Below are 57,671 nucleotides of genomic sequence, written 5' to 3'. Positions count from 1 at the left end.
GGTCTCGGCGCGCTGCGTGACCACCGGACAGCAAGGTGAAGCCAGTAAACCATGATGTCAGTGTGACATCAATGCATTTGCGTGGCATTTTAGCTGGGGTCAAGGTCTGGCATTGGCTGCCGATAACCTTTTCCAGTAAGCAGCGAATCTTTTCAGCACACCCAGGAGTCTTCAATGGCTGGCATTCTCGACACGGTAGATCAACGCACGCAATTGGTGGGTGAGAATCGCCTGGAGATCCTTATGTTTCGCCTGGCCGGGCGCCAGTTGTTCGCGATCAACGTGTTCAAGGTGCAGGAAGTCCTGCAGTTGCCCAAGCTGACTCTGATGCCCCAGCGCCACCCGTTTGTCTGTGGCGTGGTCAACCTGCGCGGTCAGACCTTGCCGGTGATCGACCTGTCCCAGGCCATCGGCATGCGTCCGCTGGTTCCGGGGCCCAACAGCACCATTATCGTTACCGAGTACAACCGTTCGGTACAGGCCTTCCTGGTGGGCGGCGTCGACCGCATCGTCAACATGACCTGGGAGTCGATCCTGCCGCCGCCGGCCAGCGCCGGCCGCCAGCATTACCTCACGGCCATCAGCAAGGTGGATGAGCAGTTGGTAGAGATCATCGACGTGGAAAAAGTCCTCGCCGAGATCGTGCCCTACAACGCCAAAGTCTCCCGGGAAAAACTCGAGGACCCGGTACTCGAGCGTGCCCGTGGCCGCGAAGTGCTGCTGGTGGATGACTCCAACGTAGCCTTGTCGCAATTGCGCGACACCTTGGGGCAACTGGGGGTGAAGATGCATATCGCCAGTGACGGGCTCAAGGCCCTGAACATGCTCAAGGCCTGGGCGGACAGTGGCGTGGTGATGACCGACAAACTGTTGATGATCTTCACCGACGCCGAAATGCCCGAAATGGACGGCTACCGCCTGACCACCGAGATCCGCAATGACCCGCGCCTGCGTGGCCTCTACGTGGTGCTGCACACCTCGTTGTCCGGCAGCTTCAACGACTCGATGGTGAAAAAGGTCGGTTGCGACAACTTCCTCTCCAAATTCCAGCCCGATAAATTGGTGGACGTGGTGCGCCAGCGCCTGATGCTGGATGAAGTCCCGGCCTGATCCTCGCCACGATAGCCTCTACTTGCCGGCCGGGGATATTTTGATTCTGGCCGCTTGCTCGTATAGGGTGACGTTTTTGCTCACAGGAACCCAGGCTCATGCTTCGTCTCAGCGCGTTGTATCGGTACCCCTTGAAGTCGGGCAAGGCAGAGACCTTGGCGCATATCGGCTTGGACAAACTTGGGCTGGACGGGGACCGACGCTGGATGTTGGTGGACGAGGCCAGCGGCCGCTTCCTGACCCAGCGGGCGGTGGCGCAGATGAGTCAGCTGTCGGCACTCTGGAATGCCACCGGTGGCCTGACCTTGAGCGGTGCCGGCCGACCCACCCTGGACGTGGCGTTGCCCGGCGCTGATGCCGAGTTGCGTGGTGTCACCATTTGGCGCGACACCTTGCGGGTACCGGATGCCGGTGACGAGGCCGCCGATTGGGTCAGCCGGTTCGTCGGCAAACCGACCCGTCTGGTGCATGTCCCGCTGGCGCGTGCGCGCACCACGGCGGCCGGCTATGGCAAGGATGATGACCAGGTTGCGTTTGCTGACGGTTTCCCTTTGTTGCTGATCGGCCAGGCGTCCCTCGATGACCTGTCGCAGCGCATCGGCCGGCCCATGGAAATGCTGCGTTTTCGCCCCAACCTGGTGATTGAAGGCAGCGAGGCGTTTGCCGAGGATGGCTGGAAGCGCCTGCGCATTGGTGATGTGGAGTTGCGGGTGGTCAAGTCCTGTTCTCGTTGCATCCTCACCACCATCGATCCGGCGACCGGTGAACGCAGCCCCGACCGCGAGCCGCTGAAGACCCTGGAAACCTACCGCAAAAAGGATACCGACGTGTTGTTTGGCCAGAACTTGGTCAATGACGGGGTTGGCCGCCTGGAAGTCGGCATGCCGGTGACGATCCTCGAATAAACCCGGCCCCATGAAAAATGCCCGTCTCACCGAGACGGGCATTTTTTTGCGCGCGATAAAGGCTTAGCCGCGGTATTCGCACAGGTAGGCAGTGTCTACGGCCACCTTGAGCTGGAACTTGCTGTCGGCAGGCACATTGAACTGGCTGCCTGCGGCGAAGGTTTCCCAGCTGTCGCTGCCTGGCAGCTTGACGGTCAGTGCGCCTGAGACCACGTGCATGATTTCACGCTGGGCCGTGCCGAATTCGTATTCACCCGGGGCCATGACGCCGATGGTCGCCGGACCTTCAGGGGTACCGAAGGCGATCGACTTGACGGTGCCGTCGAAGTACTCATTGACTTTGAACATGGATGAATCCTCGGAAAAAGGGGTAAGAAAGGTCGGCCAGTATGCCTTCTACACGGGCAAAATCAACGGCAGCAAACGCGCTGTATTGCGCGCATCTTCCAGGGCCCGGTGTTGCTGGCCATTGAACTGCATGCCTGCCAGTTGCAACGCGCCATTGAGCCCCAGCGGTTTATCCAGGCGCCGGGCCTTGGCGAAGCGTTGCTTGAGGTTCACATGGGGCGTCTGGCCCAGCACGCTGGCCAAGCCATGGCGCTGCCACTCCAGTTCCAGTTGCTGGCGATCGTAGTCGCCCCAACTGGCCCAGCCTTCCAGGCGCGGATGATGCTGGCCCAGCCAGCGTTCAAACAGCGGCCAGACCTCGGTCAAGGGCGCTGCGCTGTCGATACTGGCCTGGCTGATGTGCGTCAACTGGCGGCAGAACGGCGTCAGCAGCGGGCGGCGCAAGGGCCGCACGAAGCGCTGGAAGTGGTCCAGTTCGCGGCCCTGGCGGTTGACCAGGCTTACGCCGATTTCGATGATTTCCATCTCCGACACGGGCCAGCCGCCTTCATCCGTTGTGGCTTCAAGATCAATAATCAGCCAATGAGGCATCGCAGGTTCCCGTACTCATCCCTTTCTGATGGGGATAGAGCGTAGCCAAGCCTGGTAGTTCCGCCTAGGGCTACTCGATCTGCAGCAATACCTGGCGATTGCGCACCTGATCGCCTGCGGTGACTTGAATGGCCTTGACCACCCCGTCGATACCCGCCTTGAGCGGGTGCTCCATTTTCATCGCCTCGAGCACCAGCAGCAGTTGGCCCTTGCTCACCACGTCTCCTTCGCACACCTGCACCAGGGTAATCGCGCCGTCCATTGGCGCCTTGACCGTGCCACTGCTGGCCGGCGCCTCACGACTGGCCACGGTTTGCGTCTGGTTGTTCACGCACAGGCTGCTACCGGCATGCAACAGCCAGAGCTGGGCGCCTTGCAGGTGATAGGCAAGCCGTCGCCGAATGCCGTTGATGACCAGGCTGGCCCAGCGCCCGTCACTGTCGAGCAGGTGTACAGCGATGTCGCCGATTTGCAGGTGATCGTCCGCCAACACCCGCGCGCTGACTTCATGACACTGCTCCCCGACGCTCAGTCGATAGGTCCAGGGCACGCTGGCATTGTTGCGCCAGCCCGCCAAGGCAGGGCGATGCGCTGCCGCGCTGTGCCGATAGAACAATGCGGCGGCCACTGCCAGTTGTTCGTCGCTGATGACGGGGCGGGCGATATCGCCGAAATGTTCGGCGATAAACCCGGTGCTGAAATCTGCCGCGACAAACTGCGGATGGCTGAGCAAGTCCACCAGTAACCGCTGATTGCTGGCAACCCCCAGCAGTACACAGTCCTGTACCGCGCGCAGCAGCTTGCGCCGCGCCTCTTCACGGGTAGCGCCATGGGCGATGATCTTGCCCAGCATCGGGTCATAGAACGGGCTGATGCGCTGGGGGGCCAGCAATCCATGATCGACCCGCACCCCGGCGGCCGGCTCCCAGCGCAGCACTTCGCCGGTTTGTGGCAAGAAGCCCTGGGCCGGGTCCTCGGCGTACAGGCGCACCTCCATGGCATGCCCGGTCAGTGTCACCTGCTCTTGGCGCAACGGCAGGGGCTGGCCGGCGGCGATTTGCAGTTGCCAATCCACCAGGTCCAGGCCGGTGATCAGTTCGGTGACCGGGTGTTCCACTTGCAGGCGGGTGTTCATTTCCAGGAAGTAGAAACGCCCGCTCTGGTCCAACAGGAACTCCACGGTGCCAGCGCCAACATACTCCACCGCGCGCCCGGCCTTGAGCGCCGCTTCGCCCATGGCCTGGCGCAGCTCGGTGGTCATGACCGGGCAGGGCGCTTCTTCGATGACCTTCTGATGGCGGCGCTGCACCGAGCAATCACGTTCGCCCAGGTAGATCAGGTTGCCGTGGGCATCGCCGAACAGTTGAATCTCCACATGGCGCGGCGCGATCAACGCCTGCTCCAGAATCAGTTCGTCGCTGCCAAAGGCGTTCAGCGCCTCGGAGCGTGCGGTATTCAAGTGTTCGAGCAGCTGCCCGGGCGCGTGCACCAGGCGCATGCCGCGCCCGCCACCGCCGGCACTGGCCTTGATCATCAGCGGGTAACCGATGCGCTCGGCTTCGCTTTGCAGGGTCGCGTCGTCCTGCGCGCTGCCCTGGTAGCCTGCAATGCACGGCACACCGGCGGCGAGCATGGCGATTTTCGACAGGCGCTTGCTGCCCATCAATTCGATGGCGTCGGCGCTGGGCCCGATAAATACCAGGCCTGTGGCGATGCAGGCCTTGGCGAACTCGGGGTTTTCCGAGAGAAAGCCGTAGCCGGGGTGGACCGCATCGGCGCCGGTGAGGCGCGCGGCGTCGAGGATGGCCGAGATGTTCAGGTACGACTGCTGCACCGGGGCCGGGCCGATGTTCACCGCTTCATCGGCCATTTGTACGTGCAGGGCGTCGGCGTCGGCCTCGCTATAGACGGCCACGGTGCGGTAGCCCAGGGCTTGGGCGGTGCGCTGGATGCGGCAGGCGATTTCGCCGCGGTTGGCGATCAGTATTTTATTGAAACTGGGCATTGTGGGTCCCTGTCTGATTGGTTGCGCAGGTGTGGGCTTGCGTGGGAGCTGGCTTGCCTGCGATTGCATCACGTCGGTATCCCTGACAGACCGAGGTGCCCGCATCGCAGGCAAGCCAGCTCCTACAGGGAGGGGGGCGTGTTCAAGATCAAATGACCCACCTGGCCTTGCGCTTCTCGACAAACGCCCGCGTCCCTTCAATCCCTTCTTCCCCGCCCACCGCTTCGGCAAACCAATCGGCAGCCTGATCCAGTAGCAGTTCCAACGGCTGATCCAGGCTCTGGAGCAACAACGCCTTGGTTCGGGCATTGGCGCGTGGTGCACAGCGCAAGACCTGCCCCAACACCTCATCCAGGCGCTGCGCCAACCCTTGGGGATCATGCTCGACAAAATGCACCACCCCCAGGCGCTGCGCCTCGATCCCGTCAAACCGCGCCGCGGTCAACGCCAGGCGCCGGGCTTGGGTCAGGCCGATACGCCGCACCACAAACGGCGCGATCTGCGCCGGCAGCACGCCGAGGCTGGTTTCCGGCAAGCCGAACTGCGCCTGGTGATCGGCAATGGCGATGTCGCTGACACACGCCAGGCCAAACCCACCGCCCAACACCGCGCCCTGCAATACCACAATCACCACCTGCGGCAGCGCTTCGACTTCCTGCAACAGCGTGCCAAACACCCGGTTCAAATCACGCAAGCCTTCGCGGCTGCCCGCGCGGCTCATATCCTTAACATCGCCGCCCGCACAGAAGTGCCCGCCGGCCCCACTGATCACCAGCGCCCGTACTTGCTCGTCACGCGCCACATCCGCCAGCACCGCGCGCAGTTCGCTGACCATCTGCAAGCTCATGGCATTGCGGTTCTGCGGGCGGTTGAGGGTGATGTGCAGCACGCCGTTATGCGGTTCGAGTAGCAGGGTTTCGCAGGCGTTCACGACTTTTTCCCCGGCAGCGTGCCCATCAGTTTGCAGATGATCCCCAGCATGATCTCGTCGGCGCCGCCGCCAATCGACACCAGGCGCACATCGCGATAGGCGCGGGCCACCGGGTTGTCCCACATAAAACCCATGCCGCCCCAGTATTGCAGGCAGCTGTCGCTGACTTCGCGGCCCAGGCGCCCGGCCTTGAGCTTGGCCATCGAGGCCAGGCGCGTCACGTCCTGGCCCTTGATGTATTGCTCGGTCGCCTGGTAGACCAGCGCACGCAGGCATTCGATTTCGGTGGACAGCTCAGCCAGGCGGAAGTGGATCACCTGGTTGTCGATCAAGGCCTTGCCGAAGGTCTGGCGCTCCTTGCAGTAGGCGATGGTGCTGTCGATGCACGACTCCAGGCCCTTGATCATATTGGCCGCGCCAAACAGCCGTTCTTCCTGGAATTGCAGCATCTGCATCATGAACCCCGCGCCCTCGTGGCCGATGCGGTTGCGCTGTGGGATGCGCACATCATCGAAAAATACCTGGGCGGTTTCGGAGCTGTGCATGCCGAGCTTTTCCAGGGGCGGGCTGACGCTGATGCCGGGGGTGTTCATCGGCACCATGATCAGCGACTTGTTGATATGGGGCTTACCGTCCGAGGTGTTGGCCAGCAGGCAGATAAAGTCGGCGCTGGGGGAGTTGGTGATCCACATCTTGCTGCCGTTGATCACATAGTCGTCGCCGTCCTTGCGGGCGTGGGTTTTCAGGCCGGCCACGTCGGAGCCGGCGCCGGTTTCCGAGACGCCGATGCAGCCCACTTGTTCGCCGCTGATGGCCGGGCGCAGGAATTCCTCGCGCAGTTCATCGGAGCCGAAACGGGCCAGGGCCGGGGTGCACATATCGGTCTGCACGCCGATGGACATCGGGATGCCGCCGCAGCGGATGGTGCCGAATTCTTCGGCGGCGACAATCGAGTAGCTGTAGTCCAGGCCCATGCCGCCAAACTTCTCCGGCTTGGAGATGCCTAGCAGGCCGAGGTCGCCGGCCTTGCGGAAAATCTCGTGGATGGGGAAGCGCCCGGCTTTTTCCCATGCGTCGACATGGGGATTGATCTCGCGGTCGACAAAACCCCTTACGGTACGACGCAGCTCTTCGTGTTCCTGGGTGAAGATCATTTTTATTGTTCTCCTGATCGTTAAAAGCGCGCGGCGCCGAAGCTGTTGGGTTGCAATTGGCGCACCTGAGCTTCTTGGCAGATATCCAGCAGATAACCCAGCAAGGTGCGGGTGTCCCGTGGGTCAATCAGCCCGTCGTCCCACAGGTTGGCGCTGCCATATAGGGCCGTGGACTGGCTGTCGAGTTTCTGCGCGGTGACCTGTTCGAGCATGTCGAGCACCTTGGGATCGGGCACCAGACCGTCTTTCAACTGTTTGGCTTCGGTGACAATGCGCAGCACCTTGCCGGCCTGGGCGCCGCCCATCACCGCGGTGCGGCTGTTGGGCCAGGCGAAGATAAAACGCGGGTCCAGGCCCCGGCCGCACATCGCATAGTTGCCGGCGCCATAGGAGCCGCCGACCACCACGGTCAGCTTGGGCACGCGGGCGTTGGCCACCGCCTGGATCATCTTCGCGCCGTGCTTGATCACCCCTTGTTGTTCGGATTCGGTACCGACCATAAAACCGGTGGTGTTGTGAAAGAACAGCAGCGGCGTCTGGCTCTGGTCGCACAGCTGGATAAATTGCGCGGCCTTGCTCGCGCCTTTGGGCGTGATTGGGCCGTTATTGCCGATAAACCCGCAGGCGCGGCCCTGGATCTGCAGATGGCCGCAAACAGTGTGGGGATCGTACTCACCCTTGAATTCGAGAAAATTGGAGCCGTCGGCGATACGCGCGATGATTTCCCGCACGTCATAGGGCTTTTTTGGATCGTCGGGGATCAAGCCCAGCAGCTCTTCAATCGGATACAGCGGCTCGGCATAGGCCCGTGCAGGCTGGGGCGGCAGCCGGTCGTCCCAAGGCAATAGGCTGACAATCTCGCGCACGATGCGCACGCCATCAGCGTCATTTTCGGCAAGGTATTCGGCGGTGCCGGCGGTTTGCGCATGCATCTGGGCGCCACCCAGTTCTTCATCCGTCGCCACTTCGCCGGTGGCGGCCTTGAGCAGCGGTGGGCCGGCGAGAAACAGCTTGGCCTTGCCGCGCACCACCACCACGTAATCCGAAAGTCCCGGTTGATAGGCACCGCCAGCGGTGGCCGAGCCGTGGACTACGGTGATTTGCGGCAGGCCCATGGCCGACATCCGCGCCTGGTTGGCAAAGCTGCGTGCGCCTTCGACGAAAATCTCTGCCGCGTAATTCAGGTTGGCGCCGCCGCTTTCGGCCAGGGTCACCACTGGCAGTTTGTTCTCCATGGCGATCTGTTGCAGGCGCAGGGATTTTTTCAGGCCGGACGGCGAGATCGTCCCGCCCTTGATCGCACTGTTATTGGCCACCACCAGCATGCGCACGCCGCTGACGTAACCGATACCGGCAATCAAGCCGCCACCGGCCGCGCTGCCGTCCTTGTCGTCGTGCAGCTTGTAGCCGGCCAGGCTCGCCAGTTCGAGGAAGGGCGCACCGGGGTCGAGCAACAGGTTGAGGCGTTCGCGGGGCAGCAGTTGGCCGCGCTTGTCGAACTTGCCTTTGGCCTCGGCAGCCTTGTCCAACAGGTTCTGTTCCAGTTGGCGCAGGTGGTTGATGGCCGTGAGCATGGCCTCGCGGTTCTGCGCGAACTGCGGGCTGTGAGCGTCGAGTAGGGAGTCGATGACCGGCATGGTTTATTGGCCCTCCTTAAGCACATCCGGCAGGTAAGCGCGGTGAAAGCCATTGAAGGACGGGCTCGGCGTCTGCGCTTTGTGCAGCGGCCAGGCGCGGCTGCCCAGGCTGGCGGCGCCGTCGATGCGCAGGGTGCTGCCGCTGACGAACGCGGCGGCGGGGCTGAGGAGGAACACAATCGCTGCGCTGACTTCCGATTCAGTGCCAATGCGCTTGAGCGGTACATGCTCGCGCAGGGTCGGGATCACCGCCTTGAACGCACCTTCGTAGGTGTCCATGCCACTGGAGGCGATCCAGCCTGGAGCCACGGCATTGACCCGCACCCCGGCGTAGCCCCACTCGAACGCGGCGGTCTTGGTGAAGTTGTCCATCCCCGAGCGCGCAGCGCCGGAGTGACCCATGCCGGGCATGCCGCCCCACATATCGGCCAGCATGTTGACGATGGCGCCGCCTTTTGTTCCCAAAGAAGGTTTGCTCATGGATTGGTTGAACACCTCACGCGCCATCAGGAAACCGCCCACCAGGTTGGTACGCAGTACGGTTTCAAAACCTTTTTGATTGATCGACGCCAGGGGTGAGGGGTACTGGCCGCCTGCGTTGTTCACCAGGCCGTGGATCGGGCCATGCGCCTGAATAATCTGGCTGACCAGTGCCTTGACCGCTTCTTCATCGCGAATATCACAGGCCTGCCAGCTGGCGCGGCCGCCGTCATCGCTGATTTCCTGGGCGACACCTTGCAGTTTTTCCGGCTTGCGCCCCACCAGCACCACATGGGCGCCGAGTGCCGCCAGTTCATGGGCAGTGCAACGGCCAATACCGCTGCCGCCGCCGGTGACGATAATGGTTTGCCCCTGGAACAGGTCGGCTTTGAAGATCGAGTCGAAGGCCACGGCGAGAGTCCCTTAGTTGAGTTGATCAGCGAGGTGGCGGGGCACAGCAATCGGTATTTCCAGCAACTGCTGGGCGAATGCCTTGCCCTGGGGGTCGATGCGCAGGCTGGCGATACCGCCGCCGCCCAGGGCATTCTCCAGGAGGAAGTTGAGGCTGTGGCTACCGGGCAGATACCAGCGCTCTACGCGTCCGTGCAGCGGGTCGAGCACATGGCTCATCCAGTCGACGATCACCTCTGGGGTCAATGCTTCGGCGATCCACGGCAGGTATTCGGGCTGGCGCGCGATCACGCCGATATTGCTGTGATTGCCCTTGTCTCCGGAGCGCGCCACGGCCAGTTTGACCAGGGGCACGCTGGCATCGGCGCGGCCTTCGGGCCGGGGCGGGTCGAGGGGGACGTGGGGTGTGCTCAGGGCGGCCGTGGCCGGCAGTTCGCAGGGGTGAGACTGCCCTTGGAAATCGACGCTCAGGCTGCACGCGCGCTTATCGATCAGGAATGAAAACAGGCGGATCAGCGGATATACGGTGGGCCGGCCGCCGACAATGCCGGTCAGCCCCGGCGCCATACCGGTGGCTGCCTGGGCGATTTCCCGGGCGAACAGCACCAGTGCCTGTTTGCTTGGGTGGCGCACTGCCAGCTTGAGCACCACTTCGCGGCAGTCCTGGCGCCGGGCGTGGGCGCCGTAGGTGGCTTCGCTGCCGAGCAATTCAATATTGACCTCGGTGTAGGGCGCCCAGCCGCGCTGGCTGAACAGCTCTGAAGTCTTGTTGATGATCGCCTGGCTGACCCGTTCGGCCTTGGCCAGCGCATCGATGCCGGCCAGCAGGCAACTGGCGGTGCAGCGAAAGCCGTCGGGGTAGGTGGCGCTGACTTTGTACTGATCGGTCGGTGCCAGCCCTTTGGCGCCGTGCAGGCGCACGCGGTTTTCGCCTTGCTGCTGCAGCGTGACCTGGCTGAAGTCGCAAATCACATCCGGCAGCAGATAGGCGCGTGGGTCGCCGATTTCATACAGCAGTTGTTCGGCCACGCTCAGTTCGCTGATCAGCCCGCCGGTGCCCGACACTTTGCTGACGGTGAACTGGCCGTCGGCGCTGACTTCGACAATCGGGAAGCCGATGTGCTCGTAGTCCGGCACCTCGCGCCAATCGGTGAAATTGCCGCCGGTGCACTGCGCGCCACATTCGATGATATGCCCGGCCAGTGCGGCCTGGGCCAGTCGGTCGTAGTCCTGCCACGACCAGTTGAATTCATGCACCAGGGCCGCGCTGACCACCGCACTGTCCACCACGCGCCCGGTGATGACGATATCGGCGCCCAGTTGCAGGGCCTGGACGATGCCCGGTGCGCCGAGGTAGGCATTGGTGGACACGCACATCGCCGGCATAGGTGCGCCGCTGAACATATCGCGGATGCCTTGCAGTTGCTTGAACTGTGGTTGCAGGTCATCGCCCAGCAACACGGCGATTTTCAGCGGCACCCCGGCCTGGTCGCAGGCGGCCTGCAATGCCGCGGCGCAGGCCTGGGGGTGGATGCCGCCGGCGTTGCTGATCACCCGGATGCCCTGGCGCTGGATATCACCGAGCAACGGCGCCAGCACTTCGACGAAGTCTGTGGCGTAGCCGGCCTGGGGATCTTTCATGCGTGCGCCGGCGAGGATCGACATGGTGACTTCCGCCAGGTAATCGAACACCAGGTAATCCAGCGCGCCGCCTTGCACCAATTGCGCGGCGGCGGTGCAGGTGTCGCCCCAGAATGCACTGGCGCAGCCGATACGAACGGTCTTGTCCATGGGAAGTCCTTCTCTGGAAAATCGCTGGGTCGAGACTACCAAGCAAGCGCTTGGTTTGTAAACTCTGGTCATAACTTTTGCCCAAGCGCTTGCTTGGGTGGCTGCCACGGCCTAAATTGCCGGCCATGACGCAATCAAAGTAGTTGAGGAGAGCAGCATGGATGAGCAAAAAGCCCTGGCGGTGATGCGCACCATGGTGGACGGCGGGCAACTGACCGACCCCGACAGCGCCCGGGGCAAGCTGCTGCAGACCGCGGCTCACTTGTTTCGCAATAAAGGCTTTGAACGCACGACTGTGCGCGATCTTGCCGGCGCGGTGGGGATCCAGTCGGGCAGCATCTTTCACCACTTCAAGAGCAAGGACGAAATCCTGCGGGCGGTGATGGAAGAAACCATCCATTACAACACCGCGATGATGCGCGCTTCCCTGGCCGAGGCGAGCAACGTGCGCGAGCGGGTGCTGGCCCTGATTCGCTGCGAGTTGCAGTCGATCATGGGGGGCAGCGGCGAGGCCATGGCCGTGTTGGTGTATGAATGGCGCTCACTGTCGGCAGAGGGCCAGGCCCAGGTGCTGGCGCTGCGGGATGTCTATGAAGAGATCTGGCTGCAGGTGCTGGGCGAGGCCAAGCAGGCCGGTTATATCAAGGGCGATGTGTTTATCACCCGGCGATTCCTGACCGGGGCGTTGTCCTGGACCACGACCTGGTTCCGCGCCCAGGGCAGCATGACCCTCGAACAATTGGCCGATGAAGCGTTGCTGCTAGTACTCAAGGCCGATTAGGCGTGGAGCACAGGCCACTTATTGTCGGGTAGAAAGTTGTCTCTGTAGACAAAAACGCCTAGCTTAGCGAGATCCAGATTTTGAACGGTGCGTGCCTGATGTTTTCGCCATTGCGGCTGGCTGCAGGACTTACAGTATTGGCAATGAGCACCTTGTGGCAGGCGCAGGTCTGGGCGGCCCAATTGGTACGGATCGGTGCCGCGCATTTTCCACCGTACACCGTGCGCCCGGAGCAGGGCGCCGACACCGGTTTGCTACCGCAACTGCTGGAGGCGCTGAACCGTACGCAGACCGAGTACCAGTTTGTGCTGGTACCGACCTCAATCCCCCGACGGTTTCGGGATTTCGAGCAGGGCCGGATCGACATGGCCATTTTCGAGAACCCGCAATGGGGTTGGCAGGATATCCCCCATACCACTGTTGACATGGGCCTGGAGGACGCCGAGATTTTCGTCGCCCAGCGCCAGACCGATCGCGACCAGATGTATTTTGCCGACCTCAAGGGCAAGCGCCTGGCGGTGTTCAGCGGTTATCACTATGCCTTTGCCAACTTCAACTCCGACCCCAAGTACATGGCCGCGCACTTCAACGCCACGCTGACCTATTCCCATGACAGCAACTTGCTGATGGTCACCCGTGGCCGGGCGGATATCGCCCTGGTGACGCGCTCTTACCTCAGTGACTTCATGGTGCGCAATCCAGACACTGCCGGGCAGTTCCTGGTGTCTGAGCGCATTGATCAGGTCTACCACCACTACGCGTTGCTGCGGCCCAAGGCTGCCATCAGTGGCCCGGCGTTTGCCGCATTGCTCAAGGGGCTGCGCGACAGCGGCGAGTTGTTGAAGATCTTCGAGCCGTACCGCATTGATGTGCTGGCGGTGCCTGACGCGCCGTAATCGCGCAACTGCCGGCTTAAATTTTTGCCGCTGGTTCACGTCACTTCGTCTAACTGTCGACGATTATCGTGAGCCCCCTCCATGCCCAATCCCCAAGACTTGTCAGTCCTGCCACTTCCGGCAGGGCCCGCCCTTAACGCAGACGAAAGCGATGGCCGCCTGACGCTGACCGTCGCCGGCCAACCCCTGGTGCGCCTGCGCCTGGAGCGTGGCGAAACATTGCACCTGCACTTGCAAAGCCCCGGTGAGGTGCCGTCAGTGCAGGCGTTGTGGGCTGCAGGTTACTGGCTGTTTGCCCGCGAGCCCGAACGCCAGCACCTGGCCTGGCACCTTGAACACGCCCCGGACGAGGCCCTGCGCAGCGGTCTGCTGCTGGCCACGGAGGTGGCGGGGCAGTTCCGTTGCGAGCGCACCCTGTTCTGGCAATTGCCGCAGCCGTGGCTGGGCCAGGTGTCGAGTGGCGTTTACCCGCAGCAGATGGTCATCAGCACGGGCAAGCGCCATCCGCTGCGTGCGCCCAAGCCGTGCGGCGAAGTCTATCGACGTTTCGATGCGCGCCTAGGCGCCTGGATTTCACTGCGCACGCTAGAGATCGATGTGGACCTGGCCCGTTTCAATCGCTGGCAGAACAGCGCGCGGGTCGCCAACTTCTGGCAGGAAAGCGGCAGCCTGGAGCAGCATCGTGACTATCTGCAGAAGCTTGCAGCTGACCCGCATACCTTGACGTTGATCGGCTGTTTCGACGATGAGCCCTTTGCCTATTTCGAGGCGTATTGGGCCAAGGAGGATCGCATCGCGCCGTTCTATAACGTGGACGATTACGATCGCGGCATCCATATGCTGGTGGGGGAGGAGCATCACCGTGGGCCGCACAAGGTCGCCAGTTGGCTGTCGGCGTTGGTGCACTACTTGTTCCTCGACGACCCACGCACCCAGCGGGTGGTGGCGGAGCCGCGGGCTGACAACGCGAGGATGATCGGCCATATGCACAACCAGTGTTTCCACTGCGAGAAGGAATTCGATTTCCCCCACAAACGTGCGGCGCTGATGATTTTGGGGCGGGAGCGGTTTTTTGAGCGGTGTGGGTTGGTCTGAGGGCTACAGGGCAACGAATATCAAATGTTGTGGGAACGGGCTTGTGTGGGAGCGAGCAAGCCCGCTCCCACACAAGCTCACCCGTGATTGCACTTGCGTGGCGCTCAAACACGTCGGGCAAACGTATCGCTATGGGTCCCCGACACCTTGCGGCAGTGCACCAGCGCATCGCGGATCATGAAGTTGACCAGAGTCGGCGACACACCCAGTTCCTTGGCGATGTCCTTTTGCGGCACGCCATGGAGGCGGTACATCTCGAAGGCGTAGCGCGTGCGCTGGGGCAGTTCGGTCAGGGCGTCGGCGATGTTTTCCAGGGTGGAGAAATTGATGTGCGAGGTTTCCGGTGAAGCGCCATGAATAACCACATTCAAGCCTTCCTCTTCCGTCCCGGAGTACTTCAGTTCCAGGGCCTGTTTACGGTAGTGGTCGATAGCCAGGTTGCGCACGATCTGGAACAGATAGCTCAGTTGCGCCTTGAACGATGAAGTGATCTGCGGGGCCGATTGCAGTCTGAAGTAGGCGTCCTGCACCACGTCTTCGGCGCGGGAACGGCAGCCGGTAATGCGTGCCGCGATCTTGACCAGGATCAGTCGATTGTCGACGAACGCCTGGAGTAACGGTGAGTCGCACCTGCTTGTGGATACTTGTTCCGTCATGGAAATCACCTTGCTGCAAATGAGGTTAGTGGAGGGCATCCCTGCTGAGGCCTCCTACACATCGGGCAACAAATTATTCTTAATGATAATGATTGTCAAATGAGAAGTGGAACTAATCTTATACCGAAATGCAAACTGTGAGGCGCTTCTCTTTGTGTCCGTGCCACCGCCTGGCGACTAATTATTTTGCCGGGCCATCCGTTCTCATTGGTGACAGGCCAGCCAACGCGCCGGCCATGGATTTGCACCCGGAGGAGGACGACATGCGTTTGTATCGCGAGAACCCAGCGTTCCAGGCAGGGGTGGTCTGAGATGAGCACGTCGACCCGCTTGCGCCTGTTTTGCCTGCCCTATTCGGGCGCCAGCGCCATGTTCTACAGCCGCTGGCGCCGGGCGTTACCCGAGTGGTTGCAGGTGCGCCCACTGGAGTTACCGGGGCGAGGCATGCGCATGGACGAACCCCTACAGCGCGATATCAAGGCGCTCGCCGCGCAATTGGCTGGCGAGATCAGTGCCGAACTCGATGGTCCCTACGCCTTGTTTGGCCACAGTCTCGGTGGCTTGCTGGCGTTCGAGCTGGCCCATGCCCTGCGCGAACGCGGGCTGCCTGCGCCCCTGGCGCTGTTTGCCTCGGCCACCGCCGGCCCGGCGCGCCGCGACGTCAGTGAATACGCCGTGGAAAAAGACGACAGCCAATTGATCGAGCGCCTGCGCACGCTCAAGGGCACGCCCGAAGACGCCCTGGCCAACCGTGAGTTGATGCAGTTGGCGCTGCCGATCCTGCGTGCCGACTTCCTCTTGTGCGGCAGCTTCCACTACGGCGAGCGCGAGCCGCTGTCGATGCCGATCCATGTGTTTGGCGGCAAGCAGGACGACGTGCGCGCCGACGAGTTGCTCGACTGGCAGGAAGACACCGCCAGCGGTTTCTCCCTGGACATGTTCGAAGGTCATCACTTCTACCTCGTGCAGCAGCAAAGCTCGCTGTTGCGCTGCGTGCGGCGCTACGCCGACGAACATTTGACCCGCTGGCGCCATGGCGCTGCCCGGCGGGCGGCCCTGGCGACCGGCTGAACACGCCGCCGCGCGCCCACGCCTTCTATCCCCGATTTCCCCGTAAGCCGATTTCAGGCAGGAACCCCTCATGATGGACGCCTTCGAACTTCCCCGCACCCTGGTCCAGTCCCTCCAACGCCGTGCCACGCAGACCCCGGACCAGGTGGCCCTGCGCTTTCTGGCCGAGTCTGCCGACGACAGCGTGGTGCTCAGCTACCGTGACCTGGATCTGCGCGCCCGCACCATCGCCGCCGCCTTGCAGGCCTCGGCCGGGCGGGGTGAGCGTGCGGTGCTGTTGTTCCCCAGTGGCCCGGATTATGTCGCGGCGTTCTTTGGCTGCCTGTACGCCGGGGTCATTGCAGTGCCGGCCTATCCGCCGGAGTCGACCCGTCGCCATCACCAAGAGCGCTTGCTGTCGATCATCGCCGATGCCGAGCCCAGGCTGTTGCTGACCAGCAGTGGCTTGCGCGACGCTCTGGGGCAAATCCAGGAAGCGCCGCCCTTGCTCTGCGTGGATGAGCTGCACAGCGAAAGCGCTGCCGGTTGGGTCGCACCCAACCTGCAGGACGACGACATCGCGTTCCTGCAATACACCTCCGGCTCCACGGCCTTGCCCAAAGGCGTGCAAGTCACCCACGGCAACCTGGTGGCTAATGAGCTGCTGATCCGCCGTGGCTTTGGCATCGACCTCAACCCCGATGACGTGATCGTCAGTTGGCTGCCGCTGTACCACGACATGGGCCTGATTGGCGGCCTGTTGCAGCCGATCTTCAGTGGTGTGCCGTGTGTGTTGATGTCGCCGGCGTACTTCCTCGGTCGGCCCTTGCGCTGGCTGGAAGCGATCAGCCAATACCGCGGCACCATCAGCGGTGGCCCGGACTTCGCCTATCGCCTGTGCAGCGAGCGGGTCAGCGACTCGGCCCTGGAGCGCCTCGACCTGAGCCATTGGCGCGTGGCCTATTCCGGCTCTGAACCGATCCGCCTGGACACCCTGGAACGTTTCGCCGAGAAGTTCGCCCGCTGCGGCTTTACCCCGAACAACTTCTTCGCCTCCTATGGCTTGGCTGAAGCGACCCTGTTTGTTGCCGGCGGCACCCGTGGCCAGGGCATCCCGGCCTTGCGCGTGGACGAGCAGGCGCTGGCCGCCAATCGCGCCGAACCAGGGCAGGGCAGCGCGATCATGAGCTGCGGCACCAGCCAGCCCGAGCATGGGGTGCTGATCGTCGAGCCCCATACCCTGGCTGAACTGGCCGACAATTGCGTCGGCGAAATCTGGGCCACCGGCCCGAGCATCGCCCACGGCTACTGGCGCAACCCCGAAGCCACCGCCAAGACCTTCGTGCAGCATGCCGGTCGCACCTGGCTGCGCACTGGAGACCTGGGCTTTATGCAGGGCGGCGAGGTGTTTATCACCGGACGCCTGAAAGACCTGCTGATCGTGCGTGGCCACAACCTCTACCCGCAGGACATCGAGCAAACCGTCGAGCGCGAAGTGGAAGTGGTGCGCAAGGGCCGTGTCGCGGCGTTTGCGGTGAATGACCAAGGCCTGGAAGGGATCGGCATTGCCGCAGAAATCAGCCGCAGCGTGCAGAAGATCCTGCCGCCCGAAGCTCTGATCAAGGCCATCCGCCAGGCGGTGGCCGAGGCCTATCAAGAGGCGCCGTGCGTGGTGGTGTTGCTCAATCCCGGCGCGCTGCCGAAAACCTCCAGTGGCAAGGTCCAGCGTTCGGCCTGCCGCACTCGTTTGGCCGATGGCAGCCTCGACAGCTACGCACAGTTCCCCGATCAGGCCGTGCAGGCCGGTGAGGGCGCCTTGGCGTCGGCGCTGCAACAGCAGATCGCCGCGATCTGGTGTGAGCAGTTGCAAGTGCCGCAGGTGGCTGCCGACGATCACTTCTTCTTGCTCGGCGGCAACTCCATCAGCGCCACCCAGGTGGTCGCCCAACTGCGCGAGAGCCTGGGCCTGGAGCTTAATCTGCGCCTGTTGTTCGAGGCGCCGGTGCTGGCTGATTTTGCCGCCAGTGTCGGGCAACTGCAGCAGGATGGCGGCGTGGCCCAGGGCGCAATCAACGCCTTGTCACGCCAGCAGGATATGCCGCAATCCCTGGCGCAAAACCGCCTGTGGATCACCTGGCAACTGGACCCTCACAGCAGCGCCTACACCATCCCCGGCGCCTTGCGCCTGCGCGGCGAGCTGGACGAAGACGCGCTGCAGGCAAGCTTCGCGCAACTGATCCAGCGCCACGAAGCGCTGCGTACGCGTTTTTATGAGCGCGATGGCCAGGGCTACCAGCGTGTCGATGCCCAGCGCGAGTTTGCCGTGCAAGTCATCGACCTGCGCGACTTGCCCGTGGCCGAGCGTGAAGCCCGCGCCGCACAGGTCCGCGAGGACGAGGCGCGCACCCAGTTCGACCTGGAGCAGGGCCCGCTGCTGTGGGTCACGCTAGTGCGTCTGGACGATGAGGATCACCAGTTGCTGGTGACGATGCACCACATCATTGCTGACGGCTGGTCGTTGAATGTATTGATCGATGAGTTCTCGCGCCTCTACGCCGCCGCGTCCCAAGGCCAGCCCCTCGCGTTGCCAGCCCTGGCCGTGCAGTACGCCGACTACGGCAGTTGGCAGCGCCAATGGCTGGCCGAAGGCGAAGGCCAGCGCCAATTGGCCTACTGGCAGCGGCAACTGGGTGATGAACATCCCACCCTGAACCTGGCCACCGATCACCCGCGCTCGGCCCAGCAACGGCACAGCGCTTCGCGCTACAGCGTGCGCCTGGATGCGGACCTCGGCGCAGCCATCCGCCAGACTGCCCAGGCCCACCAGGCCACGCCATTCGTGCTGTTGCTGGCGGCATTCCAGAGCCTGCTGCACCGCTACAGCGGCCAGCGCGATATCCGCATCGGCGTGCCCAACGCCAACCGTGGGCGCGCTGAAACCCAGGGCCTGATCGGCTTCTTCATCAACACCCTGGTGCTGCGCGCCGAGGTGGATGCGCGCCTGCCGTTCAGCGAGCTGTTGGCGGCGACCCGCCTGGCGGCCACCGAGGCCCAGGCTCATCAGGACTTGCCCTTCGAGCAACTGCTGGAGGCCTTTCCCCAAGCACGCGAACAAGGCCTGTTCCAGGTCATGTTCAACCACCAGCAGCGCGACCTCAGTGCCTTGCGTCGCCTGCCGGGCCTGCTCGCGCAAGAGTTGCCATGGCATAGCCGCGAAGCCAAGTTCGACCTGCAACTGCATAGCGAAGAAGACCGCAGTGGGCGCCTGAGCCTGTCATTCGACTACGCCGACGAACTGTTCGACGCCAGTACTGTCCAGCGTCTGGCCGCGCATTTGGTCAGCCTGTTGCAGGCAGTTTGCGCGCAACCGCAACAAGCGCTGGGCGATATCCCGCTGCTGAACGCCAACGAGCACGCCGAGCAAAACACCTGGAGCGAGGCACCCTGCGCACCGGCGCAGCACCTGGTGCCGGAGCAGCTCAACCAACATGGCGACGAGCGCACCGCCCTGGTTTGGCAGGGCGCCAGCCTGAGCTTCGCCCAACTGCACACCCAGGCCAATCGCCTGGCCCATTACCTACGTGACAAAGGCGTCGGCCCGGACGTGTGCGTAGCGATTGCCGCCGAGCGCTCGCCACAACTGCTGATCGGCTTACTGGCGATCCTCAAGGCCGGTGGCGCCTATGTGCCGCTGGACCCGGACTACCCAGCCGATCGCCTGGCCTACATGCTCGCCGACAGCGGCGTGCAATTGCTGCTGACCCAAACCCATCTGCTGCAACAGTTGCCGGTGGCCGAGGGCGTGTCGGTGATCGCCATGGACAGCCTCAAGCTCGACAGCTGGCCGACCCAGGCCCCGGGCCTGCATCTTCATCCCGACAACCTCGCCTATGTGATCTACACCTCCGGTTCCACCGGCCAGCCCAAGGGCGTGGGCAATACCCATGGTGCCCTGGCGGAGCGTTTGCAATGGATGCAGGCCACCTACCAACTGGATGAAAGTGATGTGCTGATACAAAAGGCACCCATCAGTTTCGACGTGTCGGTGTGGGAATGCTTCTGGCCGCTGATCACTGGTTGCCGCCTGGTTCTGGCCGGTCCCGGCGAGCATCGCGACCCCCATCGCATTGCGCAGCTGGTGCAGGAACATGGAGTCACAACCCTGCATTTTGTGCCGCCCCTGTTGCAGCTGTTTGTCGACGAGCCGCTGGCGGCCGAGTGCACCAGCCTGCGCCGAGTGTTCTGCGGTGGCGAAGCCTTGCCCGCCGAATTGCGCAATCGGGTCCTGGCGCAATTGCCAGCGGTGCAGTTGCACAACCGCTATGGGCCAACCGAAACCGCGATCAACGTCACCCATTGGCATTGCCAGGGTGCAGATGGCGAGCGCTCGCCGATTGGCCGGCCACTGGGCAACGTGATTTGTCGGGTGTTGGACGAGCAATTCAACCTGCTGCCCGCAGGTGTGCCGGGTGAGCTGTGCATCGGCGGGATTGGCCTGGCCCGCGGTTATCTCGGGCGTGCGGGGCTGACGGCTGAACGTTTTGTCGCCGACCCACTGGGCGCGGCGGGCGCACGCCTGTATCGCACTGGCGACCGCGTGCGTTGGACGACCGATGGTGTGCTGGAGTACCTCGGGCGCCTGGACCAGCAGGTCAAACTGCGCGGGTTTCGCGTCGAACCGGAAGAAATCGAGGCGCGGTTGCTGGCCCAGCACGGCATCGCCCAGGCATTGGTGCTGGTGCGCGACACCGCTGGCGGTGCACAACTGATCGGTTACTACACCGCCAGCGGCGAACTGGATGAGCTGGACGTGAAAACCGCCCTGGCCGCCGAGTTGCCGGAGTACATGGTGCCGGCGCAACTGATCCGCCTCGACGCCATGCCCTTGAGCCCCAGCGGCAAAGTCGACCGCCGTGCCTTGCCGGAGCCGGTGTGGCAGGTGCGTGAACATGTGGAGCCGCAAACCGTCCTGCAACAGCAGATCGCCGCGATCTGGCGCCAGGTGCTGGGCTTGCCGCGAATCGGCCTACGCGACGATTTCTTCGCCCTTGGCGGCCACTCGCTGCTGGCCACGCAAATCATCTCCCGCACACGCCAGGCCTGTGATGTGGAGCTACCGCTGCGCACCTTGTTCGAAGCCAGCGAGTTGGGGGATTTTGCCGAGCAAGTCCGACTGATCCAGGCCAGCGGCCAGCGCAACCAACAGACCGCGATTGGCAAGGTCGATCGCCGCCAGCCGGTGCCGTTGTCCTATTCCCAACAGCGCATGTGGTTCCTCTGGCAAATGGAGCCGGACAGCCCGGCCTATAACGTCGGCGGCATGGCGCGCTTGCGTGGGGTGCTGGATGTGGGGCGTTTCGAGGCGGCGTTGCAAGCCTTGATCATGCGCCACGAAACCCTGCGCACCACCTTCCCGAGTGTCGATGGCGTGGCCCGGCAGAAAGTCGCCGCGCAAAGCAGCGTGCGCATGAGCTGGGAGGATTTTTCGGCGCTGAACGAGGCCGAGCGGCAACTGCGCTTGCAGCAACTGGCCGACCAGGAGGCCCACAGCCCGTTCAACCTGGAGACCGGGCCGCTGCTGCGCGCCTGCCTGGTCAAGGCTGGCGATCAGGAGCACTACCTGGTGCTGACCCTGCACCATATCGTCACCGAAGGCTGGGCCATGGACATCTTTGCCCGTGAACTCAGCGCGCTGTACGAAGCCTTTATCGATGAGCGCGAGTCGCCGCTCGAACCCCTGCCGGTGCAGTATCTGGACTACAGCGTGTGGCAACGCCAATGGCTGGAAGCCGGTGAGCGCCAGCGCCAGCTCGACTACTGGACCACGCAGCTGGGCAACGAGCATCCTCTGCTGGAATTGCCCAGCGATCGACCGCGCCCGGCGGTGCAAAGTCACCAGGGCCAGTTGTACCGTTTTGACCTTGGCGATGAACTCGCCGCCAAGGTGCGCGCCTTCAATGCCGAGCATGGCCTGACCCTGTTCATGACCATGACCGCAACCTTGGCGACCCTGCTTTACCGCTACAGCGGCCAGACTGACCTGCGCATCGGCGCGCCCGTGGCCAACCGGATCCGTCCGGAAAGCGAAGGGCTGATCGGTGCCTTCCTCAACACCCAGGTCGTGCGCTGCCAGCTCGACGGGCAGATGCGCGTCGGCGAGCTGTTTGAGCATGTGCGCCGCACCGTGATCGAGGGCCAGTCCCACCAGGACCTGCCATTCGATCATCTGGTGGAAGCCCTGCAACCGCCGCGCAGTGCCGCGTATAACCCGCTGTTCCAAGTGATGTGCAATGTGCAGCGCTGGGAGTTCCAGCAAAGCCGGCAACTGGCGGGGATGACCGTCGAATACCTGGCCAACGACGCGCGTGCCACCAAGTTCGACCTCAACCTGGAAGTCACCGACCTCGACCATCGCCTGGGTTGCTGCCTGACCTACAGCACCGACCTGTTCGACGAGCCGCGCATTGCACGCATGGCGGCCCATTGGTGCAACCTGCTGGAGGCGCTGATCGCCGATCCGCAGCAGCGTTTGAGCGAGCTGGCGCTGCTGCAGATCGATGAGCAGCGTGCCCTGCAAGACAGCCTCGGGATCGAGGCCGGCGAGCACCGTCTCGACCAGTGCATCCATCACCTGTTCAGCCAGCAGGTTCAGGCCCGTGGCGATGCCCCGGCGCTGACCTTTGCCGGCCAGACCCTGAGCTACCGCGAGCTGGACAGCCGCGCCAATCGCCTGGCCTGGATGCTGCGCGAGCGTGGGGTCGGCCCGCAGGTGCGGGTGGGCCTGGCGCTGCCGCGCTCCCTGGAAATGGTCATCGGCCTGCTGGCGATCCTCAAGGCCGGTGGCGCCTATGTGCCGCTGGACCCGGAATACCCGCTGGACCGCCTGCACTACATGATCGAAGACAGCGGCATCGGCCTGTTGCTCAGTGATGGGGCGATGTTCGATGCCCTGGGCGAGTTGCCTGCCAGCGTCAGTTGCTGGTGCCTGGAAGATGACCTGCCGGTGCTCGCCAACTACCCGGCCAGCGAGCTGCCGGCGATCAGCCTGGCGCAACATCAGGCGTACCTGATCTACACCTCCGGTTCCACCGGCAAGCCCAAGGGCGTGGTGGTGTCCCACGGTGAAATCGCCATGCATTGCCAGGCCGTGATCGAGCGCTTTGGCATGCGCGCCGACGATTGCGAACTGCATTTTTATTCGATCAACTTCGACGCCGCCACCGAGCGCCTGCTGGTGCCGCTGCTCAGCGGCGCGCAGGTGGTATTGCGCGCCCAGGGCCAATGGGATGCCGAAGAAATCTGCGGGTTGATCCGTGAGCATCGCATCAACATCCTTGGCTTTACCCCAAGCTATGGCAGCCAGTTGGCACAGTGGCTCGCCACGCAACACCAGACGTTGCCGGTGCGCATGTGCATCACTGGCGGCGAAGCCCTGACCGGCGAGCATTTGGCGCGTATCCGTGCGGCGTTTCAGCCGGCGCTGTTCTTCAATGCCTATGGGCCGACCGAAACGGTGGTCATGCCCCTGGCCAGCCTGGCCCCCGAGGTGTTGGAGGAGGGCGCTGGCAGCGTGCCGATCGGCAGCATCATCGGTGCGCGGGTTGCCTATATTCTGGATGCCGACCTGGCGCTGATACCCCAAGGTGCCACCGGCGAGCTGTACGTCGGCGGCGCCGGCCTGGCCCAGGGTTATCACCAGCGTGCGGGCATGACCGCCGAACGTTTTGTGGCTGATCCTTATGCCGAGGGCGGGCGGCTCTATCGCACCGGCGACCTGGTGCGCCAGCGCGCCGATGGCCTGGTGGAGTACTTGGGGCGGATCGACCATCAGGTGAAAATCCGTGGTTTCCGCATCGAGCTGGGCGAGATCGAAACCTGCCTGCTTGAGCATGGGGCGGTACGTGAGGCCGTGGTCCTGGCCCTGGACGCGCCGAGTGGCAAGCAACTGGCGGCGTATCTGGTCAGCGATGCCAGCGATCACGCCGCCTTGCGCGAGGCGCTCAAGGCGCACCTCAAGGCGCACCTGCCGGACTACATGGTGCCCGCGCATTTAATGGTGCTGGACAGCATGCCGCTGACCGCCAACGGCAAGCTCGACCGCCGCGCCTTGCCGCAACCGGATCCCGAGGCCAATCGGCAAGCGTACGTGGCGCCGAGCAATGAGCTGGAGTTGAGCCTCGCCGCGATCTGGTGTGCGGTGCTTAACGTGCAGCAGGTCGGGCTGCACGACAACTTCTTCGAACTGGGCGGTGATTCGATCCTGTCGATCCAGGTGGTCAGCCGGGCGCGGCAGGCAGGGATTCACTTCAGCCCGCGCGACCTGTTCCAGCACCAGACTGTGCAGGCCCTGGCGACGGTGGCCACGCGCAGTGAGCAGATCACGGCCGAGCAGGGTGTATTGACTGGCCCTTCGGGCATGACGCCGATCCAGCATTGGTTCTTCGACAGCCCGATCCCGGCGCGTCATCACTGGAACCAGGCGCTGCTACTGGCGCCGGTGCAGGCCCTCGACCCGCGCCGCCTTGAGCAGGCGCTGCTGGCGGTGCTGGAACATCACGACGCCTTGCGCCTGAGCTTCACCCAGCGCGACGCGCAATGGCATGCCGAACATCTGGCAGTACCGGAAGGCGGAGTGTTGTGGCTGGCCAAGGTGACGGATATGCAGCAGTGCCAGGTGCTGTTCGCCGATGCCCAGCGCAGCCTCGACCTGGAACACGGCCCGCTGCTGCGCGCCTTGCTGGTGGACGGGCCGATGGGCCAGCAACGCTTGCTGATCGCGATCCATCACCTGGTGGTGGACGGCGTGTCCTGGCGCGTATTGCTCGAAGATCTGCAAAACGTCTATCGCCAATTGAGCGACGGCCAGGCGGTCAGCCTGCCGGCCAAGACCAGCGCGTTGCGCGACTGGGCCGCGCGTTTGCAGGCGTATGCCAGCAGCGAATCCCTGCGTGAAGAGTTGAGCCTGTGGCAGCAACAGTTGGCTGGCCCGACGGTTGAACTGCCGGTGGACCGTGCGCACGGCAGCCTGCGCAATCGCGACGCCGAGACCGTCAGCGTGCGCCTGGATGCCGAGCGCACCCGCCAATTGCTGCAACAGGCGCCGAGCGCCTACCGCACCCAGGTCAACGATCTGCTGCTGACCGCACTGGCCCGTGTGCTGTGCCGCTGGAGTGGGCACGCCTCAACCATGATCCAGCTGGAAGGCCACGGCCGCGAAACCCTGTTCGATGAGATCGACCTGACCCGCAGTGTCGGGTGGTTCACCAGCGCGTACCCGCTGCGCCTGACCCCGCTGGATATCGAGGAGGCCAGTGGGCAGGGCGCGTCGATCAAGGCGATCAAGGAGCAGTTGCGCGCGGTGCCCCACAAGGGCCTGGGCTATGGCGTGCTGCGCTACCTGGCCGACAGCACCTGTCGCCAGGCCATGGCCGCGTTGCCGAGCGCTTCGATCACCTTCAACTACCTGGGGCAGTTCGACCAGAGCTTCGACAGCCAGGCGCTGTTCCACCCACTGGACGCGTCGGCCGGCCCGGCCCACGATCCGGATGCGCCGCTGCCCAATGCCTTGAGTGTGGATAGCCAGGTGTATGGCGGCGAATTGGTGCTGCGCTGGACCTTCAGCCGTGAGCAGTACGAGCACCAGACCATCAGCGAACTGGCCGACGCTTATCTGGGCGAATTGCAGAGCCTGATCGCCCATTGTCTGCGCGATGACGCCGGTGGCCTGACGCCGTCCGACTTCCCCCTGGCGCACCTGACCCAGGCGCAGTTGGACGCGTTGCCTGTACCGCCCAGCGCTATCGAGGATGTGTACCCGCTGACGCCGATGCAGGAAGGCTTGCTGTTGCACACGCTACTGGAACCGGGCACCGGCCTCTACTACATGCAGGACCGTTACCGCATCAACAGCGAACTCAACCCCGAGCGCTTTGCCCTGGCCTGGAAAGCCGTGATCGCCCGACATGAGGCCTTGCGTGCGTCGTTCTGCTGGGATGTCGGCGAAGACATGTTGCAGGTGATCCACAAGCCCGGCAGCACGCCCATCGAATACCTGGACTGGACCGGCACCCCCGCCGAGCAACAGGAGCCGCGCCTGCAAGCGCTGCTCAAAAGCGAGCGCGAGGCCGGTTTCGATCTGCTCAACCAGGCGCCGTTCCACCTGCGCCTGATCCGCGTCGGCGAAGCCCGTTACTGGTTCATGATGAGCAACCACCACATCCTGATCGATGCCTGGTGCCGCTCGTTGTTGATGAATGACTTCTTCGATATCTACATGGCCCTGGGTGAAGGCCGCGAGGCGCAGTTGGCAACGCCGCCACGCTATCGCGACTATATCGCCTGGCTGCAACGTCAGAACCTGGCCCAGGCGCGGCAGTGGTGGCAACAAAACCTGCAAGGCTTTGAGCGCACCACGCCAATTCCGAGCGACCGGCCATTCATGCGCGAACACGCCGGCCACAGCGGCGGCATGGTGGTGGGTGATTGCTACACCCGCCTGGATGCACGTGACGGCGCGCAATTGCGTGAGCTGGCCCAGGCTCATCAACTGACCGTCAATACCTTCGCTCAGGCGGCGTGGGCCTTGGTGCTGCGACGCTTGAGCGGTGAGCGTGACGTGCTGTTCGGCGTCACCGTGGCCGGGCGCCCGGTGGACATGCCGCAGATGCAGCGCACGGTCGGCCTGTTTATCAACAGCATCGCCCTGCGGGTCAAGTTGCCCGAGGACGATCAGCCGTGCAGCGTGCGCCAGTGGCTGAGCGCCTTGCTCGACAGCAATATGCAACTGCGCGAATACGAGTACTTGCCGCTGGTGACGATCCAGGAGCACAGCGAACTGCCCAAGGGCCAACCGCTGTTCGACAGCCTGTTCGTGTTTGAAAACGCCCCGGTGGAAGTCTCGGTGCTGGACCGTGCACAAAGCCTGAACGCCACCTCTGACTCGGGCCGCACCCACACCAACTTCCCGTTGACGGCGGTGTGCTACCCGGGCGATGACCTGGGCTTGCACCTGTCCTATGACCAGCGTTATTTCGATGAAAGCACCGTGCAAGGCATGCTCGCTGAGTTCAAGCGCCTGCTGCTGGCGCTGGTGCAAGGGTTCCATGGCGACATGGCCGACCTGCCGCTGATTGGCGAGCAGGAGCGCCAGTTCCTGGTCAACGCTTGCAATCAGAGCGCCCATGACTATCCCCTGGAGCGCAGCTATGTCGAACTGTTCGAAACCCAGGTCGCCTTGCATCCGCAGCGCATTGCGGCCAGTTGCCTGGATCAGCAGTGGACGTACCTTGAGCTGAACCAGCGCAGCAACCGCCTGGGCCATGCACTGATCGGCGCGGGTGTGGGCCTGGATCAACCGGTGGCCCTGTTGGCCGAGCGTGGCCTGGATCTGCTGGGCATGATCATCGGCAGCTTCAAGGCCGGAGCGGGTTACCTGCCGCTGGATCCTGGCCTGCCGACCCAGCGTTTGAGCCGGATCATCGACTTGAGTCGCACGCCATTGCTGGTGTGCACCCAGGCCTGCCATGAACAGGCGCAGGCACTGCTCGAAGATTTTGCCTGTGGCGCACGACCCAAGTTGCTGGTGTGGGAAACATTGGCCGGTGTCGATAGCAACCCGGGGATCTACAGCGCCCCGGACAACCTTGCCTATGTGATCTACACCTCGGGCTCCACCGGGTTGCCCAAGGGCGTGATGGTCGAGCAGCGCGGCATGCTCAACAACCAACTGAGCAAGGTGCCGTACCTGCAACTGAGCGAGCAGGATGTGATCGCCCAGACGGCCTCCCAGAGTTTCGATATTTCCGTGTGGCAGTTCCTCGCTGCGCCGCTGTTCGGCGCGCGAGTGGATATTGTGCCCAACACCATTGCCCATGATCCGCAGGGGTTGCTGACCCATGTCCAGGCCCAGGGCATCACGGTGCTGGAAAGCGTGCCGTCGCTGATCCAGGGCATGCTCGCCCAGGACCACATTGGCCTGGACGGCTTGCGCTGGATGTTGCCGACCGGTGAAGCGATGTTGCCTGCGCTGGCACACCAGTGGTTGCTGCGTTACCCGGAAATCGGTCTGGTCAACGCCTATGGCCCGGCGGAGTGCTCGGATGACGTGGCATTCTTCCGCGTCGACCTGGCCTCGACCCGTGGCACCTACTTGCCGATTGGCACGCCGACCGACAACAACCGCTTGTACGTGCTCGACGGCGCGCTGGAGTTAGTGCCGCAAGGGGCTGTTGGCGAGCTGTGCGTGGCCGGCACGGGCGTGGGGCGCGGGTATGTCAGTGATCCGCTGCGCACCGCCCAAGTGTTTGTGCCGGATCCGTTTGGTGCACCGGGGGAGCGCTTGTACCGCACCGGCGACCTGGCGCGGCGGCGTAGCGATGGGGTGCTGGAGTACGTCGGGCGCATCGACCATCAGGTGAAGATTCGCGGTTACCGCATTGAACTGGGTGAAATCGAAGCGCGCCTGCATGAACAGCCCGAAGTGCGCGACGCTGCGGTGGGCGTGCAGGAAGGCGTGAATGGCAAGCACCTGGTCGGCTACCTGGTGGCGAGCGAGGCCAGCCTCGCCCCCGGCGAGCGTCTGGACCGCATCAAGCAACGCCTGCGCAGCGAACTGCCGGAATATATGGTGCCGTTGCATTGGCTATGGCTGGAGCGCCTGCCGTTGAACGCCAACGGCAAGCTCGACCGCAACGCCCTGCCGGCCCTGGAAATCGGCCAACTGCACAACCAGGACTACCTGGCGCCGCGCAGCGAGCTGGAGCAGACCCTGGCCACGATCTGGGCCCAGGTGCTGAAGGTCGAGCAGGTGGGCGTGCTGGATAACTTCTTCGAACTGGGTGGGCACTCGTTGCTGGCCACGCAAATCGCCTCGCGCGTGCAGAAAACCCTGCAGCAGGATGTACCGCTGCGGGCGATGTTCGAATGCAGCACGGTAGGGGAATTGGCGGCCTATATCGAAGGCTTGGCGGCCAAGCAAATCAGCGCCGGGACGGTGGATCGGCTGAGTGATCTGATGGCGGAGCTGGAGGGGCTTTAAGGCTGGCGGTCGCTCCCCCGAAACGCTTTCGGGGGCGATGCCGCTGGTCGGTTGGACGTGTTTTTACGTGGGTGACTGTCAATTCTGACAGTAGAAAACCCTTCTTTTTCAGTATGTGATGGACCGTATTGCAGGTAAGCAGTATCGGCTTGCAGACGCCCGATCTTTTCTGAAAAGGAGTTTCCCCATGCCTGATTCAAAACCCAAGGTTGTAGAGTTGCCCGCACCGGTGCTGGTCGAGGCGCAAGGTCAGTCCCAAGTCGACTCACTCAAACTGTTGGAAGGCGCCACGGCGCGTGCCTGTTATGACGGGATGCGTGAAGAGGATCAGATTGTTCTGTGGTGGTTAACCTCATCTGGTAACTACGTAGATATCGGATCCCAGCAAGGTGTGGCGGCGGGCTGTATCGATTTCCACGTTCCGCCTGAGTATGTCGGTATGCGCCTGGATAACTATGCGCTTTTTTACTACAGCGTGACTCGGGACGGGCAGCAGCTTCCTCCTTCCGCGCAAGGCGAGGTACGAATCAGTTTGCCCTCCAACCTGCCTCAACCGCAGGTGCTCCAGGCCTCCAACGGCACCCTGGATCTTGGCCAGTTGTGCTGTGATGACCCGGTGACGGTCTACGTTGCCCCTTGGGCCTTTATCGACACTATTCAGTTGTATCGGCTCTATATCGGGGGGATCAATCCCGATGGTTCCAAATTCCGCTGGTACCCGTTTGAAGACGAGCCGGTTACCGAAGAAGACGTGCGTAACGGTTGGTACCGAACCCTGTCTCGGGCCGAACTGGCGGGGCTCAAGCACGACAGTGAGTTGTTTCTTGCGTTCAGTGTCGAGTTCCTCCCGCGTCAGGAGCTGAGGCCGGTCTACAGGCTGTTTCCTTCGGTGGTGTTGAACCTGCTGACCGAGCCCCATCTGGAACTGTCTGCCCCGCATCTGCAGGAGTCGGTGGACTGCGGTGCCGATGGCTGGGTGCTCAACCCGGTGAATTCGGTGAGCGGTGCCCATCTGCAGGTGGCCTACGAACGTATGTGTCCTGGGGACCGGGTCTGCCCGACTGTTACGGGTACGCCAGGGCCAGGTTCGCCGGTGCTGGAGTGCCGCGTCGTCGGGGAGGGTGAGTCGAGCGTGGTGTTCGACATACCCCCCTCGGCGATCAGTGCCAATCTGGAGGCGGCAGTTTCGTTCTCTTACACCGCGTCGCGCACCTGTGGTGGTTCCTGGCAGTCGCCGTCCCGGGAGGTGAACATCCTCGACATCAGCGGCCTGCCCAAGCCGGCTGTTGAGCAGGCGACGGGCAATACGCTGGACCTCAACACCTTTACCGGTGATGCCACTGCTACCGTCATCCCCTGGCCCTATATTGCACGGGGCCAGGCTTGCTGGCTGTGGGTGACGGGTGAATCGAATGATGGCAGTCCCTACCGTTTTGAGGTGCTCAGTGGTGAAGCGGTTACCCAGGAGTGGCTGGCCAGTGGGGTCAACACGCCGTTGCCGCGTCATTTGCTGCAAAAACTGGCGGATTGCAGTGACGTCGAGGTGCATTTTGCGGTGAATTTCAACGGCCAACAGGACCGGGAGAGCGCGAAGGTATTCCGGCGCCTGGTACTGCATATCGTGCAGAAGGACTTGGTTCTCCCTGCGCCGAGCGTGCGTGAAGCGGTAGACGGGCACTTGACGATATGGAATGGCCGGGAGGGCGTGACGGTACGGGTCGAATACGAGGGGATCAGCACCCATCATAGAATCAATGCGCAGTGGGTCAGCGGCGACGGCACGATCCTGCCATTGGAGCCCAAGCCCGGTAACACCGAGCCAGGCTATGTCGATTTCGCGATCCCTCGTGAAGCGGTGATTCATGATGCGGGTAAAACGACGCTGATCTTTTACACCGTTACCAGTCCCTGCAAGTTGGCATCCTCCAGGACCTTGCCTCTGCAAATCAGCATGCCAGTGCGTTTGCCGATGCCGGTGGTGCCGCAGGCTACCAACAATATTTTGGATCTGCGTACTTTTGCCGGGGATGCGGATATTACCGTTGAGCCCTGGTGGTTCATCTTGCTCGATCAGAAGGTCTGGCTACAGGGTGTCGGGACCCGTAGCGATGGCAGCACCTACACCCTCGAGGTTTACTTGGGTAAAGGGGTGACGGGAGATGAGTTAAGCGCCGGGCTCAAGGAAGTCCTTAAGAGGTCTGAGCTTGCGCGTTTGAAGGACCTCAGCCCGTTAGTATTTACCTGCAAGGTAACGGTCGATGGCAGCAGCCAGGTAGGTCACGCTGTAGTGTTTCCGATATTGGAACTGACCATCCGTGCCAATCTCATCACTGAATTTGATGACTTTGAGAGTTACCCGGACCGGGAGTATTTGGGAGTGGGCAGTGTGATCAACACGCGTTTGCTCGATCTTGAATTACCTAGGTCGTCGGTTCCAGGAATCGGGCTTCATAAGGTCAGAAGTGCCGGAGAACTCGTGGACGGAATGATTGAGGGCAAGGCATTGGCATTGCGATGTGGTAGCAGTAGTGCGCTTCAATTGGCACAGCTCAAGCTCAAATTCAGGTGTGTGCGAGTCAGGTTTGGTTATTCGAATATCGGTGTCGACAGCGCCAAATTCAGCTTTTTTGATGAGAATAACCAGCTACTTGGCGTTCAAGATGTAGTGCCAAGAACATGGGTCGATTTTCAGGCGGAAGATGGAGCTACGGTTGTCCGGATTGACGTTTTGAGTGTTGTACATGGAGCAATTGACTCTCTGACCATCTGGCATATCGGGGAAGTTTATCGGCATTGAATTGATGGCCGCCTTGTAGAAAGGGTGGCCAGAAACTGGGGGCACGACCGCTAAGTAGTGGGCCGTTGCCCCTTTGCTGTGTTTGAAGGTCTTGTCTGCGGCCAGGCTGGATTACTTGGCTCCCAGGATTTTCCCCAACTTATCCGGCGACGGCGCCCCCTGCTGTTGCTGCAGTTGTCCCTTGTCATCCAGATAGAAAATCGCCGGGGTGGCCGACAACTCCAATTCATCCATCAACTTCATGTTGGCATCGAGTTTGGCCTGGATCTCGGCCGGGATCTTGGCCAGCGCCTTGAGCTTGCTGGCTTTGCCTGCCGATTCGTGTTCTTGCAGGGCGTTGGCCGTGTCTTTGCTGGCCAGTAGCGCCGCGGACTTGCCCGGGCTGTCCTCGCGAATGATCCCGACCATGATGTGGCGCAACTGCACCTTGCCAGCCTTGACCCAAGGCCGTGCCTGTTCCCAGAACATGTTGCAGTACGGGCAGTTGGGGTCGCTGAACAGGTAGACGGTGCGCGGTGCGTTTTTATCGCCGTCCTGGATCCAACTGCTCTGTTCCATCTTGGCCCAGACTTCCTTGGCCATGGGGGCATAGACCAGTTTTTCCAGGGGCGCGGTGCTCAGGTCGTTGCCCTTGGCGTCGTACAGGTTGCCGGCGAGCACATGTTGGCCATCGGCGGTCAGGTACAGCGCCATGCCGCGGTTCTGGTATTGCGCGGCATACCCCTTGAGCCCGCCCGGTGCGTCGAAGCTGCCGATGATCTTGGCGCCCTTGGCTTCGATCTGTTTGATCGGTGCGGGCCATTCTTCGGCGTGTGCGAGGCTGGCGGCGAGTGTCAGGGGCAGCAGGGTCAGCAGGTGGCGGAGGCGGGGCATAGGGGTTTCCTTGTTGGGGCCGGCTGGGCGGCGGTCGAGTCCGTGGGGGCGAAAGATTCCATGGCGCGGGCCAGGCTGGCCTGGGACAACTCGCCCAGGTGGCTGTTGATAAGACGCCCGTCGGGTTGATAGAACAGCGTCGTGGGCAGGGCCATGGAACCCACGGCCTGGCCGAGACGGCCGCTGGCGTCGAACAGCACGTTATCCAGGTTCAGGCCCTGGGTGGCCAGGTAGGTGCTGACGCTTTGCATGCTTTCGGCCTGGTTGACGAACAGGAAGGTCACGTCAGGCCGTTGCTTCTGGGCGTTTTCCAGCACCGGCATTTCCCGCCGGCATGGCGGGCACCAGGTGGCCCACAGGTTGATGACCAGCGGGCCACCCTGATAGTCGGCCAGTTGCACGGTTTCGCCGTCGGCATTGCGCAGGGCGATGTCCGGCAGGCGGGTGCCTTTTTCGTAGATGTTCAAGGAGAAGCTGGCCAGCGCCCAGAATGCCAGGCCGGTGATGACGCCAGCACTCAACGGCTTGCGCAGGGCCGGGCGACGCCAGCCCCAGAGCAGGGCGCCGAGCAGCAGGGCGATGACCCCGGGCCAGGCGAGAAAGCCGCCGTCGCGCAGGTCGACGATTTGCAGCGGGTCGTCACGGTAATAGGCCCAATACATCAGGACAAAGCTGACCCGCGCACTGAGCATGCCCAGCAGGAACAGGCTGAACAGCACCGACTCGGGGTTTTCGCCGCCACGCTTGGCCACGCGCCAGCCCACCAGCGTGGCGAGGATCAGCGCACTGATCAGCAGCAGGTGGTTGAGGGCGATGGCGAAGGTGCCGATGGTCAAGGTCAGCATCAGCGTGCGTCCCGGGTCTGGGTCCAGCGTTGCAGGAAGGCTGCGGCATCCACTTCGCCGGTGATGCGCTGGGCGCGGCGTTCTTCACCGTCGGGGCCGATCCACACAAAGCTCGGTGGGCCGGGGACTTTGTAGCGGCCCAGCAGTTCGCGGCTGGCGGCGTTGTCGGCAGTCACGTCCAGGCGCAGCAGGCGCACGTCCTTGAGCGCGGCCATCACTTCGGGTTTGCCGAATACCTGTTTTTCCATGATCTTGCACGACACGCACCAGTCGGCGTAATAATCCAGCAGCACCCATTGGCCTTGGGCCTTGGCGCTATCGAGTTGGACTTGCAGGGCCGCCGGGTCGTTGATCGTGGTGAAGGCGTCATGGGCCGTCGGCGCGCTGGCGACCGGCGAACCGCCGAAGACCTTGAGCGGTTGCCACAGGTCATCGCTGCCACCGGCGGCACCCACGACCAGAATCGCGCCCCACAGCCCCAGTACCAGTGAACCGGCGCCCAGTACCTTGGCGCCAAGACCGTACTCGCGAACCAGGCTCCAACCGCAGTAGGCCATGACCAGCGCCAGCACGCCCCACAAACCAAGCCACAGGCTTTCGTCGAGCACCGGGCGAATCATCAGCACGGCGGTGGCGAGGAACAAGAAGCCGAAGATGCCCTTGAGCACATTCATCCAGGTACCTGGCTTGGGCAGGAAGCGATTGCCTACCGTCACCAGCAACAGCAATGGCACGCCGATACCGATGCCCATGGCAAACAGGATCAGGCCACCGTGCAGGGCGTTGCCGCTTTGCGCGATATACAGCAGGGCGCCGGCCAGGGGCGCGGTCATGCACGGGCCCACCAGCAGGCCGGACAAGGCGCCGAGCACGCCGGCGCCGACCAGGCTGCCGCCACTTTGCTTGCGGGTGGCGTTGTCCAGGCGGTCGCGCAGGAAGGCCGGCAGTTGCAGTTCAAAGAAACCGAACATCGGCAGGGCCAGGATCACAAACAATGCCGCGAAGCTGCCGAGAATCCAGGGGGTTTGCAGCAGTGCGGCCAGATTGCTGCCAGCTAGCGCGGCCAGTACACCGAGCGCGGCATAGACCAATGCCATGCACACCACATAACTGCTGGCCAAGGCAAAACCGCGCCGTGGGCTGGCACCGCTGCCCACTACCAGACCGGCGAGGATCGGCAGCATCGGCAGCGAGCAAGGGGCAAATGCCAGCAACAGGCCCAGGCCGAAGAACACCAGCAGGCTCCAGCCCAGGCTGCGTTGTTGCAGGCCGCTGGCCAGGCTCTGATCCTGGGCCTCGGCGGTGGCCGCCACGGCAGGGTTGCCGCCCAGGTCCACGGTGATCGATTGCGGCGGGTAGCACAGGCCGGCATCGGCACAACCCTGCCAGCCCAGCTTGATCTGGCCGGTGGCGTTGGCCGGTAGCTTCACTTCCAGGCCCTGGCGATACACTTGCTGCTCGCCAAAGAACTCATCGCTGTGGGCTTCGCCTTGCGGCAGCACCGGCTGTTGGGCCAGGCCGTCGAACTTCATGCGTTGCTGGTAAAGGTAATAACCGTCGGCAATCTGCCAATACAGCTGGGTTTCACCGGAAGCCAGGCGCTCGGAGGTAAAGGTGAAGGCTTTGCCCACCGGAAGGAAGTCAGGTTTGGTCTCGAATGGATTGCTGCCAGGCGCGGCCTGGGCCAATCCAGTGAACAACACCAGCAGGAAGATAAACAGATGCCGCATGGTCAAGCCTTAGTTCGATACAAGTGGGGCACACAATGTGTGGCGCTGATTAACCGATGATTAACCGGGCTATTCTAGAGTGTAGGGATTATCTGAGCGTGCATCTTTTAGCGGCATAATGCGCGCTTAATCCGCCATCCTTTAAATCAGCATTTTTGCAAAGGGCTCACCATGCACGTACTGGTCTGTGAAGACGATGACCTGATTGCCAGTGGCATCGTTGCCGGCCTTGGTGCTCAGGGCTTTACCGTCGAGCGCGTGGGCACGGCCGCAGCCGCCCGGGCGATGCTCAAGGCGGCGCAGTTCGACATCATGGTGCTGGACCTCGGCCTGCCCGATGAGGACGGCCTCAAACTGTTGCAGCAACAGCGCAGTGCAGGCCTGGAAATCCCGGTGCTGATCCTTACCGCACGGGATTCGGTGACCAACCGGGTCGACGGCCTGCAAGCCGGCGCCGACGATTATCTGCTCAAGCCTTTCGACCTGCGCGAACTGGCCGCCCGCCTGCAGACCCTGCTGCGCCGGGTGGCTGGGCGTAGCGTCGACCTGATCGAACATGGCCGCCTGAGTTACAGCCCCAGCAGCCGCGAAACCCTGTTGGGCGGCAAGCCGGTGGACCTTTCCCGTCGCGAACAGGCTTTGTTGCAGGCACTGCTGCACAACCGTGGCCGCGTGCTGTCCAGCGAACAACTCAAGGACAGCGTCTATGGCTTCAACGATGAGCTGGAAAGTAATGCCTTGAACGTGCATATCCACCACCTGCGCCGCAAGTTGGGCAATGGCATTGTCGAGACCGTGCGCGGCCTGGGCTATCGCCTGGGCCCGGCGGATGCTGGAGATGACGCCTCGTGATGAGCCTGCGCCTGCGCCTGACATTCAAGCTGGGCGCCGCTTTTGTGTTGATCTGGGTGCTGGCGGCGGCCTGGATGCTCAACGACCTGCGTAACCAGATGATGTTTTCCCTGGACCAGCGGCTGGTGGCTTCGGCTCGCATGGTGGCCGGGCTGATGGAGCAGATGCCGGGCCTGGCCAGCGTGGGCGAGGGCAAGCGCTTTGGTGCCGAGCAATTGAACGTGCCCGGTGGCATGGCGTGCCAGGTCAGTTCGTTGCGTGGCGAAGTCCTGGCCCGTAGTCACACCACCCCGGACCAGGGGTTGGAGTCCCGGCAAAGCGGGTTTCGCGACCAGATCATCGACGGTGCCGCCTGGCGCAGCTTTACCCTGGCCCGGGGCGATTTGTTTATCACCACCGCCGACCGCCAGGTGGAGCGCGAGGCGCTGAACATGTCGATCCTGTTGGCGGCCTCGGTACCGGTGGGCGTGGCCTTGTTGGGCTGCCTGTGCCTGTTGTGGCTGGGGATCGGCCAGAGCCTGGTGCCGCTCAACCGCATGCGCGATGCCTTGATGCGGCGCAGCGCCGACTCCCTTGAGCCGTTGCAGATTCATCCGTTGCCCAGCGAGCTCAAGCCGTTGCTCGACACCCAGAACCAACTGCTGCAACGCATCGCCAAGGCCATCGAGCGTGAGCGCCGGCTGACCGGCGACGCCGCCCATGAGTTGCGCAGCCCGCTCACGGCGATCAAGACCCATCTACAGGTGGCGCGCATGACCGAAGGCAGCGCCCGCGACCAATCCCTGGCCCATGCCGAGGAGGGTGCCGACCGCCTGCATCGCACCCTTGAGCAATTGCTGCTGCTGGCGCGGGTCGAGGGCAGCCTGTCGTTTGATGACGGCTTGCAGTCCAGCGCCGAGCAAGTGGCACGCCTGGCGATCCAGGACGCCAACGCCGGGGACAATCGGCGCATCGACCTGATCCTGCCGGACAACTTGCCCCAGGACCCGGTGGAAATGCCCGTGGGCCTGGCGGTTGCCGCCTTGCGCAACTTGCTGGATAACGCCTTGCGCCATACCCCGGCCGATACCCGGGTGCAATTGAGCGTGTTCACCCAGGGCAATCAAGTCGTGTTCCGCGTGCGCGACCATGGCGCACCGATCTCCAGCGAAGACCTGCAACACCTGACCCAGCGTTTCTGGCGCAATGGCAACAGCGGCGGTTGTGGCCTGGGCCTGGCCATTGTGCAGGCGATTGTCCAGCGCTGTTCCTGTTCACTGGCTTTCGACAGCCAGCCCGATGGCCTGCGGGTCGACCTGGGTATGCCGCTGCGGCGCTGATCCTTGCTTGCATACACGTAACTACCGCCATCCTCAGGCCCGACGCTTCAGGATGGCGGTGATTTTTGTGTTTGTAGATTTGCCGGCTGAATGACTCAGCCCGTATTGAAAAGGACAGCGCCTATGTTGGTCATCGATTCCACTTATCCCGCCCAAGATTTTAATCAGCGCAATGGCGAAGCCGTGCGCCAGTTGGTTGTGCATTACACCGCCGCGCCCTTTGCCTGCTCCCTGCGGACCCTGACCCAGCAGGGTGTCAGTGCCCATTACCTGTTACCCGATCCCGGTGAGGCCAGCTATCGCAACGCCGGCTATGACGAGCTACGGGTGTTCCAACTGGTGGGTGAGCACCAGCGCGCCTGGCATGCGGGAGCCAGTCATTGGGCGGGCCGCGATAACGTCAACAGTCGCTCCATCGGCATCGAGATCGTTAATCTGGCCCGCGATGATGAGGGTGTATTTACCTTCCCAGCTTATGACCCGGAGCAAGTCGAGGTCCTGATCGCGCTGATCCACGACATTTGCGCGCGTCATCCGCAGATAGGCGCCACCGATATCGTCGGCCATTCGGATGTGGCGTTCTGGCGCAAAAGTGACCCAGGGCCGCAGTTGCCCTGGCATGGTTTGTTCAAGGCCGGCATTGGCGCCTGGTTCGATGAAGGCGCCAAGGGGGCCTATGAGCGGCGCTTTCGCATGGGGTTGCCGCAGGAAGTGGAGATCGAACGGGCCTTCCAGCGCTACGGCTATGCCCCGGCGAAAAACCGCCAGGCTTTCCAGCAGCGGGTGCGGGCCTTCCAGATGCACTTTCGGCCCGCCGACTATCGCGGGCAACTGGATATCGAGACCTGCGCGATTCTCTATGCGCTGAATGAAAAGTACACCAGTGCCGGCGAGTGACCGGCCATCTGCCGGTTTTTCGCAGGCACTGGTGTAAATCCCCACGCCGCTGATGCGTTTCCAGAACAGGAAATCCGTGCGCACGCCCTTTGGGGGCCAGACGTCAACGGGTTGGCAGTTTGGTCACCATCATCAGCGTATTGAGGGATCTAGAGATGTCAGTCGCTACCAGTCGCATTGAGGATTCGCTGGCGTCGGCCAGCCCGACTCCAGCAGAAACGCTTTACCAGTTCGATGAATCACCGCTGCTGGCCCGCCAGCGCCAGCAGGAGTCCAATGCCCGCAGCTACCCCCGGCGCATTCCCCTGGCGCTCAAGCGGGCCAAGGGCATTTATGTCGAGGATGTTGAAGGCCGTAGCTTTATCGACTGCCTGGCCGGGGCCGGTACATTGGCCCTGGGGCATAATCACCCGGTGGTGATCGAGGCGATCCAACAGGTGCTGTTGGATGAGTTACCGCTGCATACCCTGGACTTGACCACGCCGGTCAAGGATCAATTTGTGCAAGACCTTTTCGGCCTGTTGCCTGCGGAACTGGCGCGGGAGGCGAAGATCCAGTTTTGCGGCCCGACTGGCACCGATGCGGTGGAAGCCGCGCTGAAACTGGTGCGCACTGCCACGGGGCGCAGCACGGTGTTGTCGTTCCAGGGCGGTTATCACGGCATGAGCCAGGGTGCATTGAGCCTGATGGGCAGCCTGGGGCCGAAAAAGCCGTTGGGTGCCTTGCTGGCCAATGGCGTGCAATTTTTGCCATTCCCCTATGACTACCGCTGCCCGTTCGGCCTGGGTGGGGCAGAAGGGGTCAAGGTCAACCTGCATTACCTGGAAAACCTGCTCAACGACCCGGAGGCAGGCGTATTGCTGCCGGCGGCAGTGATCGTCGAAGTGGTGCAGGGCGAGGGCGGTGTGATTCCGGCCGACCTCGACTGGCTGCGCGGCCTGCGGCGGATTACCGAGCAGGCCGGCGTGGCGTTGATCGTCGACGAAATCCAGAGCGGTTTCGGCCGCACTGGCAAGATGTTTGCCTTTGAACATGCCGGCATTGTTCCGGATGTGGTGGTGTTGTCCAAAGCCATTGGTGGCAGCCTGCCGCTGGCGGTGGTGGTGTATCGCGAGTGGCTCGACACCTGGCTGCCGGGCGCCCATGCCGGCACCTTCCGCGGCAATCAGATGGCCATGGCGGCGGGTTCGGCAGTGATGCGCTACCTCAAGGAGCACAACGTCGCGGACCATGCGGCGGCCATGGGTGAACGCCTGGCTGAGCACCTGCGCATCCTGCAACGGGACTTCCCGCAACTGGGGGACATTCGCGGACGCGGCCTGATGCTCGGGGTGGAACTGGTCAACCTCAGCGGCACGCCCGACGTTCAGGGTCACCCGCCGGTCCATCGGCAACTGGCGCCGCTGGTGCAGCGTGAATGCCTCAAGCGCGGGCTGATCCTGGAACTGGGCGGGCGCCATGGCAGCGTGGTGCGTTTCCTTCCCCCCCTGGTCATCACCGCCGCACAAATCGACCGGGTGGCAGAGATCTTTGGCCGGGCGTTGGCGGCAGCCGTGGCGAGCCTCTAATTTTCCAATGTCGTCGTACGTTCCTACATACATCAGCCACGCGCAGTGCGTGGCAGCCTTTTAAGTGACGGAGAACCGCAATGACCTCAGTATTTGACCGCGAAGACATCCTGTTCCAGGTAGTGGTCAACCATGAAGAACAGTATTCCATCTGGCCTGACTACAAAGCCGTGCCAGAGGGCTGGCGCACCGTGGGTAAAAGCGGGATGAAGAAAGAGTGCCTGGCCTACATCGAAGAAGTGTGGACTGATATGCGTCCGTTGAGCCTGCGTCAGAAGATGGATGCCCAGACAGTCGCTGGCTGAGGCCTGTGGAGAGGGGGCTTGTCCCCCGTTGGGCTGCGTAGCAGCCCCAAAACCTGCACCCTCGGTTGACCTGGCACACCTAGGTGGTCTTATTGGGGCTGCTACGCAGCCCAGCGGGGGACAAGCCCCCTCGCCACAGGAAGTCTTAGCAGTCAGATCATCGGCGGGCGGTTGTCACGGCAGCCGGTATTGCGTTGTTCTCAGGGCGCCAAGGCCTTGATCACCTGATCCACATTCCCTTCCAACTCCGCCACCGGATCCGCGCCGTCGGTGCTCAGCACCAGCAGCTTCGATCCCCCCGCGCTGATGGCCGCTTTCACCGCTTCGGCCGGCTGGCGATGGTGCAGCACCAGCGCCACGTCGTTGTCCTTCAGGCTGGCAGTCAGTGCCTGTAGCGCATCGGCGGACCATTCGGTATCCGGTCGCGGATCGGTGCTGACCAACTCCAGGTTCAACCCACTTACCAGATAAGCAAAATGATCGCTCAGGCTGACCACACTCAGGTTATCGGCCTGGGCCAGGCGTGCCTCGCTGTCGGCAGTCAGCTTGAGCAGGCGTTGCTTGAGGGTGGCCAGGTTGCTGTCGATCTGGGCCTTGGCGCCGGGCGCCAGGCGGCTCAGGTCGGCGGCCATGACATCGGCCATGCGCCCCAGGTTGTTGCTCGATTGCCACGGCTGGCTGTTAAGACCATCCATGGCCCCTGGTTGCAGGGCCACGCCCGGCAAGCCGCCGTCTACCGGGCGCGCGGCGTCCACTTCGACGATGCGGATGTTGCTGCGCCGGGCCACCGGGTACAGCGGGTCATCCGGCCACAGCGAGCGCAGGCCGATGGCTGCGTCGGCGTCCAGCGCCAGGGTGTGCAGGGCCGGCGCACCGCGCCCGGTAAAGTAGGAGGTCTGGCGCGAACCCGGCAGGTTGGCCGGTGCTGCGCGTTCCAGCTTGACCTGGGTGCCCTTGAGCAGGGTTTCGGCCAGGCCGTAGGTTACGGGCAAGGCCGCCAGGACCTTGACCGGTTTGGCCGATTGGGCGGCGGCCGGCAGTGGTTTGGCAGGGGCGGCTGCCAGCAGCGCAGGGCTGATCAGGCAAGCGATGGCCAGGGCCAGGGGGCGTAGAACAGGGCGCATTATCCAAGATTCCCTTTCAGGCTGGGGACCGTGCCGCGCGCGATGGCGGCCAGGGCGAAGGCGATGCCGGCGACGAGGATGATCGCGGCACCGGACGGGATGGGCAGGTCGAAGATGATCGGCAGCAGAATCCCGCACAGGGTGCTGACCGTGGCGATCACCACCGAGATCCAGAAGAACCCCTTGAGCGACTGGCTCAACAGACGCGCCGCAGCGGCCGGAATCACCAGCAGGGCACCCACCAGGATCGCGCCGATGACCTTGACTGCCGCCACGGTGATCAGAGTCACGAGGATCACGAACAGGTAGTCCAGGGTCTTCACGGCCACGCCACGCACGGCGGCCAACTGCGGGTTGAAGCTGGCGAGCATGATGCGGTTGTACAGCGGCAGCGCCAGGGCCATCACCAGCGAGCCGACAACCGCCAGCACCAGCAGGTCATTGCCGTTGACGGTCAGGACCGAACCAAACAGCACGTTTTCCAGGATGTGCACGTTGATCTTGCCCGCCAGGATCAGCAACAGGCTCGCACCCAGCGCCAGGGACACCGAGAGGAACACGCCGATCAGCGTATCGGGGGCCAGGCCGGTGCGGTTGCGCAGGTAGTTGAGCAGGATGCCGAACAACAGGCAGTAACCGAACAGGCTGCCGTAAGGCCCGGTGTAGGGTTCCCCCAGCAGAATGCCCACGGCCACGCCGGTGAGTGCGGCGTGGCCGACAGCTTCGGAGAAGAACGCAAAGCGTTTGACCACCACCAGCGTGCCCAGGCCGCCCAGCACCGGGCCGATCAATAGGCCGGCGAGCAGGGCGTTGACCACAAACCCATAGGCCAGGGCTTCCGGCAGGTAGCCGGACGAGGCCCAGCCCTGGACCATCAAGCGAAAGGCTTCGTAGCTCATTGGGCTGCGCTCCGTGGGTGGGTGGAAAACAGCGTCAGCAGGCGCTCCGGGGTCAGTGCCTCTTTGGGCGTGGCGTCGAACAGCAAGCGGCGGTTCAGGCCGGTGACGCGATCGGCCAGGCGGCCGACGGCTTCCAGGTCGTGTTCGATCCACAGCACGGTAATCCCGGCCTGGCGCCAGTCGCCCAGTAGGCGTTCGAACACCTGGATCCCGGCTTCGTCGAGGGCTGACATCGGTTCATCGAGCACCAGCAGTTGCGGCGCCGGGATCAAGCCCTGGGCCAGCAACACACGCTGGCGCTCACCGCCGGACAGCGCGCCCATGCGGCGTTTGCGCTTGTCTTGCATGCCCACGCGCTCCAGCGCTTCGCCAATCGCGCCGGCGTAATGCCGTGACAAGCCGAGAAAGGCCGGGCGCCGCTGGCACATGGCGGCCATAAAGTCATCGACGGTCATCGGCAGGCCCCGGTCGAACTCCAGGGCCTGGGGCACGTAGCCGATGGTGCCGGGAGTACCCGGCCAGTGCAGGCTCAGTTGGCCCTGGTGCGGCGTCTGCCCCAGCAGGGTCTTGATCAGCGAGCTCTTGCCGCCGCCGTTGGGGCCGACCAGGGCGTGGATACTGCCCGGTTGCACCTGGAAGCTGACGTTATCGAGGATCGCGGTACGGCCCAGGGTCAGCGAGACGTTATCGAACTCAATCGTTGGGCCGATGCTGGCCACATTCAGGTGTTCAGCCGCCGTCATGCCCCCGACTCCTGGATGGCTCGCACCACGGTATTGAGGTTGCCGGTCATTTCCACTTCATATTTCTCGGCGCTGTATTCACCGTAGGAAATATGCGACAGCGGGTACAGCTTGACCCCCGACTCGCGCTGGATCGTATCGACGTAAGAGGATGGGAAATCCATCTCCGAGAAGATCACCTTCACGTCCAGTTCGCGCAGTTGGTCGATGGTTTTCTTCAGTTGGCTCGGGCTTGGCTCGATGCCATGGGCCGGCTCCACCACGGCGGTCACTTCCAGGCCGAACTCGCGCAACAGGTAGTCGTAGGCGGCATGCACCGTGGCCACGCGCAGGTCGGCGTTGGGCGCGCTGGTGAGCTTGGCCAGGGCATCGGCGCGCATCTGCCGCAGGCGCTTGCCGTAGGCGCGGGCATTCTGGGTGTAGGTCTTGGCGTTGTCTGGGTCGAGCTTGCCCAGTTCCCGGGCGATGTTGTTGACCTGGGCAATGGAGGCGCTGATGGACAGGAAGGTGTGCGGGTTGACCACCTTGCCGGCGCCACGGGCCGCGTTGCCGGTGGCCGCCAGCAACGGCACATTGGCGTTGGCTTCTATCACCGGGATGTCCGGGCGCTCGCTGGTGGCGATCATGCGGTCGGCAAAGTCATCATGGCCCACGCCGTTGAGCACGATCACATCCAGGGTGCCGATGCGCTTGATATCTTCGGCGCGCGGCTCGTAGGCGTGGGGGTTGAAGCCGGCCGGAATCAGCGGCACCACTTCGGCCTTGTCGCCGACGATATTCGCCACGTAGCTGTAGTAAGGGTGCAGGGTGATACCGATACGCAGGCGCTTGGCCGCGTCGGCATTGGCCAGGGGGGTCAGCAAGACGCTGAACAGGCCCACCAGCAGCAGGCGGAGCAAGGGAGATGACATAGACATGGGTAATCGATCTTCTCTCGGAGACGGCGTGATTTCAGTGGCGATGCTGGCGGGTGACACCAGCGTCGAATTGCGCAACGACCTGCTGCCAGCCAGCGGCAACCAGCCCCTGGTCGCTCAGGTCAGTGGGGGCAGCCAGGTTGGTGCTGCGGTTGAGCCAGATATCCGGCTCGGTGCCGTTCACGCGCATCAGCAGCGAACCGCTGGTGTCATTGGCCTGGCTCAAGCCCAGGTACGCCGAAGGCGCCAGCAATTGCCAGCGGTGATCGCCACGGCTGACCGAACTGGCGTCCTGGGCGAAGGGCGCGAAGCCTTCTTCGGCCAGTTGCGCGGGCGTCGGCAGGGTGCTTTGTTCCTGCGCTAGCAACTGGATTTCATCCAAAGTCACCCGCAGGTCGGCGTAGATGCCTTGCTCGGCGGCGCTCAAGTCGCGACGGGCGTCCAATTGATGGCTGGCCACCGCCTCGACTTCCTGGGTTTCGCCATGCAGCGACACCACGGTGCCGGCGACGGCCAGGATGATCAGGCACAGCAACAGGACATAGAGGGTCTCGTGGCCGGCACCGGCCGGCCGGACAACCTGGGTATTGCCTGGGTTCGCACGGGTCATGGTGCCTGGATATCCGCTTGGTCGATCTCGACAACGTGGCCGGGACCGGCGTCAAACAGCACGTAGAACTCGCTGGCAGGTTTCTTGAAGGTCAACGTCGAGTCGGCCCCCAGCTTGCCGGGCACCAGGATGGTTTCGTCGTAGCCGATCACATCCAGGGTCACGCCGGGCGCGCCGCTACCATCGGAGAAACCGCCGGTGCACTGGATCTGCTCGCCGGGGATTTCCTTGCATTCGCACATCGGGTTGTGGGCCAGGGCTTGGGTGCTTGCGCCGGCGCAGAGGATCAGCACGGCGCAGGCGCGGGTCAGGCGAATCAAAGTCATGGTTTAACTCCTTGCTTGGTCAACCAGGCGACGGTGGCAGGCGAAGCCTGACTCAAGGGAATGGAAGCCTGCTGCATGCTGCCGTCCCAGCCTTCCATGGTGATCCACAGTTCGGCGTCAGGCGGGGTGCGTTCGGGGATTGGCAGGGCGGCGCCCATGCGGTACGGGGTGCCGAAGAAAATCACCCCGGCGGCGCGCAGGCTGCGGGGTTTGCCGATGCGCAGGTAAGTGGCCTTGACCTGCTTGACGCACTCTTTGCACAGCGCGGCATTGAAGGATTTCATCGGGCCGGCCGGGTCCGGGCGTGGGGCTTCGTTGCGCAGTTCGGCCAGTGTCAGGCTCCACGGGCCGACCTGTACCTCGCCCACTTCACGTTCGCCCAGACCGCTGTCACCGCGAAACAGCGCGGCATCGGCAAAGTACTTGGGCATGAACCCCAGGGGCACCAGCAACAGCAGGATATTGATGTGGAAGCGCCATTTCAGCCAAAAGGCCCGTAGTGGCGAGGGCGGTTGCACGGTAGTGGCCTTGTTCATCGTGTGCCCTCCGGGCTTTCGGTGTGCAGGGCTGGCGTGGCTTGGGAGTGCTCGGCCTGGCGTTGTGCCTTGTTGTTGCGCTTGAGCGCATGCAGCGTCGCCAGCGCGGTGCGCTTGCTCCAGATCAACAGCCCGCTGAGGACCATCATGCTCAGCAACAGGCCGAAAAACGCCCAGATCAGCTTGATCCACAGGCCGCCAAAGTCGCCGGTGTGCAGTGGGCGCATGGACTCGGTGACGAACTCCAGGGCCGAACGGTCGGACAGCAGGTGCGAGGAGGCGATTTCCCCGTTATAGGGGTTGATGTCGGCAAACTGGTACATCAATGGGTACCAGCCGCGCCCGCCAATGCTCAGGTGGCTATAGGCGGTGCTTGGCAGGCTGATGAAGCTGGCCTCCAGCCCGGGAATGCGTTCGGTCGCAATGCGGATAGCCTCGTCGATGGGTACCATGGGGGCGGGCACGCCAGGGGCTGACATCGGCACTTTGTCCCGGCTGATCACCGGCACAATCGGCGCCGTGGAAATAGTGATCTGGTTATCCGACAGCGCCGCTTCGATCAGGAACCAGGTACCGGTGATGGAGATTACGGCGATAAACCAGATCGACCAGATCCCGCTCAGGCGATGAAAGTCGCCCCAGAAGATCCGTGCACCATGCTTGAAACGCAGGGTGGGTTTGAAAAAACCTTTCCAGAAGCGTTTGTAGACCACCAGGCCGGTGACCAGAGATGCCAGCATTGGCAAGCCGAGAAACGACACCAGATACCAGCCCCAGCTGTAGCCATTGGTGAAGGGCACTAGCCACCACCCATGCAGGGCGCGGGTGAATTGCTCGAAATTGAACGCCGGACTGATGCCCTGGATCACCCCGGTGTAGGGGTTGACGTAGACAGTCACAGCGCGCCCGTCGGGGTAGGTGACCCGGGACATCAGTGCAAAGTGGGATTCGTCGTGGCGACTCAGGTCGGTGACAATCAGATCGGGTTCGGCGCGGTTCATGGCCTTGATGATCTGGTCATAGCTCAGCGGCTCGGCGTTGTCCGAGGGTTTGTTGGCGCGCATTTCCGGGTTCACCAGCCAGACGATTTCCTGGCTGACCACCGCCAGGGTCCCGGTGACGCAGACGATCAGTACGAAGAACCAGATGGGCAATGCCAGCCAGCTGTGTACGAGAAACCAGAGTTTGGAGCGTGACTTCTTCGACATGTCTATGGGGGTCTTGATCGGAGGGGGGCAAAGAAGGCCCGGGAAAGGCCGGTCGTAGCTTTTGCTTACGCGACGGGCTGTATCTAAGTTAAGACGGATGAGAATCGCAAAACCCTAAGGCGGAAATGAAAGCAAATGTTTCCAATGCGCAACAAACACCCTGTAGGAACCGGCTCGCCAGCGAAAATCTCCAACGATTACGCGGGTTACCGGTTATCCCGTGGTGTTCTCGGGTTTTTCGCCGGCAAGCCGGCCCCTACAGGTGATTGGGTTTAGGCAAACTGGTCCTTGGCGCGCTGGCGGATCTGTTCCTCGGTCAGTTCTTCTTTATGGGTGGCGAGAAACCAGACGTGCCCGAAGGGATCTTTCACTGTGCCGGAGCGGTCGCCGTAGAACCGATCCTCGGGTTCGCAAATGCCTGTGCCGCCCGCTGCGATCGCTTGTTTGTACTGTGCGTCGACGTCCGTCACATAGAGGTGCAAGCCAACACTGGCAGGATGCTCTCCAGGGGTGCCAAACGGCATTTCAGCACAGGGTGAAGCCAGCATGATCGGCGAGTCGCCAATGCGCAGCTCGGCATGGCCGACCTTGCCGTCGGGCATGTCCAGGCGCATGAGAACGGTGGCACCGAAGGCCTTCTTGTAGAACTCGATGGCCTCAGCGGCCTTTTCGATACCCAGGTAGGGCGTGATGCTGTGATAGCCCTCGGGGATAGGGTTGACGCTCATTTCGCTCTCCTTGATGGTTTGTTCTGGGGCCCGGTTTTTCCGGTGTTTTCACTATAGGCCAAGTTTTTTGTGGCCTCTGGGCAGCCGACGACCGTGCTGTTTCGGCGCCCTGAACATTTCCTCGAACAGAGGCTTGACCTTGACTTAACTAGAGGTCTTACCCTGCGTGGCACCTACAGCTAAAGGGGATTTGTCATGCAGGCTTGCGCGAAAAGTTATGGTTTTACCCAATTGATCGAGTTTCAGATCGAGCCCCGCCAGCAGTGCGCGCTGGTGTTGGCGCTGTCTGAGCAGACCGAGCGCCTGGCCCAAGGCCATGAGGGGTTTCTGAGTGCCAGTGTGCAGGTCAGTGATGATGGGCGGCGAGTGCTCAACTACCTGCAATGGCGGACCCGCGCAGATGGCGAGGCGGCGTTCAATCGCCTGGAGTGCGAGGGCGGGGACTTCTGGACCTTGATTTGCGCCCATCAGGCCACGGCCGTGACCTTCGGTTCATTCCAGGTGCTGCGCAGTATCGAGCGCAGCGCCGACAATGCATTGGCGTGCAACCTATATCGATAGATGCAACATGCGTTCGCCTTGCAGGGTTTCCCCTGGGCGGCGCTTGTTGACCGCAAGTTCGCCGATCTTGATCAGGCGTGTGCGCGTGATGTTGCGGCTCAGGCCGAGCAAATTGGCGGTGTGCACCTGGTTGTAGTGGCTGAAGCGGTAGGCGGCGCGTAGCAGCGCGTCTTCGACTTTCTCATGGAGCGCGCCGGCCTGTTCGTCGAACAGCTTCTGGAAGGCCCGCTCCAACAAGGCTTCGGCACTGTTGTCGACCCCGTGCTGGCTGTCGTCCTGGCGCTCGATGCGCATGTTCGACAGGCGCAGGTCATCACGCTCGATCACACCGTTGCGGCAAATCAGCAAGGTGTGATGAATGACGTTTTCCAGCTCGCGGATATTGCCCGGCCAACTGTAGCTCTTGAGCTTGTGCTCGGCCTCGGGGCTGATGGTGATGGGGCCGTAGCCCAGGCGCTGGCTGTAGGCGTCGATAAAGTGGCGGGTCAGAGGCAGGATATCGCCTGGACGTTCGCGCAACGGGCTCAGCTCCAGGCTGACCACGTCCAGGCGGTAATACAGGTCTTCACGGAAATGCCCGGCGTTGATGGCCTTTTCCAGTTGCACATTGGTCGCCGCCAACACCCGCACATCGATGGCAATGCTCTTGCGTGAGCCCAGGCGCACCACTTCGCGTTCTTGCAGGACGCGCAGCAGCTTGACCTGGATGGCCATGGGCAGGTCCCCGATTTCATCGAGGAACAAAGTGCCGCCGTCGGCCTCCTCGAACCAGCCGGCCTTGGCGCTGAGGGCGCCGGTGAACGCGCCTTTTTCATGGCCGAACAACTCCGCTTCCACCAGGGATTCGGAAAATGCCCCGCAATTCACCGCGACGAAGGGCCGGTTGCGCCGGGCGCTGAGGTTGTGGATGTGGCGGGCCACCAGTTCTTTACCGGTGCCGGTTTCGCCGATGATTAGCACGCTGGCCTCGCTGGGGGCCACTTGCTGGATATGCGCGAGCAGGGCCTGGGACTTGGGGTCTTCGAAGACTTGCGCGGTGGCGCGAATCGACGTGGCAAGGGCGGGCGAGGGCGGTAGGGTTAAAAGCTGCATGGGCACCTCTAGGAATAGAACGTTGGCGTCGGCAGGGACTGGTTCGTGGAGCTTGTAGTCCACCGGATCGTGCAGGCTTTGGGTGTGCAGGTCGCGCCAGTGGCGGCGATCAGCCGCTTGGCGGCTTGCAAGGGGATGGCAGGGCGCTATAAAGGCTGGGTCAGGCCTTTGCGGTGGCGGGCAGTACATCGTTGGCAATCATTTCGCCAAACGGTCCGGTGAGGTTGGTGATGCCGCGTCCGGCCAGGCTGGCGTAGGGTTCGGGCAGCAGCGGGAATACCAGCTCGGCAAAGCGATAGGCCTCTTCCAGGTGCGGGTAGCCGGAGAAGATGAAGCTCTCGATACCCAGGTCGGCGTATTCCTTGATCCGTTCTGCCACCTGCTGTGGGTTGCCCACCAGCGCGGTGCCGGCGCCCCCGCGTACCAGGCCGACGCCGGCCCACAGGTTGGGGGCGATTTCCAGGTTGTCGCGCCGCCCATCGTGCAGGGCGGCCATGCGGCGCTGGCCTTCGGAGTCAAAGCGCGAGAAGGATTTTTGCGCGGCGGCGATGGTCTCGTCGCTGATGTGTTCGATCAACTTGGCTGCGGCCTTCCAGGCCTCGTCTTCGGTTTCGCGCACGATCACATGCAGGCGGATCCCGAACTTGACGGTGCGGCCATGGCGCGCCGCACGTTCACGCACATCGGCGAGTTTCTCGGCGACAGCTGCGGGCGGCTCGCCCCAGGTCAGGTACACGTCGACCTGTTCGGCGGCGAGGTTGTGGGCCGCATCGGACGAGCCGCCGAAGTACAGCGGTGGGTAAGGTTTCTGGACCGGCGGATAGAGGGCCTTGGCGTTCTGCACCTTGAGGTGTTTGCCTTCAAAGTCGACAGACTCGCCTTGCAATACCCGACGCCAGATCTTGAGGAACTCATCGGTCACCTCATAACGTTCGCTATGGTCGAGGAAACTGCCGTCGCCACGGTTTTCATCGGGGTCGCCGCCGGTCACCACATTGATCAGCAGGCGGCCGTTGGATAGGCGGTCAAGGGTGGCGGCCATGCGCGCGGACACGGTGGGCGAGATGATCCCGGGGCGGATCGCCACTAGGTAACGCAGGTGTTCGGTCAAAGGCACCAGTGCCGAGGCAATCACCCAGGAGTCTTCGCAGGAGCGGCCAGTGGGAATCAGCACGCCGTGATAACCAAGATTGTCGGCGGCCTGAGCTACTTGCTTCAAATAGTTGAGGGTGACCGGGCGCGCGCCTTGGGTGGTCCCGAGGAAATGGCCGTCGCCATGGGTGGGAAGAAACCAGAAAACATCCATGACAAGTCCTTGAGCGATGTTCGACAGAGAGTGTTGCCTGGCCAACAGTTATGTAAACAACAGTTGCGGCGTTGGGGGACCGTTATAGATCGTCTGGTTTATTCCGTAAACGAACGTATTTCTCTATTTATAGATCTATAAGGAATATGCTGGATTGGCTGATAGCGACTATCACAGAGGATGATTTTCCCCTGGGAAGGCGCGGGAGTAGCCTGTGTTCATTGCCTTGACCCCGATTCGCAGGACCTTCGTCATGAACCATTGCCTCTCTGTTTCCCTGTTGCTGATTGCCTCTTTCCTCGCCGGTTGTGCCGCTCAGCCGGGACCCGAACTGCGCCCGTATACAGCCGAGGAAACCAGGCAATTGGCGATGGAGGGGCTCAACCGTCGCGGTTTGTCGTTTGACGAATATCAGCAGAAGAAAGCCGAACTGGCGGCCCGACCACAGAAGCAGTTTGGTTTTGATCGCCAGGGCGAAATGAATGCCGAACGCAACGTGACGTTGCATGGCCGTCCGAGCTAAAAGCATTGGTTATGGTCCCGAGCCCGAGGTTCCCCGCAGGAACTTCGGGCTTTTTGTTTTCCATCCTTTTCATCGAGCCTGTTAAGCTCAATTTCAGGAGCGTTCCTACGCACTTTTCAATTCTTTAACGGCATCCGATCGGGTTAACCTGACGATCTCTGTACTGGTCGCTGCCCCTGGGATGCTGATCTCGGGAACATGCTCTGCGGGTCTTTAACGTCATGAATAAACGTCCTTTGTATTTCGACTACGCCGCCACCACACCGGTGGATGAGCGGGTCATCCAGGTCATGGTCGAGTGCCTGGGTTTCAATGCCAATTTCGGCAACCCCGCGTCCAGCTCCCATGCGTTTGGCCAGCAGGCCCGGCACACGGTCGAGCAGGCGCGCCGGCAGGTGGCAGAGTTGGTCGGCGCCCAGCCCGAACAGATCGTCTGGACCTCGGGCGCCACCGAATCCAACAACCTGGCGCTCAAGGGCGTGACCCAGGCGCGGGGCGTGGCCGGTGGTCATATCATCACCAGCCAGATCGAGCACAAGGCGACGTTGGACACTGCGCGCCAATTGCAGGAAGCCGGGATTGCCGTGACCTACCTGGTGCCGGACGCCGACGGCCTGATCACCGCCGAGGCGGTCAGCCAGGCCCTGCGTGAAGACACGTTCCTGGTGTCGTTGATGCTGGTCAACAATGAGCTGGGTACGCTCAACGACATCCCGGCCATTGGCACGCAAGTGCGTGAGCATGGCGCGCTGTTGCATGTGGATGCGGCGCAAGGGGCGGGCAAGGTCGAGATCGACCTGGCGCGCTGGCCGGTCGACCTTATGTCGTTTTCTGCACACAAACTGTATGGCCCCAAAGGCATCGGTGCGTTGTATGTCGGGCCCAGGGCGCAGCAGAACGTTACGGCGCAGATCCACGGCGGTGGCCATGAAGGCGGGCTGCGCTCGGGCACCCTGGCGACCCACCAGATCGCCGGCATGGGCAGCGCTTTTGCGTTGGCTGCGCAATTTTTCGCTGAAGAGTCGGCGGGGATTGTCGCGTTGCGCCAGCGTCTGCTTGAGCAAGTGCAGGCTATCCCCGGCGTGCGCCTGAACGGCAGTGCCACCCAGCGTATTCCCCACACCTTGAGCCTGACTTTCAGCGAAGGCGAGTTCAATTCGGCGGCCTTGAGCGCGGGTATCGCTTTTTCGGCGACCTCTGCCTGCAATTCGGCAAGCAATGCGCCGTCCCATGTACTGCTTGCCCTGGGGCATGATGCGCGCAGCGCCGGTCGCACTATTCGCCTGAGCCTGGGGCGGTATACCACTGAGCAGGATATCGACCAGGCGGTGCAATTGATCAAGAGCTCGTTGGCCAGCGCACCGGCCTTCTGGGCGGTTTGAAACACATAACAATTATTAGTGGTTAGCAGGAGACAAGATGAGTACGCAGCCTTTGACCCATGGAACGGTTCCCCAGCGCCTGGCGCATACCCGCGAGTTGATGAAACGGGAGGGGATCGATGCCCTTCTGGTGCCATCGGCCGACCCGCACCTGTCCGAATACTTGCCGGGCTACTGGCAGGGACGGCAGTGGTTGTCGGGGTTTCATGGGTCGGTAGGTACGCTGATCGTCACGGCTGATTTTGCCGGCGTCTGGGCTGACAGCCGTTACTGGGAGCAGGCAACCAAGGAACTGGGTGGCAGCGGCATTGAGCTGGTGAAACTGCAACCGGGGCAGCCCGGTCCGCTGGAATGGCTGGGTGAACAAACCCCGGAAGGTGGGGTAGTGGCAGTGGACGGTGCGGTGATGGCCGTTGCGTCCGCCAGTACCCTGGGCGCCAAGCTGGCGGAGCGGGGTGCTCGCCTGCGTACCGATATCGATCTGTTGAGCGAGGTCTGGACCGACCGTCCCGCGCTGCCAAGCCAGCCGATCTATGAGCACCTGCCGCCCCAGGCCACTGTCAGCCGGGTCGAAAAGCTCGCGGCACTGCGTGCCAGCCTGAAGGAAAAGGGCGCGGATTGGCATTTCATTGCCACCCTGGATGACGTCGCCTGGCTGTTCAACCTGCGCGGTGCAGATGTTTCGTTCAACCCGGTGTTTGTGTCGTTCGCCCTGATCAACCAGCAGCAGGCAACGCTGTTTGTTGCCTTGAGCAAGGTCGATGCACAGTTGCGCGGGTTGCTGGAGCGGGATGGCGTGACGCTGCGTGACTACAGTGAGGTGGCTGCGGCCCTGGCTCAAGTGCCGGACGGTGCCAGCCTGCAGATCGATCCGGCGCGTGTTACCGCAGGGTTGCTGGATAACCTGGGTAGTGGCGTCAAGCTGGTGGAAGGCATCAACCCGACCACGCTGGCCAAGTCCCGTAAAAGCCTGGCGGATGCCGAGCATATTCGCCGGGCGATGGAACAGGATGGCGCAGCGCTGTGCGAGTTTTTCGCCTGGCTGGACTCGGCCCTGGGGCGTGAGCGCATCACCGAACTGACGATTGACGAACACCTGACGGCAGCGCGCGCCCGGCGCCCGGATTATGTGTCGTTGAGTTTCAATACCATCGCCGCGTTCAATGGCAATGGCGCGATGCCCCATTACCATGCCACGGAAGAAGAGCACGCGGTGATCGAGGGCGATGGCCTGCTGTTGATCGATTCCGGTGGCCAGTATCTGGGCGGTACCACGGATATCACGCGGATGGTGCCAATCGGCACGCCGAGCGAGGAACAAAAACGCGATTGCACGCGGGTGCTCAAGGGCGTGATTGCTCTGTCACGCGCGCAATTTCCCAAGGGCATTCTCTCGCCATTGCTGGACGCCATCGCCCGTGCGCCGATCTGGGCCGAAGGCGTGGATTATGGCCATGGCACCGGGCATGGTGTGGGTTACTTCCTCAATGTCCATGAAGGCCCGCAGGTGATTGCCTACCAGGCCGCGCCTGCGCCGCAAACCGCGATGCAGCCGGGAATGATCACCTCTATTGAGCCTGGCACTTATCGTCCGGGGCGTTGGGGGGTGCGTATCGAGAACCTGGTATTGAACCGGGAGGCGGGCAAGACCGAGTTCGGTGAGTTCCTCAAGTTCGAAACCCTGACTCTGTGCCCGATCGATACCCGTTGCCTGGTACCGTCATTGCTGACGCTCGAGGAGCGGCAGTGGTTCAACGACTATCACGCCGAGGTGCGGCAGCGCTTGAGCCCGTTGCTCAGTGGCGCTGCGTTGGAGTGGTTGCAGGTGCGTACGGCGGCTATATAAGGACCGACTGCTCACAGGTCCAGGCCTGCGAGCAGCATATAGGCGTTAACTCAAGGCTTCGCGTACAAAATCCAGGCGATCCTGGCCGAAGAACAGTTGTTGACCGACAAACATGCTGGGCGCACCAAACACGCCACGGGCAATCGCCTCATCAGTCTTGCGCTTGAGGGCGTCCTTTACTGCCTCATTCTGGGTCAGTTCCAGCACCTGTGCAGGGTCGAAACCGTGTTCCGCCAGGACCTGCGCTACGACCGCTGGATCACCCAGGTTACGCCCGTCCACCCATAACGCCCGGAACAGGCAATCTATAAAGTCAATAAAACGCTCTGGCTGGTGTAGTTGAATGCCGGTGACGGCGCGCATCAGTGTCAGGGTGTTGATGGGGAAGTGCGGGTTGAACTTGAGGGGCACACCGTAACGCTTGGCGTAACGTGCCAGGTCTTGCAGCATGTAGCGGCCCTTGGCCGGGATAGTGATGGGGGAGGCGTTGCCAGTGGCTTTGAAAATGGCGCCCAGCAGGATGGGTTGGTACACCACTTGGCTGCCAGTCTCGTCGCAGATTTCAGGCAGTTGGGTGTAGGCCAGGTAGGTGGTGGGGCTGCCGAGATCGAAGAAAAATTCCAGGGTTTTGCTCATGTCGGATACTCGCTGCTTATTATTATGTAGGCGTGCTTACCAGGTTTCGTTCCAGGGACGCAGGTCCAGCTCGAAGGTCCAGGCGTCCCGTGGCTGGCTGTGCAAGTGCCAATAGTTGTCGGCGATATGCTCTGGATCAAGGATGCCATCCTGCTCCTTGAGTGCGTATTTGGTTGGGAAGTTGTCGCGGATGAAGTCGGTGTCGATGGCGCCATCCACCACCACATGGGCCACATGGATGTTCATCGGCCCAAGCTCGCGCGCCATGCTTTGAGCCAGGGCGCGAATGCCGTGCTTGGCCCCGGCGAAGGCAGCGAAGCCGGCAGCGCCGCGTAACCCGGCGGTGGCACCGGTAAACAGGATCGTCCCGCGCCGGCGGGTCACCATGCGCTTGGCCACTTCCCGGGCATTCAGGAAGCCTGAGAAGCAGGCCATCTCCCAGATCTTGAAATATTTGCGTGCGGTTTCTTCGAGGATGCTGCAAGGCACATTGGCGCCAATGTTGAACACAAAGGCCTCAATCGGACCCAGCTCGCTTTCGATCTGCTCGATCAGCGCGATCACCTCGTCCTCCTTGCGCGCATCGCAGGCAAAGCCGTGAGCTTCGCCGCCAGTGGCTTGAATACTCGCTACCAGTGGCTGCAGCTTGTCGGCACTGCGTCGGGTGACGCAGGCCACATAACCTTCACGGGCAAAGCGCTTGGCGATGGCGCCGCCTGTAGCGTCGCCTGCGCCGACGACCAGTACGATTTTCTTATTTTCAGTCATGGGAGGTCCTTTGGTAAACGATCGTTAACTAAACGAACGTTATGCTACGCTTTGGCATGCGTCAAGGTGGTGAATTCAAGGGGAGAGGCGATGCGCTATTCAGTCAGTCACAAGCAGAAAACCAGGGATAAACTCCTACAGAGCAGTGCGGCCCTGGCAAAAAAAGAAGGGTTTGCCAGTGTTGGAGTGGATGGCTTGATGAAGGCCATTGGCTTGAGTGGGGGGGCGTTTTATAGCCACTTTTCCTCGAAGGACGCATTGTTCAGCTCAATCGTCGAGCACGAGTTGAGCCAAAGCCTTGAGCGTTTGGGGGAAGGGGAGGGGCAGAGTCGAGAACGCCTGGATCGATGCCTCAAGATCTACTTGAGCATGGCCCACGTGGAGCAAGTGCAAGAAGGGTGTGCGTTGCCGAGCATGGGGGCGGAAATTGCCCGTGCTGATATAGCCGTACGCCAGCAGGCGCAGGAGTGGATCTGTCGGTTGCAGGCCAACTGGGCGCGGACTTTGGAGAGTGACAGCTTGGCCTGGGCGATCTTGTCCCAGTGTGTGGGGGCACTGGTGGTGGCTAGAATGATGGTTGATCCGCATCTTCAAGCGCAGGTGCTTTCATCGAGCTATAAAGAGCTCAGCCAGCGAATCGCCCAACCATGACTACTTACTTGCAGAGTACGATCATGCTGCGGCTGGTATAGCCGGCAGGGTTGATACCGAAAGGGTAATCACCCGGCTCCTCGGTGTTGTCGCCGGACTTGGCGATGACCCGGTAGCCCTTCTTGCCACACGAGTTGGCTGCGCTGGTGTAGCACTGGTCCCAGGAGGAGGACAGGCCAGAGCAGTTGATATGCAGCCCTTTCTTTCCGCGTTTGACTTCTGTCTTGGTGGTTGCGGCACACCCCGCCATGGCGATGACGACAAGCACTATCAAAATTCGCTTCATTACCATCCTTAATAGCCGCGCCGCTGGAATGCCCGATGCTGGCTTTGCTCGCTCTCAAGTGTAGCGTCCGTGTATGTCCTTATTCGAAAATCTCCATGACTGACACTGAGTTACGGCCTAAACATGGCCTAATTGAGCGGCAAATGCCAGAGCTTCGTTAAATCCTGTCTCAATCTGCCGCGACGATTGGCTTTGACTGGCTGCGCATGGTCAGCGTTGCGCCCACGGACGCCAGGATAATGCAGGCGATCGCGAGCCATTGGGCCAGGGACAGGTATTCCTGGAGGAAAAACAGGCCGGAAAGCGCGCCGAATGCGGGCTCGATACTCATTAGAGTGCCGAAGGTGCGTGCGGGCAGACGGGTCAGAGCGACCATCTCCAGGGTATAGGGGAGGGCGGTGGAAAGAATCGCCACGCCAATGGCGATGGGAATCAATGAGGGTGTGAGCAGAGCGCTACCGGCGTGGACGATACCGATAGGGGCTACGAACAGTGCGGCGATCATTACCCCAAGGGCGGCTGTTTGGACGCCGTTGTCCGCGCCAGCTTTTTGCCCGAACAGAATATAGAGTGCCCAGCAGATACCCGCACCTAGTGCGTAGGCTGCGCCGGTCAAGTCGATGCCTTGGCGGGCTTCACCAACCGGTATCAATAGCAGCAGGCCGATGACGGCTAAGGCTATCCACAAGAAGTCAACAGCGCGCCGCGAGGCATAGATGGCCACCGCCAGTGGGCCAGTGAATTCCAGGGCCACTGCAATTCCCAAGGGCACGGTGCGCAATGACATATAGAAGAGGAAGTTCATGCCGCCCAACGCCATCCCGTAGACGATGACGGTCCGCAGCGACTTGGCGGTGAGTTTTGCACGCCAGGGGCGAAGCAGCAGCAGCATGATGATGCTGGCGAAAACCAGGCGCAGGGTGGTAGTGCCTTGGGCGCCGACAATCGGGAACATGCTTTTGGCCAGCGAGGCGCCTGACTGGATCGAGGCCATGGCAATCAGCAGCAGGCCGACAGGGAAAAGCGCTGAACCCAGGCTGCGGGATGAGGTGGTCATTGGGGGTGTTTGTCCAGGGTCATATAAAGGCAGAGGCCGCTATGATGATCAACTGGTTCGCAATGGGCAATATATTGCTCAGTTTTGTACGTATTCTCTTTAAAGCGACGGATATTGAGTGTCTAGATAGAAAAACCACATTAACCCTTGACGGCGAATTATATCTGTCTATAATTCGCCCCACTTCCGGCGCAGTCGAAACGGAAAACTCCTTGGTAAACAATGAGTTATGCAGTTTTCGGCAGTGGGTTGCTTCAGTTCATCGAAGCCAAAAGGAAGTTGAAAAGAGGTGTTGACAGCAGCGTGTAACGCTGTAGAATTCGCCTCCCGCTAACGAGAGATCGGAAGCGCAAGTGGTTGAAGTTGTTGAGAAAATCCTCGAAAACTTCTGAAAATAACCACTTGACAG

At 62.3% G+C, this 57,671-nt stretch carries 45 protein-coding genes; 18 read left to right on the top strand and 27 right to left on the bottom strand.

Features of this window, described 5'->3' with window-relative positions; all coding sequences use genetic code 11:
* Window positions 1–174 precede the first annotated feature (174 nt).
* Window positions 175–1,110, top strand: coding sequence for a chemotaxis protein CheV (locus tag HBO09_RS23305; protein ID WP_032862773.1), 936 nt, complete (start codon window positions 175–177; stop codon window positions 1,108–1,110).
* A gap of 98 nt (window positions 1,111–1,208) precedes the next feature.
* Window positions 1,209–2,015: an MOSC domain-containing protein gene (locus tag HBO09_RS23300; RefSeq protein WP_169998269.1), complete on the top strand. Its 807-nt coding sequence runs from the start codon at window positions 1,209–1,211 to the stop codon at window positions 2,013–2,015.
* A 63-nt stretch (window positions 2,016–2,078) separates the two neighbouring features.
* Here the strand turns inward: HBO09_RS23300 and HBO09_RS23295 are convergent, their stop codons facing one another.
* The 8 genes from HBO09_RS23295 to HBO09_RS23260 form a co-directional block, all read right to left on the bottom strand.
* Window positions 2,079–2,363, bottom strand: coding sequence for a pyrimidine/purine nucleoside phosphorylase (locus HBO09_RS23295; protein WP_169952573.1), 285 nt, complete (start codon window positions 2,361–2,363; stop codon window positions 2,079–2,081).
* Between the two features lie 48 nt (window positions 2,364–2,411).
* The gene (locus tag HBO09_RS23290) at window positions 2,412–2,954 is read right to left on the bottom strand and encodes an exonuclease domain-containing protein (RefSeq protein WP_169998267.1); all 543 of its coding nucleotides are present in this window, start codon (window positions 2,952–2,954) and stop codon (window positions 2,412–2,414) included.
* 70 nt (window positions 2,955–3,024) lie between these two features.
* Complete coding sequence (locus HBO09_RS23285; protein ID WP_169998265.1) at window positions 3,025–4,959, bottom strand: acetyl/propionyl/methylcrotonyl-CoA carboxylase subunit alpha; 1,935 nt, start codon at window positions 4,957–4,959, stop codon at window positions 3,025–3,027.
* 148 nt (window positions 4,960–5,107) lie between these two features.
* Window positions 5,108–5,890, bottom strand: a complete 783-nt coding sequence (locus HBO09_RS23280; RefSeq protein ID WP_169998263.1) for an enoyl-CoA hydratase-related protein — start codon at window positions 5,888–5,890, stop codon at window positions 5,108–5,110.
* The gene (gene atuD / locus HBO09_RS23275) at window positions 5,887–7,044 is read right to left on the bottom strand and encodes a citronellyl-CoA dehydrogenase (RefSeq protein WP_169998261.1); all 1,158 of its coding nucleotides are present in this window, start codon (window positions 7,042–7,044) and stop codon (window positions 5,887–5,889) included. The genes HBO09_RS23280 and atuD overlap by 4 nt, the downstream gene beginning before the upstream one ends.
* A gap of 20 nt (window positions 7,045–7,064) precedes the next feature.
* Complete coding sequence (gene atuC / locus HBO09_RS23270; RefSeq protein ID WP_169998259.1) at window positions 7,065–8,681, bottom strand: geranyl-CoA carboxylase subunit beta; 1,617 nt, start codon at window positions 8,679–8,681, stop codon at window positions 7,065–7,067.
* Between the two features lie 3 nt (window positions 8,682–8,684).
* Window positions 8,685–9,572 carry an SDR family oxidoreductase gene (locus tag HBO09_RS23265; RefSeq protein ID WP_169998257.1) on the bottom strand — a complete coding sequence of 296 codons (888 nt, stop codon included), beginning with the start codon at window positions 9,570–9,572 and terminating at the stop codon, window positions 8,685–8,687.
* Between the two features lie 12 nt (window positions 9,573–9,584).
* Window positions 9,585–11,363 (bottom strand): acyclic terpene utilization AtuA family protein, encoded by a 1,779-nt coding sequence (locus HBO09_RS23260; protein WP_169998255.1) that lies wholly within the window; start codon window positions 11,361–11,363, stop codon window positions 9,585–9,587.
* Window positions 11,364–11,520: 157 nt separating this feature from the next.
* On the opposite strand from HBO09_RS23260, the gene HBO09_RS23255 reads away from it, so the two are divergent.
* The 3 genes from HBO09_RS23255 (at window position 11,521) to HBO09_RS23245 (ending at window position 14,135) form a co-directional block, all read left to right on the top strand.
* The gene (locus HBO09_RS23255; protein ID WP_169998253.1) at window positions 11,521–12,144 is read left to right on the top strand and encodes a TetR/AcrR family transcriptional regulator; all 624 of its coding nucleotides are present in this window, start codon (window positions 11,521–11,523) and stop codon (window positions 12,142–12,144) included.
* Between the two features lie 98 nt (window positions 12,145–12,242).
* Complete coding sequence (locus HBO09_RS23250) at window positions 12,243–13,040, top strand: ABC transporter substrate-binding protein (protein WP_169998251.1); 798 nt, start codon at window positions 12,243–12,245, stop codon at window positions 13,038–13,040.
* A gap of 81 nt (window positions 13,041–13,121) precedes the next feature.
* Window positions 13,122–14,135, top strand: coding sequence for a GNAT family N-acetyltransferase (locus HBO09_RS23245; RefSeq protein ID WP_169998248.1), 1,014 nt, complete (start codon window positions 13,122–13,124; stop codon window positions 14,133–14,135).
* Window positions 14,136–14,239: 104 nt separating this feature from the next.
* Here the strand turns inward: HBO09_RS23245 and HBO09_RS23240 are convergent, their stop codons facing one another.
* Window positions 14,240–14,791 (bottom strand): RNA polymerase factor sigma-70, encoded by a 552-nt coding sequence (locus HBO09_RS23240; RefSeq protein WP_029298131.1) that lies wholly within the window; start codon window positions 14,789–14,791, stop codon window positions 14,240–14,242.
* A 312-nt stretch (window positions 14,792–15,103) separates the two neighbouring features.
* Between HBO09_RS23240 and HBO09_RS23235 the strand changes: the two genes are divergently transcribed.
* The 3 genes from HBO09_RS23235 to HBO09_RS23225 all read left to right on the top strand — a co-directional run bounded on the left by HBO09_RS23235 (window position 15,104) and on the right by HBO09_RS23225 (window position 31,674).
* The gene (locus HBO09_RS23235) at window positions 15,104–15,862 is read left to right on the top strand and encodes an alpha/beta fold hydrolase (RefSeq protein ID WP_169998246.1); all 759 of its coding nucleotides are present in this window, start codon (window positions 15,104–15,106) and stop codon (window positions 15,860–15,862) included.
* Window positions 15,863–15,932: 70 nt separating this feature from the next.
* Window positions 15,933–28,877 (top strand): non-ribosomal peptide synthetase, encoded by a 12,945-nt coding sequence (locus HBO09_RS23230; protein WP_169998244.1) that lies wholly within the window; start codon window positions 15,933–15,935, stop codon window positions 28,875–28,877.
* 187 nt (window positions 28,878–29,064) lie between these two features.
* On the top strand, window positions 29,065–31,674 hold the full coding sequence (locus HBO09_RS23225) for a hypothetical protein (RefSeq protein WP_169998242.1): 2,610 nt from the start codon (window positions 29,065–29,067) through the stop codon (window positions 31,672–31,674).
* Between the two features lie 111 nt (window positions 31,675–31,785).
* On the opposite strand, the gene dsbG is transcribed toward HBO09_RS23225, so the two are convergent.
* From dsbG to dsbD, 3 genes are read right to left on the bottom strand one after another with little or no spacing between them, the layout of a single operon-like run.
* Window positions 31,786–32,547, bottom strand: a complete 762-nt coding sequence (gene dsbG, locus HBO09_RS23220; RefSeq protein WP_169998240.1) for a thiol:disulfide interchange protein DsbG — start codon at window positions 32,545–32,547, stop codon at window positions 31,786–31,788.
* Window positions 32,523–33,392, bottom strand: coding sequence for a TlpA disulfide reductase family protein (locus HBO09_RS23215; protein ID WP_029298147.1), 870 nt, complete (start codon window positions 33,390–33,392; stop codon window positions 32,523–32,525). Before HBO09_RS23215 ends, dsbG begins: the two co-directional genes overlap by 25 nt.
* Window positions 33,392–35,122 carry a protein-disulfide reductase DsbD gene (gene dsbD / locus HBO09_RS23210; RefSeq protein ID WP_169998238.1) on the bottom strand — a complete coding sequence of 577 codons (1,731 nt, stop codon included), beginning with the start codon at window positions 35,120–35,122 and terminating at the stop codon, window positions 33,392–33,394. Before dsbD ends, HBO09_RS23215 begins: the two co-directional genes overlap by 1 nt.
* A 171-nt stretch (window positions 35,123–35,293) precedes the next feature.
* On the opposite strand from dsbD, the gene HBO09_RS23205 reads away from it, so the two are divergent.
* From HBO09_RS23205 to HBO09_RS23185, 5 genes are all read left to right on the top strand, one after another.
* Complete coding sequence (locus HBO09_RS23205; protein ID WP_169998237.1) at window positions 35,294–35,974, top strand: response regulator; 681 nt, start codon at window positions 35,294–35,296, stop codon at window positions 35,972–35,974.
* On the top strand, window positions 35,974–37,293 hold the full coding sequence (locus tag HBO09_RS23200) for an ATP-binding protein (RefSeq protein ID WP_169998234.1): 1,320 nt from the start codon (window positions 35,974–35,976) through the stop codon (window positions 37,291–37,293). Before HBO09_RS23205 ends, HBO09_RS23200 begins: the two co-directional genes overlap by 1 nt.
* Window positions 37,294–37,416: 123 nt before the next feature.
* On the top strand, window positions 37,417–38,190 hold the full coding sequence (locus HBO09_RS23195; protein ID WP_169998232.1) for an N-acetylmuramoyl-L-alanine amidase: 774 nt from the start codon (window positions 37,417–37,419) through the stop codon (window positions 38,188–38,190).
* 155 nt (window positions 38,191–38,345) lie between these two features.
* Window positions 38,346–39,758, top strand: coding sequence for an aspartate aminotransferase family protein (locus HBO09_RS23190; RefSeq protein ID WP_169998230.1), 1,413 nt, complete (start codon window positions 38,346–38,348; stop codon window positions 39,756–39,758).
* An 80-nt stretch (window positions 39,759–39,838) separates the two neighbouring features.
* Window positions 39,839–40,063, top strand: a complete 225-nt coding sequence (locus HBO09_RS23185) for an MbtH family protein (protein WP_169998228.1) — start codon at window positions 39,839–39,841, stop codon at window positions 40,061–40,063.
* A gap of 200 nt (window positions 40,064–40,263) precedes the next feature.
* Here the strand turns inward: HBO09_RS23185 and HBO09_RS23180 are convergent, their stop codons facing one another.
* The 9 genes from HBO09_RS23180 to HBO09_RS23140 form a co-directional block, all read right to left on the bottom strand.
* Window positions 40,264–41,187 (bottom strand): zinc ABC transporter substrate-binding protein, encoded by a 924-nt coding sequence (locus HBO09_RS23180; RefSeq protein ID WP_169998226.1) that lies wholly within the window; start codon window positions 41,185–41,187, stop codon window positions 40,264–40,266.
* Window positions 41,187–42,086 carry a metal ABC transporter permease gene (locus HBO09_RS23175; RefSeq protein ID WP_169998224.1) on the bottom strand — a complete coding sequence of 300 codons (900 nt, stop codon included), beginning with the start codon at window positions 42,084–42,086 and terminating at the stop codon, window positions 41,187–41,189. Before HBO09_RS23175 ends, HBO09_RS23180 begins: the two co-directional genes overlap by 1 nt.
* Window positions 42,083–42,829, bottom strand: a complete 747-nt coding sequence (locus HBO09_RS23170) for a metal ABC transporter ATP-binding protein (RefSeq protein WP_104912014.1) — start codon at window positions 42,827–42,829, stop codon at window positions 42,083–42,085. The genes HBO09_RS23175 and HBO09_RS23170 overlap by 4 nt, the downstream gene beginning before the upstream one ends.
* Window positions 42,826–43,746 carry a metal ABC transporter substrate-binding protein gene (locus tag HBO09_RS23165; protein WP_169998222.1) on the bottom strand — a complete coding sequence of 307 codons (921 nt, stop codon included), beginning with the start codon at window positions 43,744–43,746 and terminating at the stop codon, window positions 42,826–42,828. Before HBO09_RS23165 ends, HBO09_RS23170 begins: the two co-directional genes overlap by 4 nt.
* 34 nt (window positions 43,747–43,780) lie before the next feature.
* Window positions 43,781–44,356: a DUF6162 family protein gene (locus HBO09_RS23160; protein ID WP_169998220.1), complete on the bottom strand. Its 576-nt coding sequence runs from the start codon at window positions 44,354–44,356 to the stop codon at window positions 43,781–43,783.
* The gene (locus HBO09_RS23155) at window positions 44,353–44,682 is read right to left on the bottom strand and encodes a hypothetical protein (RefSeq protein ID WP_169998218.1); all 330 of its coding nucleotides are present in this window, start codon (window positions 44,680–44,682) and stop codon (window positions 44,353–44,355) included. The genes HBO09_RS23160 and HBO09_RS23155 overlap by 4 nt, the downstream gene beginning before the upstream one ends.
* Complete coding sequence (locus HBO09_RS23150; protein WP_169998216.1) at window positions 44,679–45,218, bottom strand: thiamine pyrophosphate-binding protein; 540 nt, start codon at window positions 45,216–45,218, stop codon at window positions 44,679–44,681. The genes HBO09_RS23155 and HBO09_RS23150 overlap by 4 nt, the downstream gene beginning before the upstream one ends.
* Window positions 45,215–46,426, bottom strand: a complete 1,212-nt coding sequence (locus HBO09_RS23145) for a PepSY domain-containing protein (RefSeq protein WP_169998214.1) — start codon at window positions 46,424–46,426, stop codon at window positions 45,215–45,217. The genes HBO09_RS23150 and HBO09_RS23145 overlap by 4 nt, the downstream gene beginning before the upstream one ends.
* A 272-nt stretch (window positions 46,427–46,698) precedes the next feature.
* Entirely contained in the window at window positions 46,699–47,154 is a 456-nt protein-coding gene (locus tag HBO09_RS23140) for a VOC family protein (protein WP_169998212.1), read from the bottom strand.
* 195 nt (window positions 47,155–47,349) lie between these two features.
* Here HBO09_RS23140 and HBO09_RS23135 point away from each other — a divergent pair, with 195 nt between their 5' ends.
* Complete coding sequence (locus tag HBO09_RS23135; protein ID WP_169998210.1) at window positions 47,350–47,715, top strand: antibiotic biosynthesis monooxygenase; 366 nt, start codon at window positions 47,350–47,352, stop codon at window positions 47,713–47,715.
* Here the strand turns inward: HBO09_RS23135 and HBO09_RS23130 are convergent.
* Window positions 47,704–48,807, bottom strand: coding sequence for a sigma-54 dependent transcriptional regulator (locus HBO09_RS23130; RefSeq protein WP_169998208.1), 1,104 nt, complete (start codon window positions 48,805–48,807; stop codon window positions 47,704–47,706). The two genes, HBO09_RS23135 and HBO09_RS23130, sit on opposite strands and share 12 nt — an antisense overlap.
* Window positions 48,808–48,967: 160 nt before the next feature.
* Window positions 48,968–50,113: an FMNH2-dependent alkanesulfonate monooxygenase gene (gene ssuD / locus HBO09_RS23125; RefSeq protein ID WP_169998206.1), complete on the bottom strand. Its 1,146-nt coding sequence runs from the start codon at window positions 50,111–50,113 to the stop codon at window positions 48,968–48,970.
* Between the two features lie 253 nt (window positions 50,114–50,366).
* On the opposite strand from ssuD, the gene HBO09_RS23120 reads away from it, so the two are divergent.
* The 3 genes from HBO09_RS23120 (at window position 50,367) to HBO09_RS23110 (ending at window position 53,864) form a co-directional block, all read left to right on the top strand.
* Window positions 50,367–50,636, top strand: coding sequence for a hypothetical protein (locus HBO09_RS23120; protein WP_169998204.1), 270 nt, complete (start codon window positions 50,367–50,369; stop codon window positions 50,634–50,636).
* A gap of 221 nt (window positions 50,637–50,857) precedes the next feature.
* Window positions 50,858–52,018 carry an aminotransferase class V-fold PLP-dependent enzyme gene (locus HBO09_RS23115; RefSeq protein ID WP_169998202.1) on the top strand — a complete coding sequence of 387 codons (1,161 nt, stop codon included), beginning with the start codon at window positions 50,858–50,860 and terminating at the stop codon, window positions 52,016–52,018.
* A 37-nt stretch (window positions 52,019–52,055) separates the two neighbouring features.
* Entirely contained in the window at window positions 52,056–53,864 is a 1,809-nt protein-coding gene (locus HBO09_RS23110) for an aminopeptidase P family protein (protein ID WP_169998200.1), read from the top strand.
* Window positions 53,865–53,909: 45 nt separating this feature from the next.
* Here HBO09_RS23110 and HBO09_RS23105 read toward each other — a convergent pair whose 3' ends face one another.
* Both HBO09_RS23105 and HBO09_RS23100 read right to left on the bottom strand, forming a co-directional pair.
* Window positions 53,910–54,500, bottom strand: coding sequence for a 2-hydroxychromene-2-carboxylate isomerase (locus HBO09_RS23105; RefSeq protein ID WP_169998198.1), 591 nt, complete (start codon window positions 54,498–54,500; stop codon window positions 53,910–53,912).
* Between the two features lie 36 nt (window positions 54,501–54,536).
* Complete coding sequence (locus tag HBO09_RS23100) at window positions 54,537–55,268, bottom strand: SDR family oxidoreductase (protein ID WP_169998196.1); 732 nt, start codon at window positions 55,266–55,268, stop codon at window positions 54,537–54,539.
* Window positions 55,269–55,358: 90 nt separating this feature from the next.
* On the opposite strand from HBO09_RS23100, the gene HBO09_RS23095 reads away from it, so the two are divergent.
* Window positions 55,359–55,919 carry a TetR/AcrR family transcriptional regulator gene (locus tag HBO09_RS23095; RefSeq protein ID WP_169998313.1) on the top strand — a complete coding sequence of 187 codons (561 nt, stop codon included), beginning with the start codon at window positions 55,359–55,361 and terminating at the stop codon, window positions 55,917–55,919.
* 4 nt (window positions 55,920–55,923) lie between these two features.
* On the opposite strand, the gene HBO09_RS23090 is transcribed toward HBO09_RS23095, so the two are convergent.
* Both HBO09_RS23090 and rhtA read right to left on the bottom strand, forming a co-directional pair.
* Complete coding sequence (locus tag HBO09_RS23090; protein ID WP_169998194.1) at window positions 55,924–56,205, bottom strand: hypothetical protein; 282 nt, start codon at window positions 56,203–56,205, stop codon at window positions 55,924–55,926.
* A 169-nt stretch (window positions 56,206–56,374) separates the two neighbouring features.
* Window positions 56,375–57,262, bottom strand: a complete 888-nt coding sequence (rhtA, locus tag HBO09_RS23085; protein WP_169998192.1) for a threonine/homoserine exporter RhtA — start codon at window positions 57,260–57,262, stop codon at window positions 56,375–56,377.
* Between the last annotated feature and the right edge of the window lie 409 nt (window positions 57,263–57,671).

It is taken from the genome of Pseudomonas sp. WS 5027, assembly GCF_012985695.1.
Taxonomy (GTDB): domain Bacteria; phylum Pseudomonadota; class Gammaproteobacteria; order Pseudomonadales; family Pseudomonadaceae; genus Aquipseudomonas; species Aquipseudomonas hygromyciniae.
The sequence above is the reverse complement of the archived record's forward strand: the minus strand, read 5'-3'. Positions and strand labels throughout refer to the sequence as shown.

Bases quoted from the DNA above. Each gene is read 5' to 3' on its own strand.
- HBO09_RS23305 (WP_032862773.1), top strand. From the start codon at position 175: ATGGCTGGCATTCTCGACACGGTAGATCAACGCACGCAATTGGTGGGT.
- HBO09_RS23300 (WP_169998269.1), top strand. From the start codon at position 1,209: ATGCTTCGTCTCAGCGCGTTGTATCGGTACCCCTTGAAGTCGGGCAAG.
- HBO09_RS23295 (WP_169952573.1), bottom strand. From the start codon at position 2,363: ATGTTCAAAGTCAATGAGTACTTCGACGGCACCGTCAAGTCGATCGCC.
- HBO09_RS23290 (WP_169998267.1), bottom strand. From the start codon at position 2,954: ATGCCTCATTGGCTGATTATTGATCTTGAAGCCACAACGGATGAAGGC.
- HBO09_RS23285 (WP_169998265.1), bottom strand. From the start codon at position 4,959: ATGCCCAGTTTCAATAAAATACTGATCGCCAACCGCGGCGAAATCGCC.
- atuD (WP_169998261.1), bottom strand. From the start codon at position 7,044: ATGATCTTCACCCAGGAACACGAAGAGCTGCGTCGTACCGTAAGGGGT.
- atuC (WP_169998259.1), bottom strand. From the start codon at position 8,681: ATGCCGGTCATCGACTCCCTACTCGACGCTCACAGCCCGCAGTTCGCG.
- HBO09_RS23260 (WP_169998255.1), bottom strand. From the start codon at position 11,363: ATGGACAAGACCGTTCGTATCGGCTGCGCCAGTGCATTCTGGGGCGAC.
- HBO09_RS23255 (WP_169998253.1), top strand. From the start codon at position 11,521: ATGGATGAGCAAAAAGCCCTGGCGGTGATGCGCACCATGGTGGACGGC.
- HBO09_RS23250 (WP_169998251.1), top strand. From the start codon at position 12,243: ATGTTTTCGCCATTGCGGCTGGCTGCAGGACTTACAGTATTGGCAATG.
- HBO09_RS23245 (WP_169998248.1), top strand. From the start codon at position 13,122: ATGCCCAATCCCCAAGACTTGTCAGTCCTGCCACTTCCGGCAGGGCCC.
- HBO09_RS23240 (WP_029298131.1), bottom strand. From the start codon at position 14,791: ATGACGGAACAAGTATCCACAAGCAGGTGCGACTCACCGTTACTCCAG.
- HBO09_RS23235 (WP_169998246.1), top strand. From the start codon at position 15,104: ATGAGCACGTCGACCCGCTTGCGCCTGTTTTGCCTGCCCTATTCGGGC.
- HBO09_RS23230 (WP_169998244.1), top strand. From the start codon at position 15,933: ATGATGGACGCCTTCGAACTTCCCCGCACCCTGGTCCAGTCCCTCCAA.
- HBO09_RS23225 (WP_169998242.1), top strand. From the start codon at position 29,065: ATGCCTGATTCAAAACCCAAGGTTGTAGAGTTGCCCGCACCGGTGCTG.
- dsbG (WP_169998240.1), bottom strand. From the start codon at position 32,547: ATGCCCCGCCTCCGCCACCTGCTGACCCTGCTGCCCCTGACACTCGCC.
- HBO09_RS23215 (WP_029298147.1), bottom strand. From the start codon at position 33,392: ATGCTGACCTTGACCATCGGCACCTTCGCCATCGCCCTCAACCACCTG.
- dsbD (WP_169998238.1), bottom strand. From the start codon at position 35,122: ATGCGGCATCTGTTTATCTTCCTGCTGGTGTTGTTCACTGGATTGGCC.
- HBO09_RS23205 (WP_169998237.1), top strand. From the start codon at position 35,294: ATGCACGTACTGGTCTGTGAAGACGATGACCTGATTGCCAGTGGCATC.
- HBO09_RS23200 (WP_169998234.1), top strand. From the start codon at position 35,974: ATGAGCCTGCGCCTGCGCCTGACATTCAAGCTGGGCGCCGCTTTTGTG.
- HBO09_RS23195 (WP_169998232.1), top strand. From the start codon at position 37,417: ATGTTGGTCATCGATTCCACTTATCCCGCCCAAGATTTTAATCAGCGC.
- HBO09_RS23190 (WP_169998230.1), top strand. From the start codon at position 38,346: ATGTCAGTCGCTACCAGTCGCATTGAGGATTCGCTGGCGTCGGCCAGC.
- HBO09_RS23185 (WP_169998228.1), top strand. From the start codon at position 39,839: ATGACCTCAGTATTTGACCGCGAAGACATCCTGTTCCAGGTAGTGGTC.
- HBO09_RS23180 (WP_169998226.1), bottom strand. From the start codon at position 41,187: ATGCGCCCTGTTCTACGCCCCCTGGCCCTGGCCATCGCTTGCCTGATC.
- HBO09_RS23175 (WP_169998224.1), bottom strand. From the start codon at position 42,086: ATGAGCTACGAAGCCTTTCGCTTGATGGTCCAGGGCTGGGCCTCGTCC.
- HBO09_RS23170 (WP_104912014.1), bottom strand. From the start codon at position 42,829: ATGACGGCGGCTGAACACCTGAATGTGGCCAGCATCGGCCCAACGATT.
- HBO09_RS23165 (WP_169998222.1), bottom strand. From the start codon at position 43,746: ATGTCTATGTCATCTCCCTTGCTCCGCCTGCTGCTGGTGGGCCTGTTC.
- HBO09_RS23160 (WP_169998220.1), bottom strand. From the start codon at position 44,356: ATGACCCGTGCGAACCCAGGCAATACCCAGGTTGTCCGGCCGGCCGGT.
- HBO09_RS23155 (WP_169998218.1), bottom strand. From the start codon at position 44,682: ATGACTTTGATTCGCCTGACCCGCGCCTGCGCCGTGCTGATCCTCTGC.
- HBO09_RS23150 (WP_169998216.1), bottom strand. From the start codon at position 45,218: ATGAACAAGGCCACTACCGTGCAACCGCCCTCGCCACTACGGGCCTTT.
- HBO09_RS23145 (WP_169998214.1), bottom strand. From the start codon at position 46,426: ATGTCGAAGAAGTCACGCTCCAAACTCTGGTTTCTCGTACACAGCTGG.
- HBO09_RS23140 (WP_169998212.1), bottom strand. From the start codon at position 47,154: ATGAGCGTCAACCCTATCCCCGAGGGCTATCACAGCATCACGCCCTAC.
- HBO09_RS23135 (WP_169998210.1), top strand. From the start codon at position 47,350: ATGCAGGCTTGCGCGAAAAGTTATGGTTTTACCCAATTGATCGAGTTT.
- HBO09_RS23130 (WP_169998208.1), bottom strand. From the start codon at position 48,807: ATGCAGCTTTTAACCCTACCGCCCTCGCCCGCCCTTGCCACGTCGATT.
- ssuD (WP_169998206.1), bottom strand. From the start codon at position 50,113: ATGGATGTTTTCTGGTTTCTTCCCACCCATGGCGACGGCCATTTCCTC.
- HBO09_RS23120 (WP_169998204.1), top strand. From the start codon at position 50,367: ATGAACCATTGCCTCTCTGTTTCCCTGTTGCTGATTGCCTCTTTCCTC.
- HBO09_RS23115 (WP_169998202.1), top strand. From the start codon at position 50,858: ATGAATAAACGTCCTTTGTATTTCGACTACGCCGCCACCACACCGGTG.
- HBO09_RS23110 (WP_169998200.1), top strand. From the start codon at position 52,056: ATGAGTACGCAGCCTTTGACCCATGGAACGGTTCCCCAGCGCCTGGCG.
- HBO09_RS23105 (WP_169998198.1), bottom strand. From the start codon at position 54,500: ATGAGCAAAACCCTGGAATTTTTCTTCGATCTCGGCAGCCCCACCACC.
- HBO09_RS23100 (WP_169998196.1), bottom strand. From the start codon at position 55,268: ATGACTGAAAATAAGAAAATCGTACTGGTCGTCGGCGCAGGCGACGCT.
- HBO09_RS23095 (WP_169998313.1), top strand. From the start codon at position 55,359: ATGCGCTATTCAGTCAGTCACAAGCAGAAAACCAGGGATAAACTCCTA.
- HBO09_RS23090 (WP_169998194.1), bottom strand. From the start codon at position 56,205: ATGAAGCGAATTTTGATAGTGCTTGTCGTCATCGCCATGGCGGGGTGT.
- rhtA (WP_169998192.1), bottom strand. From the start codon at position 57,262: ATGACCACCTCATCCCGCAGCCTGGGTTCAGCGCTTTTCCCTGTCGGC.